Genomic DNA, 55255 nt, shown 5'->3' with positions numbered 1-55255 from the left:
TCCACGATGAGAACGGCTACCGCCGCCTGCGCCAGATGCTGTCGCAGCAGTACGACCTGGGCACGCGCGAGCCCAACATCCAGGTGTGGAACGTGAACCTGCGCGGCGACCGCAGCCTGACCCTGCGCCACACCCAGTTCCAGGGCCGCCCCCTGGCCGACGACACGCAGGAGGTGCTGCGGCATGTGGCGCGCCTGTGGGGTTTTGGGGTGCAGATCGAGAGTGTGGATGCCGATGGCAACCACCCCGTGCTGCTGCACTCGGTGGCCGCATCGGCCGCGTGAACAACAGGGGCTGAGCGGGGGCAGCGCGATGCGCGCCTGCAGACCTGCTGTACGCGCCATGGGCCAGCGCCCATTTTTTGCAGGATGATTGCTATTAAATATATAGCTGGATACGCTCGTTGGATAAGCGCTAAGGCCTGTTTTTGCTTGATATTTTGGAGGCTGGCGACGATGAGGGGCCATTACGCCATTCAGGCGGCGGCAGCGGCCCCACGCAGTGGGCAGTCCGTGGCCACCCGCTCTGCCAGAGTCTGGCGCAGGGCCTGCAGCGCGGCAATGCGTGCGTCGATCTCCTGCAGCTTCACGGCCAGCACCTGGGCCAGCGCTGGGCCGGGGTCGGCGGCGTCCCAGATGGCGGGCAGCCGGTCGCCAATCTCTGCCAGCGTAAAGCCCAGTTGCTGCGCGGTGCGGATGTACTGCACCAGCATCGCCGTTTCGGCCGGGTAGTCGCGGTAGCCATTGGCCAGGCGTCGCGATCGGATGAGGCCTTGTTGTTCGTAAAAGCGCAGTGCCTCGCGGCTCAGGCCGGAAGCATTGGCGAGTTCACCGATCAGCATGGGGGTTTCCTTGTGGCGTGAAAACAAATGCCACCTCTGGAAGCGGCTTGACCCTGAAGCGTACTTCAGGGCTGAACCTCGGGGCTTCTTTCATCCCCAGGTTGATCCTCATGCCCTTATCTTCAATTTCCTCTCCGCGCTACCTGCGTATCGTGCGCGCCAGCGGCTGGTACGACCTGCTGGTGACCTGGCCTTTTGTGCTGCCGTGGACCTTTGCGTGGCTGTATGCCCAGTTGGGCATGTTGGCCGCCGTGCTGGGCCTGCCCGGCACCCTGCACCCGTTGGACACCACCCACATGTTGCTGGCCAACCTGCTCGGCTCGGTAGTGGTGGTGTGGTCTATCGCGCGCATGGTTGCGCCCAGCTTGCTGCTGGGGCGCTTGGATGGCGTGGCGCGGTTTCTGTTTGCGGCCTGGCAGATCTATGCCGTGGCCCACGGCGCCAATGTGATCGTGCTGGGCTTCACGCTGTTTGAGCTGCTGTTTGGTGTGCTGCAGTGGTGGCGCGTGGCGGGCACGTCCCCAGCACGGGTCAGTGTGCTGGCACCGGCAGGCACCTGAACGCCAGGGCGCCTGCCGCCAGCATGGCGGCAATGGTCAGCATCACGGCCACGTACGGGTCCGCACCCTGCGCCGCGGCGATGGACGCAGCCACGCCGGTTACCCACTGCATCAGTGCCACGCCCAGAAACAGCGCCATGGTGAACACCGCCATGGCGCGCCCGGTGACGGCGGGTGCGTAGGCCGAACGCACGTCTGAATACTGCAGCACCATGTAGCCCGACAACAGGCCCACCGCGATGGAGCCCGCCACGTCCAGCCACTCGGCGTGCAGCAGGCCGATGGCACCGAAGAGGGTTGCCAGCAGCACCGTGAAGCCCGTGATCCAGCGGCGGCGTTGGCCAGGCCCCGGGTCGAGCCGCCCGAACAATGCCGGTGTGAACAGCGACACCAGCGACGACAACATGGCCACGTTGCCGCTGGCGACCAGCGAATAGCCATGCCGCTCAATGAGCAGCGGCCCCAGCCACAGCCCGCGCAGCGTGAGGAAGGAGGCATACGTTGTCAGCGCCAGCAGCATGATTCCGGCGGTGTGCGGCAGCAAGAACAGCGCGCCAAACCCGCGCACCGCCTGCAGCACCGATTCGCGCGGGGGCGCATTGTGCGTGGGTTGCGCGGGCTCGTGCACCTTCCAGAAGATCAGCAGCCAGGCCAGCGCCGCAAAACCCGCCAGCACCGCAAAACCCATGCGCCAGGACGACAGCTGCACCAGCCACGCCAGCGGCGTGCCCGTGAACAACATGCCCAGCCCACCCACACCCATGGCCACGCCCGACACCATCGCAAACCGGCTGGCCGGAAAGTAGCGCGCAATGAACACCGTGCACACCAAAAACGCGGGCGCGCAGCCCACGCCGATCAGCACCTGCCCCAGCAGCACCGCGCCATAGCCGGGCGCCAGCGCCGACAGCACCGAGCCCGCAATCGCCAGCGGAAACGCCACCAGCAGCGTGCGCCGCACGCCATAGAGGTCGATGCCGATGCCCATGAAAAGCTGCATGGTGCCGAAGGCGAATGCAAACGCGCCGGCAAACACGCCCAGCGCCTGCGCCGACAGGCCGAACTCTGCCCGCAGGCCCGTAGCCATGATGGCCGTGATGGTGCGAAACGCCTGGCTCAGCGCAAAACCCGTCACCAGTGCCAGCAGCATGGCCCAGGCGGCGCGGAGGGGGAGCAGTGGGGTAGTGGGTGTGGGGGGCGGGGGCACCTGCACGGTGGTGGGTCTCCAAAAAGGGGTGGCAACAGGCTGCCCCGTTCCGAGCGTACATGGACAGGGCGGTGACCGCTGTCTCGCGTGAATCGCACGGGTTGCCGGGTCCGCCAATCTGCACCAGATGGGAGCGGCCGACGGGCGCGTGGGGCAGGCAGTACGGGCGTTGGGCGAGGGATAAGGGTCATGACTTGCGCAAACCAGGGCTCGGGCCAGCGGTGCACCTTTGGGCAAGGGCGGCTGTTGCATCCCGATTTGCGAAGGTTCATTTGCGCAGGTTCTAAGGGTATGTCCCGAGCCGTCGCCGCAGGCGCTCCAGTCGCCAAGGTGACGTGGCGTTTTGGGGCCAAGCTGCGCGCAATCGGGTGTCAGGTCCGTGCATTGCAACCATGCGTGCCTGTAATGCCGTGTTGGACGGGGCAGTCTTGCCCGTCATCGGGGCGCCACGGAGCGAAGTCAGACTTTAGAGAAGGCTCTCGATGTGGGGATCACCCCAATCGACGGGGCGTGGACCGTGCGGCACTCTCATGGGCATGCCCTGCGCTGGGTGTGGATGGCGGCTGAAACCGTTCCTCGGTTTCGGCTTCTCGCCTGCAGCGGAGTGGTGGCAAGGTTTGTGCTTGGAAGCCCCCAGTGACCCCGGTGGTCGGTGGCCACAAGCAGTTTGCAGGTTGGAGTGTGTGCCGCAATGCACATCGCTACTCAGGAGTGACTGATGAAGAAGATGGTTTCGCTGTGTTCAGGTGCGCTGGCAACGCTGTTGATGTCGGGATGTGCGAGCCAGCCACCCGTGATGCAGGCCTTTAGCGAGCCAACGGACCGCGGCAGCATGCAGTTCGCCTGCGGCAATGGCGAAAAGGTGGAGATGCAGTTCTACCCCGAGCAAGGCCGCAGCGTGTTGCGGCGCAGCGGTTGGACGGTGGAACTGCCCAAACAGGCCACGGAAACCGGCTACGCCTTCAGCAACGGCCCCACCACCGTGCTCGGCAAGGGCAATGAGCTGACCATCCAGATTGGCCATCTGGCACCGATCTGGTGCCGTAGCAACCGCCCCATGATGGTGGCGGGCGTGCAATAGGCGGGCTGCAGAGCAGGCCACCCCCGCGCCCGGTGGTTTCGGGTTGCGGCATTCTTCAAAAACAACAGCTGCCAGCGCCTATGAACAAGGCGCTGGTGGCTTTTTTTGTGGGTAATTTCTAGGTCGCTTTTCCAGGTGGTGGGGTGGTGCGGGTCGGCACTCTCACGCTGCCGCTGTGAACGAATTCATGCACCACTGCGCAGCCGCTGCAACTCGGCCTCCGCAACGTCGATGCGCACCGTGCCCTGCGCCACCAGCACCTGCGCAACGCGGTCGATCTCGTCGCCCGCGGCGCCCGCCATCATCGCGATGTTCTGCGCGTGCAGGGCCATGTGTCCCTTCTGGATGCCGGTAGTGGCCAGGGCCTTCATGGCCGAAAAGTTTTGCGCCAGGCCCACGGCCGCAATGATCTGGGCCAGCTCGCGGGCCGACGTGACGCCCAGAATCTTGAGCGCTGTCTTGGCCGTGGGGTGCAGCTTGGTGGCGCCGCCCACCAGGCCCACGGCCATGGGCATTTCGATGGAGCCTGCCAGGTCGCCGTCGTTGGTCACCTCCCACGTTGTCAGGCTGGTGTAGCGGCCGCCGCGTGCGGCGTAGGCGTGGGCACCGGCTTCTACCGCGCGCGTGTCGTTGCCGGTGGCCAGCACCACGGCGCTCACGCCGTTCATGATGCCCTTGTTGTGCGTTGCGGCGCGGTAGGGGTCGGCTGCCGCAAAGTGGTAGGCCGCAAGCATGCCGTCGCGTACGGCCTCGCCGCCGATGTCTCCCGTGCGCCACACGCAGCGCGCGCGCGCCAGGCGCCGGTCGGCCAGGTTCGACAGGATGCGCAGGTTGGTCTGCCCGCCCGTCCATGCCGCAATCTGCGGCGCAATCTTTTCGGCCATGGTGTTGACGGCATTGGCGCCCATGGCGTCGCGCGTGTCCACGATGAGGTGGGTGATCACCATGGTGCCGCCGCGGGTGTCGATGACCCGCACCTCCAGGTCGCGGAAGCCGCCGCCCAGCTTGACGAGGATGGGGTCGCAGGCATCGCACAGCGTGCGGATGTCTTCCTTGTGCTCCAGGATGCGGATGCGTGCGTGCTGCGGGTCAGACACCTGCGTGAGCTGGATCTGCGCAATCATCTCGGTGCCCGACATGGACGTGATGAAGCCACCGTGGTCATAACACTGGCGTGCCGCGTTGCACACCGCGGCCACCACCGACGATTCTTCGGTGGCCATGGGGATCAGCCGGTCTCGGCCGTCGATCTTCATGTTGGTGGCAATGCCCACGGGGATGTTCATCGTGCCGATGACGTTCTCGATGAGGTGGTCGGCCAGTTCGGCAGGCAGGTTGCCGGTGTTCAGCAGGTGGGCCTTGTCGTCGTCGCCAAGGCCCGCAAACTGGGCCACGGCGTCGATGCGTGCGGGAATGGCGAGCTTGTGAAAACCGCCGATGCGGCTGCTGGGGTGTGCGGTGGAAGTCATGGACGTGTTTGGGATAAATGGGTGAACAAGCGGCTCAGCGCGACGCCATCAGCCGGGGCAGGTAGGTGACCAGATCGGGGAAGGCCGCGCAGATGAGCAGGCCGACGAACTGCAGCCCGAAGAACGGCAAGATGCCCCAGTACACGGCGTTCATTCCAATGTGGCTGGGCAGCGTCCCTTTGATGTAGAACAGCGTGTAACCGAACGGCGGGCTGATGTAGCCCATCTGGATGGTGATGGCGTACAGCACGCCAAACCACAGCTCGTCAAAGCCCAGCAGCCGCACGATGGGCAGGAACACCGGCACCGTGAGCAGGATGATTCCCAGCTCGTCCAGCACCGTGCCCAGGAACACCAGCAACAGCATCATGGCCGCCAGGATGAGCCAGCGGTTCACGTCCAGCCCCTGGATGAACTGCAGCAAAGTGTCCGCCCCGCCCAGGCCGGTGAAGATGGCCACATAGGCCTTGGCACCCAGCGTGATCCACAGGATCATCGCCGTGGCTTTCAGTGCATCGGTCGCTGCGCCGCGCAGCATGCCGCGCTCCCACCGGCGCTTGATAAGGCTGGGCAGCAGCGCTCCGGCCACGCCTACCGCAGCAGACTCGGTCGGTGTCGCGATGCCGAAGAAGATCGAGCCCAGGATCATCACGATCAGCATGGCGGGTATCACCAGGGCCTTCAGTGCCACCAGCTTTTCGCGCATTGGCGCCTTGCGGGTGGTGGGGTCCAGGGGCACCCACTCGGGCTTCACCCAGCCCACCACGATGATGTAGGCGATGTACAGCGCGGCCAGGATGAGGCCCGGCACAATGCCTGCAATCAGCATCTGGCCGATGGAGATCTGGGCCGTGACGGCGTACACGATGGTCAGCACCGATGGCGGGATCAGGATACCCAGCGTGCCCGACGCGCAGATCGTGCCCAGCGCCAGCTCGGGCTTGTAGCCGCGCCGCAGCATCTCTGGCAGGGCCAGGATGCCCATGGCCGTCACGGCGGCACCCACCACGCCGGTCATGGCCGCCATCACCACGCAGATGATGACGGTGCCGATGGCGAGGCCGCCTTTGAGGCGCCCAAACCACAGCTCCATCGCGCGGTACAGGTCTTCGATGACACCCGAGCGCTGCAGGATGCAGGCCATCAGGATGAACAGCGGGATCGCGAGCAGTGCCTCGGACTTCATCGTGTCGAAGATCTGCAGCACCAGCACGATGACCGCGTTGGGTTCCCACAGCGTCACGGTGAACAGCAGCGATAGGCCGCCCAGCACGAAGGCAATGGGCAGGCCGGTGAGCATGAACAGCGTGAGGCTGCCGAACATCAGCACCAGAATCATGTTGGAGGTCATGGGTGGGCCTCCGCGGGGGACGCGTCAACGGTTGCTTCGCCAAACAGCGTGCGAAAGAACTCCACCACGGCCTGCAGCAGCATCAGCGCCAGGGCCAGCGGCACGGCGGCCTTCACCGGCCAGATAGGTGGGTTCCAGGCTGAAAAGCTGGTCTCGCGGTAGGTGAAGGCGCTGTAGGCTGCGGGTGCGCTGAAGTACAGCAGGATGGCGCAGAACAGCACGATGATGGGAAAGTTCACCAGGTCCAGCCGCCGCTGCCATGCGGGGCTCAGGCGCTGGCGCGCCACGTCGAGCGCCACATGGCCCTTGAGGTGCAGTAGGTACGGCCCGCCCAGCAGAAAGTAGGGGCCGAACAGCAGCACGGCCAGTTCCATGCCCCACACGGTGGGCGCATTGAACACATAGCGTGCAATGACTTCATAAAGCATGACGGGGACCACGATGGCCATCAACCACACCGTGGCCTGGAAGATCCAGCGGTTGAGTGTGGTGATGGCCGACGTGGAGACAGAGAGCCATGACGGCATGGGTGACTCCTTGGGACAATGGCAGGTGCGCCGGGCACCCATGGCGGGCACCCGGGGCTAGGGCTTTCGAACGCTGCTTAGGCCAGCAGGCCCAGTTCTTTCATGAAGGCCACCTGGCTGTCCAGGATCTTGGTGGCGAGGGCGTCGCCCTTGGTGGCGGTGCGCCACGCGGCCATGGCCTTGGGCCGTGCAGCGGCGATGTCGGCTGCGCTGAATCGGATGATCTCGCAGCCCTTGGCCTGGTACTTGGCCAGCACCGCAGCGTCGCTCACCAGGATGTGCTGGCGCAGCGCCGCCGAAATCTCGCGCGCGGCCACCGCCAAGGCCGCCTTGAACTCGGCGGGCAGCTTGTCGTGTGCTGCACGGTTGGCCACGTAGCTGGTGGCGGTGGTGGGCTGGTGAAAGCCCGGCACCACTACAAACTTGGCCACCTCGGCCAGGCCGGCTTCAAAGTTCGCCGTCAGGTCGCCCCGGTCGGCCATGTCGATCACGCCCTTGTCCAGCGCCGAATACACCTCGCCCGTGGGCAGCGGCGTCACCGACACGCCCATGGCGCCCATCACGGCCGAGGCCAGGCCCACAAAGCGACCCTTCTTGCCCGTCAGGTCGGCGATCTTGCGGATTGGCACCTTGGAGTGCAGCGGCTCCTGGCCGTACACGGTGGGGGCGATGTAGTGCAGGCCTGCGGGCGCATACGCCTGGCGCACCAGGTCCAACCCGCCGCGCTCGTAGAACCAGGCTTCGTATTCGTCGCTCTCGGCAAAGCCGAACGGAATGGTGCTGGTGAAGGCAAACGCGGGGATCTTGCCGGCTTCGTAGCCGTCGAAGGTTTTCATCAGCTCAAACGCGCCGCCGCGCACGGCATCAAACGCTTGCGCGGCGGGCACGATCTGGCCGGCCGCAAACAGGTTGATCTTGAAGCGGCCACCGGTCAACTCTGCCACGCGGGCCACAAAACGCTCTTCAAACTTTTGTGGCGTGGTGCCGCCGTCCCACAGTGCCTGCATGCGCCAGGTGACGGTGGCCTGCGCGTGGCTGGCCAGGGGCGCCGCTGCGCCCACGGCAGCGGCTGCAGCCAGGGTGGATTTGAAGATGTTGCGTCGTTGGACGGCTTTGTCTGCCATGTCTTGTCTCCGGTTGGTTTGGAATGTGTGCACCCATCGCCGTGGGTTTGCTGCCTCGGCCCAATGCGCAGTGTGGGCTGCGGGCGAGTTCGAAAAGTATATGGACAATGCAGCCGGTGGTTGGATACAGTTTGGGCACAGATCACAAAACTGTACCCATCAATAAACGGGTACAGATCAGGAGACAGACCCATGCCCCACCCCGAAGAAGACGCATCGCCCGACAGCAAGGTCGAAGCGCTGGCGCGCCGCATTGCGCAGTCCATCGAACAAGGCACCGTGCTACCCGGCACCCGCCTGCGGTCCATCCGCGATGCAGCCGCCAAGGACGGTGTGGGACGCAACACGGTGGTGGAGGCCTACAACCGCCTGGCCGCGCGCGGCTATGTGGAAGCGCGGCCCGGCTCGGGCTATTACGTGCGCAAGCCCAGCAGCAGCGTACATGCCCAGGCCCCCGCGCCACACGTGACCGAAGCGGTGGACGTGGTGTCGCTGCTGCGTGAGCAACTGGAGCAGCACTACGAGGTGCGCGTGGGCGATGGCCGCCCGCCCGCGTCGTGGATGGAGGGGTCCGAGCTGGGCAGCTCGCTGCGCCGCGCGCGCTCGCAAGGGCTGTCGGACATCGAGCATGGCTACGGCACACCCTGGGGCTACCTGCCACTGCGCGAGACCATCGCGCGCATGCTGGGCGAGCGCACCATCCCGGTCAATCCGCGCCAGGTGCTGCTGACCCAGGGCGCCAACCACGCGCTGGACCTCATCGTGCGGCACCTGCTGGATGCGGGCGATGAGGTGCTGGTGGATTCACCCGGCTACTACCCGCTGTTTGGCAAGCTCAAGCTCGCCAAGGTGGAGATGCTGGGCGTGCCCCGGTTGGCCGATGGCCCCGACCTGGATGCGCTGCAGGTGCTGCTGGAAAAGCACCGGCCCAAGGTGTTCTTCACCCAGTCGCTGGCGCATAACCCGACGGGCGGCTCCATCAGCCTGCCCAAGGCGCACCGGCTGCTGCAGATGGCCGCTGCCCACGGGTTTCTGGTGGTGGAAGACGATCCGTTTGCCGACCTGCAGCCGCCCAACGCCCCGCGCCTGGCAGCGCTGGACCAGCTGGAGCGCGTGATCTACGTGAGCAGCTTTTCCAAAACGCTGTCGGCCGGTCTGCGCGTGGGCTACATCGCTGGGGCGGCGCACCGCATCAATGCGCTGTGTGACCTGAAGATGGTGACGGTGGTGTCCACGTCGGATTTTGTGGAGCGCGTGGTGCACCAGCTGATCTCTGCGGGCCAGTACCGGCGCCATCTGAGCCGTCTCAAGGCCCGGCTGGACGGTGCGTTAGGCCCTGCGCAAAAAGCATTGGCACGCCTGGGCCTTACCGTGCACCCCAGCCCACCGGGCGGCTATTACCTGTGGGTGGAGTTGCCGCATGGCATCACCGAGCTGGGCCTGGCCCGCAGTGCGGCAGAGCGGGGCATTTTTCTGGCGCCGGGCAGCGTGTTCTTTCCGCAGCGGCAGGGCCAGCAGCAGCCTTTGCAGGCCATGCGGGTGAACGTGGCCTATGCCAACGATCCGCGGTTTTTGCGCTTTCTGCAGGGCGCGCTCAAGGCGGCGTCTTGAAGGCGCGCCGAACCCGGTTCACAAATCCGTGCGCAGCTTCCAGATTTCAGGGAACAGCACCACGTCCAGCATCTTTCGCAGGTAGCTCACGCCGCCCGTGCCACCCGTGCCGCGCTTGAAGCCGATCACGCGCTCCACCGTGGTCACATGGCGGAAGCGCCAGAGGCGGAAGGCGTCTTCCAGGTCGGTCAGCTCCTCGCCCAGCTGGTACAGGTCCCAGTGCTTGTCGGGGTTGCGGTACACGGTGAGCCAGGCCTGCTCCACCGCGTCGTTTTCCACATAGGGCAGCGTCCAGTCGCGCTCGGTGTGGCTGGCGGGCACGGGCAGGCCGCGCCGCGCCATCAGGCGCAGGGCCTCGTCGTACAGCGACGGCGCCTCGTACGCCGCCTGCACTAGGGCCAGCAGGTCGGCGCGGTGCTCGTGGGGCTTGAGCATCGCGCGGTTCTTGTTGCCCATCGAAAACTCGATGCAGCGGTATTGGTAGCTCTGGAAGCCGCTGGACTGGCCCAGGTACGGGCGCATGGCGCTGTACTCGGGCGGCGTCATGGTGGCCAGCACGTCCCAGGCGTGCACCAGCTGCTCCATGATCTTGCTGACGCGCGCCAGCATCTTGAACGCGGGCGGCAGCTCGTCGCGCGCAATATGGCCGATGGCGGCGCGCAGCTCGTGCAGCATCAGCTTCATCCACAGCTCGCTGGTCTGGTGCTGCACGATGAACAGCATCTCGTCGTGCGCGGGCGACAGCGGCTTTTGCGCGGTGAGGATGGCGTCGAGCTGCAGGTAGTCGCCGTAGCTCATGCTTTGGCTGAAGTCGAGCTGGGCGCGCTCCTCGTGCACGATGGATTCGGGCAGGGCGGCAGATGCCGCGTTGTTGTTGTCACCCGCAGGGGTTTGCGAGAAAGGGCACATGATGGTGGTTTGCCTTTCCGATCAGGTGACGGCGTGCGTCTGGTTGAACTCGGCCTTTTGCCACTCGCCGCTCTCCAGCACCTGGCGCAGGTGCTCCACGGCATTCCACACGTCTTCAAATCCCAGGTACAGCGGTGTGAAGCCAAAGCGCAGGATGTCCTTGTGGCGGCCCGTGCCGCCATCGCCCTTGCGGAAGTCGCCGATCACACCGCGTGCAATCAGCGCCTGCACGATGGCATAGGCGCCGCTGCCCTGGCCGTTCACGCCCGCGCCTTCGTCGCGCGTCAGGCACACCTGCGAGCCACGCTGTGCATGGTCACGCGGCGTGGCCAGGCCCAGGCCGTGGCCAGCGCAGCGCTCTTCCACCAGCTGGATGAACAGGTCGGTCAGCGCCAGCGACTTGGCGCGCAGCGCGGCCATGCCACCCAGGCTTTGCGCAGCGGTGAACACATCCAGCCCGCATTGCAGGGCTGACAAACTGATGATGGGCTGCGTGCCGCACAGGTAGCGCGTGATGCCCGGCGCGGGTTGGTAGTCGGGGGTGAAGGCAAAGGGGGCAGCGTGGCCCCACCAGCCAGACAGCGGCTGCCAGAAGCGGCTGGCATGGCGCGGGTGCACCCACACAAAGGCCGGCGCGCCGGGGCCGCCGTTCAAATATTTGTAGCCGCAGCCAATCGAGAAATCGGCGCCTGCGCCGTTCAGGTCCACCGGCACCGCGCCCGCGCTGTGCGCCAGGTCCCACACGCACAGAATGCCCTGGGCGTGCGCGGCGGCGGTGACGGCGGCCATGTCGTGCATGGCGCCGGTGCGGTAGTTCACGTGCGTCAGCATCAGCACAGCCACGTCGTTGGTGAGTGCTGCGGTGATCTCTTCGGGCTCTACCAGCACCAGCTCCAGGCCACGCTCCTTGCACAGGCCTTCGGCAATGTAGAGGTCGGTGGGGAAGTTGCTGCGCTCGCTCACGATGCGCTTGCGCGCGGGGCTGTCTTCCCGCGCGATGTTGAGCGCCGCGCTGAGCACCTTGTAGAGGTTGATGGAGGTGCTGTCGGTGCACACCACTTCATCTTTGCCCGCGCCGATCAGCGGGGCGAGCTGGTTGCCCAGGCGCTGGGGCAGGTCAAACCAGCTGGCGGTGTTCCACGATTGGATGAGGTCTGTGCCCCATTCGCGGGTGACCACATCGGCCACGCGCGCGGCGGCGGCCTTGGGCGCCACGCCGAGCGAATTGCCGTCGAGGTAGATCACACCCGGGGGCAGCGCGAAGTGGTCGCGCAGAGGGCGCAGGGGGTCTTGGGCGTCGCGCGCCTGGCAGTCTTGCAAGGTGGTGTTCATGGTGTGTTTTGCTTCGGTTTTGATAGCTTCTAGCGCTTTCTGGACAAGCGCTAGCGGCCAAAAAGATTGATATCCGTGCTTTACAGCGCCCGGAGCACGGCCCGCACGGGCGATGCGTCGGCGGTGGTCAGCTTCAGCGGCAGGGCGATGAGTTCGTAGTCGCCCTCGGGCACGGCGTCGAGCACCAGGTTTTCCAGCACGCGCAGGCCCCGGCGGCGGATGACCTGGTGGCTGGGAAGCTGCTTGCTGTCGGCCGGATCGATGCTGGCGGTGTCGATGCCGACCAGCAGCACGCCCCGGTCGGCCAGACGTTCGATGGTTTCCGGTGCGTAGGCGGCCAGTTGGGCGTCCCAGCGGTCCACGGGCATGTGTTCATAGGTGCGCACCAGCACGCGCTGGGGCAGGGCGTCGTTCACAGCGTGGGCAATGTGGTCCCAGGTGATGAGCGGCCCGCGGCCGATGGCGTGGATCACGCGGCAGGGGCCCAGGAAGGCATCGAGCGACACATCGCCAATGGTGGCGCCTTGCTCGTCGTAGTGCAGGGGGGCGTCGGCATGCGCGCCCACGTGAGGCGACATCGTGATCGCGCTCACGTTCACCGGGCAGCCGGGGCCGATGGTGGCGCACCACTGCTGGCTGTAGGCCGTGTCGCCGGGGAACACGGGGCTGCCCGCGTGCACGGGCGGCGAGATGTCCCAGAGCCGGCGGGCGGTGGGGAAGGAGGGCGTTGACATGGGACAAAGTTTGCATGTCCCGAAAAACCCGTGGTGTCGGTTATTTCCAACACCCCGTCGATTTTTTGTTGAGGCCTAAACTATTTTGATGCTGCAGTAGCCCGGCTGCTGGAGCGTGTCACCTCACAAGATGGCGCCTTCCGCCAGCGGCGCCAGCCCGTGCCGCGCACGCGCCTTGTGGCAGGCGTAGTCGCCCGCCGAGAACTCGCGGCAGGGCGCCGGGCGCAGTTCGTAGATGCTGCAGGCCACCTGCTGGCCCACCTGGCCGGTCAGCGCGGCGCAGCGGATGGGCACCTGCTCCGTGCCCCGCATGCGGCAGGTGCTGCCGTTCACATCCAGCGCCAGACTGTCGGGCACGGTGCCGCCCATCGCCTGCATCTCGTACACGGCAAAGTCCACACGAAAGCTGGCGCAGCAGGCGCCGCAGCTCAGGCACGGGTGGGTGGAATCGGCGGTGGTCATCGTGGTCGCGTCGTCGGACATGCGGGGCGGGCGGTGGGCCTGCGGCGGAGCCATCAGGCGCTGTGGGGGAGCGGAATGCTAACGAAAAAACCCACGCCCCGGCCGTTCAGGCCCGCACCGATCTGCACCTGCCCGCCCATGCGCAGCACTGCCTGCCGCACGATGGCCAGGCCCAGGCCCGAGCCGTTGGCGGCGTGGCCCAGGCCCCGGTAGAAGCGCTCGAACACATGCGATTGCTCGGTGGCCGCGATGCCCGGCCCGTCGTCCTGCACCGACAGGTGCAGCGCCGTGCCCTCGCGCCACAGTGCCACCGCCACGTTGCCGCCGTCAGGCGTGTAGCGCACCGCGTTGTCGATGAGGTTGTGGGCGATGGATTCGAGCGCAGGCTGGTCTAGCCGGGCGGGCAAGGTGTCGGGCGCGTCCAGCGACAGCTCGATCTGCCGCTCCATCGCCTGCGGCACGGCCTGCGCCAGCGCGCCGCGCAGCCACTGCGCCACGTCCAGGTCGCGCGGGGCGGGGCGCTGGGCGTCGTCCAGCGCGGCCAGATCCAGAAGCTGCTGCGCCAGGTGCGAGGTGCGGGCGATGGCCTGCTCCAGGTGCGCCTGGGCCTGCAAGCGTTCCTCTTCGATGGGCGAGCGGGCCATCACGTGGGCCTGGGCAGTGATAACGGCCAGCGGCGTGCGGATCTCGTGCGCAGCGTCCTGCACAAAGGCGCGCTCGCGCTCCACCTTCTGGCGCAACTGGGCCAGAAAGTGGTCGAGCGACTGTTCCAGTGGCTTGAGCTCGCGGTGGCGGGCGCGGAAGCCAACGGGCTGCAGATCGTCCTTGTCCCTGCGGGCGATGAGGTTTGCCAACTGCTGCAGCGGGCGCAGGCCGTTGCGCACTGACAGCCACACGGGCAGCAGCACGAAGGGGGCGGCCAACAGGAGATAGGGCACCAGGTAGCGGCCGTTGTAGGCCAAGTAATCCACATCCGTCCGCTTGTTATCGACAATGCGCAGTGTCCAGCGGGCGTTGTGGCCGACGTAGATCCGATAGGGCTTGCCCTGCACGACGGATTCGGAAAGGGCAGAGCCTTCTTGCAGAGCAGGCAGTGGGATGTCCAGCTCTTGAAGACCTGCGGGGGAATAGACCACCTGCCCTGTGGCGCTGTTGCGCAGCTCATGCATCGATGCGCCCGGCAGCAGGCCAATCTGGCGACGGCGGATGTTGGTCCAGTGATTGGTGGCCGCTACGGCCGCAGCGGCCTGCGCCGGGTCCGTGATCGGGGTGAGCGACTCGAGCAGCGCGTCGCCGTACTTCAGCAGCCCCGGGTCGTTGGTGATGGCCTGCTTGTAGTTGAAGTAGTTGTAGCCCAGCAGCACAGCCCACACCAGCACAAACGCCACGGTGACGGACAACACGCTGCGTCGCACCAGCGTGGGCTCGGCCAGCCGACGCCATGTCGCGCGCAACTGGCGGGGCGTACGGCTGCCGGTGCTCGGGGGGAAGGCGGGGGTGCTCATGCTCATGCCTGCAACAGATAGCCCACGCCGCGCACCGTGCGGATCAGCTCCGCCCCGATCTTGCGCCGCAGGTTGGACACATGCACTTCGATGGCGCCAAAGTCCACGGGCTCGCCCAGCGGGTCCAGCCGCTGCGACAGCACGCTTTTGGACACCACCACCCCCGGCTCGCGCGCCAGCTCCAGCAGCAGCTGGAACTCGCGCGGTGACACATCCAGCACTGTGCCGTTGCGCTGCACTGCGTGGCGGCGGGGCTCGATCACCAGCTCGCCCAGCACCCAGCGCTCGCTGGCCTGGCGGGCGCTACGGCGCAGCACGGCGCGGATGCGCGAGAGCAGTTCGGCCGTAGCAAAAGGCTTGACCACGAAATCATCGGCCCCGCCATCCAGCCCGGCCAGCCGGTCTTCCACGGCCGAGCGCGCGGTGATCACGATGATGGGCACCTGCTCGCCCTGCGCCCGCCAGCGTGCCAGCAGGTCGAAGCCGCTGCCGTCGGGCAGCGTCAGGTCTAGCAGCACGCAGTCGATGGTGGTGACATCGACAGTGGCCGGGGCATCCACCGTGCGGCGCAGCCATTCGCTGGTCAGGCCCTCCACCTTCAGCGCGGACTGCAGCGCGCGGCCCAGGTCCAGATCGTCTTCGATGAGCAGAATGTGCATGGGGTGCGATTGTGGCGGGTGCAAAGCCTGCGGGGCGTTGTCTGAAGCGGTGTCTTTGGCTGGCGTTAAGGCTGTGGTTTGCACAATGTCAGCGGGCGCAGCCCAACGTGACTCGCGCACCGACGTTTGAGGGAGAAGAAGAATGAATGGAAGAAGCTGGGGAGGATGCTCTTGTGGGTGATGACAAATCGATGACGAATGTATCGGCTCCTTCAGGGCTGGTGCTGCGGCCGTTTTGTGGCCCATCGGACTTCCCGGCCATGGCCGAGGTGGCCAATGCCAGCTTTGATGCAGACGGGGTGCTCGCACGCCGCGCGCCCGAAGACCTGGCACGCGACTACGCCGCCTTCACCAACTGTGATCCGTATCACGACGCAATCATGGCCGAGCTGGATGGCGAGCTGGTGGGCTATGGCCGGTGCTGGCGGTTTACCCAGGCCGACGGGTTGACGCTGCACGCGCAAATCGGTTTTGTGCCCGGGCGTTGGCGCGGGCGCGGCATTGGCCGTGTGCTGCAAGGTTGGATTGAGCAGCGGCACCACACCGTGGCAGCGCAGCAGCCGGACGGCCCGCACGTGCACCATGCCTATGTGCAGCAAGGCGAGGAAGCGCGCGCGAAACTGCTGCAGACCAGTGGCTATGCGCCAATGCGGTACTTCTTCGAAATGCTGAACACAGAACTGCATGCCGCGCCGGACTTTCCCGTGCCGCAAGGGTTGGAGTTGCGGCCCGTCGAGCCCGAGCACTACCGCGCCATTTGGGAAGCGCACCACACCGCGTTTGAAGACCACTGGGGCATGGCACCGCCGTTGCCTCGTGATTACGACACCTGGCTGGAGAGCCGGATTTTTCAGCCCGCGCGCTGGCAGGTGGCGTGGGACGGCAATGAGGTCGCAGGCCAGGTCCGCACGTATATCAACGAGGATGAGAACCGCCATCTGTCACGGCGCCGGGGCTACACCGAGTTCATCAGCGTGGGGCGCAAGTGGCGCAGACGCGGTCTTGCAAGGGCATTGATCGCCCGCAGCCTCCGCCTGTTGGCCGACGAAGGGATGGCCGAGTCGGCGCTGGCGGTGGACGGTGAGAACCTGACGGGCGCTAATCGTGTGTATGCGGACTGCGGCTTTCAGGTGGTCAAGCGCAACACGATTTACCGCAAGCCGCTGGAGGTGCCCAAGCTGTAGTCGCGGCGTGCGTTGGCTCCGGAATCACCTGTCGCGTGGATGCTGCAGTTCAGCGACACCCAGGGGCACAGGCATAGGTCTTAGGCTGCGCTTAAGCCTTGCCCTCGGACAATCTGGCGCAAAGAGGGCATCTATGAAGCAAACAATAAACAACAGCCATCGCATTGCCATCTGGGCGACGTGCTTGGCCTCTGCGGCAGGGAGTTCGTCATGGGCGCAGGGTACGCCGGAGGGAACGGGCGGCGCTACGCCATCGCTTGATGGCGTCACGGTCACGGCACGCAGGTCGTTGGAGCAGCGTTTTTTTGCAGCCGGGTCGCTGGTTGTGGTGGACCGCAGCGACATCGAGCAAATGGGCGCGTTCTCGGTGGCCGATGTTCTGCGCCAGCTGCCAGGCGTGCAGGTGACGCCAAATGCTGACGGCAGCGTGGAGATCCGCATGCGCGGCATGGAGCGCGGTGCCACGCAGTTGCTCATCGATGGCCAGCGCGTGGGCGGCAAGCGCACGCAGCTGCCCATTGACCAGCTGCCGCCCGAGCTGATCGAACGCATCGAGGTGGTGCGCGCGCCAAGCGCAGAGTTCTCGGGCGCCACGGGCGGCACGCTCAACATAGTGTTGCGCCAGGCCACCGTGAAGCGTGAAACCACGCTGCGCCTGACCGACAACCACGTGTGGGGCCGCAATGCGGGGCAGGCGTTTTTCTCGCGCACCGGCCCCTTGGGGCCAACTTCCACGGGCGCCGACGAGCCTCGCGAAGCGGAGGCCAGCCAGCCCTGGTCGTACTTCGTCGCTGCGTCTGCGACAGGCCTGCTGCTGGGTTCAGACACGCACCGCAGCACGCAGCGTGACGGGGCTGACGTGGCGCAGTCCGACACCAGCGCCCGCTACAAGCGCACCGACTACGCGCTGGTGCCGCGCATCAGCGGGAAGCTGGGGGCGGCAGACCAGGTGACGCTGCGGGCAACCCTCAGCAAGGCTGACTTTGGCGGCACAGCCGACAGCGTGGGCAGTGGCGATGGCACATATGCCCTGAACTCGCAGGAGTCGCACCAGTACGACCGTCGCTATCTGCAAGCAGCCGCCGACTGGACACACCGCTTTGCTGCCAGCAAGCTCGAAACCACGCTGACCGCCAGCCGGGCCAGCGACACCGTGGACCGCAGAGGAGATCTGTTGCGCAACATTGGCGCGGGCGGTGCAGTGGTCACCGACAGCTACAGCTTTGTGGACGACCGGCGCGAGGATGTGTGGAGCCTCAGCAGCAAGCTCACCGGCACGGCCGATGCACTGCTGTGGAGTGCCGGGGCGCAATTTGAAGACCGCAAACTCTTCGTCAGGACCACCGCGAGCGGCGTCCTGCCGGTGAACTCGGGCCTGGACGCTGGCATCCGCCGGTGGGTGGTCTGGGGGCAGAACGAATGGGAGCTGCCGGCCAGCACCACGCTCACGCTGGGCCTGCGCGGCGAGCGTGTGGAGCTGAACGGGGGAAGCTCTGCAGTGGCGGGCAGCAAGCAGTGGAACATCCTCCAGCCATCGCTGCACACCCGCACGCCGCTGTCCGACGACCTGCAGTGGCGTGTGAACCTCGCCCGCGTCACCCAGCTGCCGCGCGTGTGGGACTTGGTGGACCGGGTCATCCCCAGTCAGGGCAGCAACAGCCTGGGCAACCCCGACACCATCGGCAACCCCAACCTGCGCCCGCAGGTGGCCTGGACGCTGGACACCGGCTTCGAGCGGCGCCTGACCAATGGCCACGCAGGTCTGAACCTGTTTGTGCGGCAGATGAGCGATGTGCTGGCGCCCACGCTGCAATTGAACGGATCGCGATGGGTAGAGCAACGTGCGAACGTGGGCGATGCGATGGTTTGGGGCCTGGAAGCGGATGCCCGCACGGGGCTGGCGTGGCTGGGCCTGGGGCCTGACTGGACGCTGTCGGCCAATGCCAGCCTGCTGCAGTCGCGCATGACCAGCGGGCCCAATGAAGGGCGGCGCATCCCCGGGCAGGCCCGCTACGTGGCCACGCTGACCGCTGCCAAACCCATGCCACGCACCGGCGGCTGGTATGGCGGCGCCACGTTGACCATGACCGGGCGTGCCGACCAGGACATCAACTCCACACTCACCGGCCAAAACCGCGCGAACGCCATGCTGGACTTCTACGTGGGGCAGCTGGTACGCGGACTGGGATATTGGCGGCTGGGCGTGTACAACGTGGGCGACGCGCACTTCCGCCGAGATCGCGTGGATGTTTCGGGCGCGGTGCCTGTGGTCAGCCGCAGCAGCATGCAGTGGACGCCGCGTGCGTACCTGACCGTAGGGACGCAGTTTTGAACTCGCTGCGCAACGGTGGTGCAGCGTCCGTCAGCGTTCTCAGTCAGCTGATTGAGCGAGAAAGGTCAGCATGAAAACAGGAACTAGGTTTGCAGCAGTTTCTCGCCAACTCTCTGTACTAGTGGTCACTGCGTCGCTGTGCTGCGCCATGGTGGCCGACGCAGTCGCCGCACCGTTTGGCCCGGCAAAGGAGGTTGACCAAGGCGCCGCCACGGCAGAACCGGTTTTCACGCGGGCCCGCTTGGTGTCCGTTCAGCTGGATCGGGACGGCCGACTGCTGGTGCGTTTGAAGCTGCTGCCGCGCTCCAAGATTCCGTTCACCACGCAGACTTTCACGGTGCGCGACAGGGAGCTTCTGGCTGACATTCCCGAGGGGGCGTGGGTCAAGTTCACGGCCCGAAATATCGATGGTGAAAATACGCTGACCAGCATTCACGCAGTGCCGGAATGCAAGCGCTTTCAGTCCTGCGACTGATATAGCGATGTCACGCCCGACCCTGGTGTCCGGTGCAGCGCGTTACTTTGTCTCCGGGCCGTAGAGCCGCCCTTCGGTCAGCGCCTCCAGCGCATGGCTCAGGTTCGTGCGCGCCTGGGCTTCGTGCCGTTGGTAAAGCAGTTCCGTGCCGTAAATGCGCGGCCGGTCAAGAAACCCCTGCAGCACCGCACTGCGCCCCGCCACATAACGCGGCCAGCGCACAAAAAAGTATTCGCGCCGCACATTGCGTTCGAACTGGCGGTACACCGCGTCGCTCTGGCCGAGGATGGACAGGTCGATATCGACCACCCACTGCGCATCGCCGGTGAGCGGGCCAGGAGTGTGGCGGGTGTCGAGGATGTGCTGGTGCACGGTTTGCGCCAGCGTTGCGGGTAGGCCCTGGCCCAGGATGAAGCGGCTTGCCCAGTCGGCGCTGCGCTCTTCATTGTGTTTGCTCCACGGCCAGTAAATGGCATCGTGATACCACAGGGCCAGCGCAACAGCGTGGGGGTTGTCGAGTGCGGCGGGTTGCTGATCCTGCACCGCGTGCCAATGCCGCAGGCAGGCCCAGAGGTGGGTGGTGTCGTGGTAGGCGCGCGGCCAGCGAGCCCAACTGAGCACAAGCCGTCGCCCCTCTTTACGCCACGCCGGTGTATCCCGGCCGAGTGCTTGGCCCAGCGATGCCCAGTGTGCCAGCAGTTCAGCGCTGTGGGCGGGCTGGCGACGCCAAGGCATGGAGAGCCAAAAAATCAGGCTATGCGGCCGAGCAGAAGGTACTCCATGAGTGCCTTCTGCACGTGCATCCTGTTTTCTGCCTCATCCCACACCACCGACTGCGGCCCGTCGATCACATCCGCCTCGACTTCCTCGCCCCGGTGCGCAGGCAGGCAGTGCATGAACAGCGCATCAGGCTTGGCGGCGGCCATCATCTCGGCGTCTACGCACCAGTCGGCAAACGCCTTTTTGCGCTCTTCGTTTTCTGCCTCGTAGCCCATGCTGGTCCACACATCGGTAGTGACCAAGTCGGCGCCTTGGCAGGCTTCAAGCGGGTTGCTAAAAAATTGATAGCTGCTTGCGCTTGTCCCACCTGCGCCAGCGGCCAATTTCTCATCAATTTCGTAGCCACGGGGTGTGCTCACATGCACCTTGAAGCCCAGCAGCGCAGCCGCCTGCAGCCAGGTATTGGCCATGTTGTTGCCGTCGCCCACCCAGGCCACCGTCTTGCCCTGGATGGAGCCGCGGTGCTCGATGTAGGTGAAGATGTCCGCCAGGATCTGGCAGGGGTGGTATTCGTTCGTCAGACCATTGATGACCGGCACGCGGGAGTTGGCGGCAAAACGCTCGATCTTGGCCTGCTCGTAGGTGCGGATCATCACCAGGTCCACCATGCGGCTGATGACCTTGGCGCTGTCTTCAATCGGCTCGGCGCGGCCCAGCTGGCTGTCGCCGGTGGTCAGGTGCACCACGCTGCCGCCGAGCTGGTACATGCCGGCCTCGAAGCTCACGCGCGTGCGCGTGCTGGCCTTCTCGAAGATCATGGCCAGCGTGCGGTCTACCAGAGGGTGGTGCTTCTCGTAGGCCTTGAACTTCTTCTTGATGAGCGCGGCACGCTCGAACAGGTAGGTGTATTCGTCGGCGGTGAGGTCGTTGAACTGCAGGTAGTGTTTCATGGGCTTGTGTCTCGGTTCCGGCCGATTACTCGGCCAGGATAGCTTTGACCAGCGGGGTCAGTTTGGCGACGATTTCGTCGGCCTCGGTGGTGGTCAGGATCAGCGGGGGAACCAAACGGATCACGCTGTCGGCCGTCACCGACAGGAGCAGGCCGGCTTCGGCAGCGCGGCCAATCAGTGCGCCGCAGGGCTTGTTCAGTTCGATGCCCAGCATCAGGCCCTGGCCGCGAATTTCCTTCACGCCGGGCAGGCTGCCCAGTTCGCGCTGCAGCGCTGCCCGCAGGTGGTCGCCCACCGTGGCCGCATTTTGCAGCAGGCCTTCTTCTTCCATGATGCGGATGGTCTCGACCCCTGCGCGCATGGCCAGGGGGTTGCCACCAAAAGTGGTGCCGTGGTTGCCGGGCTGCAGTACGTTGGCGGCCTTGGGGCCAGCCACCACCGCGCCAATCGGCACGCCCGAGCCCAGGCCCTTGGCCAGGGGCATCACGTCGGGCACGATGCCTGCCCATTGGTGCGCAAACCACTTGCCGGTGCGGCCCACGCCACACTGCACCTCGTCAATCATCATGAGCCAGCCGCGCTCGTCGCACAGCTTGCGCAGCTGCTGCAGATATTCCACGCGCATCGAATTGATGCCACCTTCGCCCTGGATGGTTTCAAAGAACACGGCCACCACATTGGGGTTGCCTTCGGTAGCCTTTTTGATGGCCTCGATGTCGTTCATGGGCACGCGGATGAAACCTTCGACCAGTGGGCCAAAGCCGCTGTGGATCTTGGGGTTGCCCGTGGCCGACATGGTGGCAATCGACCGACCGTGGAAGGCCTTCTCGTACACCACGATCTCGGGCTTGGCGATGCCTTTGTCCACGCCGAACTTGCGCGCGATCTTGAGCGCGGCTTCGTTGGCTTCCAAGCCCGAGTTGCAGAAGAACACGTTCTGCATGCCCGACAGCTCCACCAGCTTGGCGGCCAGTTGCTCTTGCAGCGGCACGTGGTAGTAGTTGGAGGTGTGGATCAGCTTGGTGATCTGGTCTTGCAGCGCGGGCACCAGCTTGGCGTGGTTGTGCCCCAGCGTGTTCACGGCGATGCCACCCAGGCCATCGAGGTATTCCTTGCCGTTCACGTCCCAGACTCGGCAGCCTTGCCCACGGGCCAGCGCGATAGGTACGCGGCCATAGGTGTTCATCACGTGGGGCGAAGCTGCCGGGGTGGTAGCGGTCATGCAGAAATCTCCAGACGGTGCGGTGATGGGTTGGCTTGTGGCCTGTATGAAACCCGAAAAAGCGAAGCACGATTCTAGGGGGAGCCCGGTGCATGGCTGTTGAAGATTGCGCATCACTGCAATGCGGGCACTACCTGAGTTTTGGCCCCTATGTGCAGCCCGACGCAGGGTTTAGGGAGTCAGCTCTTATATAAGAGTTAGAATGTCGCGCTGCGGTGCAGCATGCAGTGATCCTGTGTCTGGCGCGCTCACTACCACTCCAATCCCCGATGGTTTCCCCCTCCTCCAAAGAAGTCTTCATTCAGGGCATCACCCACGATGGGAAAACCTTTCGCCCCAGCGACTGGGCCGAGCGGCTGGCCGGGGTGATGAGCAGTTTCCGCCCCGGCGGAGCGCGCCCTGGCAGCCATCTGAGCTACTCGCCCTGGTGCATTCCCACCACGCTCAATGGCGTGAAATGTGTGGTGGTGCACCGCGACCTGCAGGGCCACGAGCCCATGGCCTGGGATTTCGTCATCAATTTCGCGCGCGACAACAATCTGCAGGTGGCTGAAGCCTGCCTGCTGCCCGATCCCCCGTCCTCCAAGCTCTGAGCCGGCTTGTGGCCTGACCGCTTGCGGGCCAGGGGTGTCTTTTTCGGCCTTTGCGCTGGCTCTCTCACGGATTTCAGCATGGGCTGCCCCAAAGCGGGGCCCTCACGCGTCCGGCTCTTTTGGCTCGGCCCTTTCTTCCCGTCCAGAAACGAAAAAACCGCCCGAAGGCGGTTTAATTCGTTTTTCTTTTGCTGGCAGCGCACCCGTTACAAACGGCGAACGGCATATGCCGTTCGGGCTGTTTGCCTGCCGGGGCAGGCGGAGGGGTTGGTTTAGGCGGCTGCCAGTGCCAGGGCTTTCACCTTGGCAGACAGACGGCTCTTGTCGCGAGCAGCCTTGTTCTTGTGGAAGATGCCCTTGTCAGCCACGGTGTCCACCACGGCTTGCATCTTGGCGAACAGTTCGGTCGCCTTGGTCTTGTCGCCAGCCAGAACAGCCTTTTCGACGTTCTTGACAGCGGTACGGTATTTGGAGCGCAGCGAGGTATTCGCAGCGTTGAGCTTGATGTCCTGACGGACGCGCTTGCGGCCCGACGCCAGGCGCGGGTTCTTTTTCTTGGGTTTAGCGGATGCCATGATTTAGTTCCTTGGGTCTGTGGATGATGCCAGCAAAGCCCGCGATTATAGCCCAAGGCTGTTTGTTCATCGCCATGGTGTTCAAAACCGGCGTAGCGCCATCGCTAGCGTACCCCTGGAACTGGCTCTGCCAGGCCACAGGGTGCGTCCCCCTCTGGGAGAAGGCGCGAAGCGGCTCAGGGGGAATACACTCCCGCCCGTGTCACTGTTCAAAGCCGCCTCCACCGTTTCCCTTTTGACCCTTGCCTCCCGCATCACCGGGCTGGTGCGAGAGCTTCTCATGGCTTCCGTCTTTGGGGTTAGTGCCATGACGGACGCCTTCAATGTGGCATTTCGTATCCCCAATCTGTTCCGGCGGGTGCTGGGCGAGGGCGCCTTCAGCCAGGCTTTTGTCCCGGTGCTGTCCGCCACCCGTGCCCAGGAGGGTGAAGAGAGTGCCCGCGCGCTGATCGACCATGTGGGCACCTTGCTGGCATGGACGCTGGTGTTGCTGTGTATTGCTGGCGTGCTGGGCGCCCCCTGGATGGTGTGGGGCATGGCCAGCGGGCTCAAGCAGTCGCCCCAGGGCTTTGACGCCGCCGTCACCATGACGCGCTGGATGTTCCCCTACATCGGCTTCATGTCGCTGGTGGCGCTGGCGGGGGGCATTCTCAATACCTGGAAGAAGTTTGCAGTGCCGGCGGCGTCGCCGGTGCTGCTCAACATCGCACTGATCCTGTCCATCACGGTGGGCGCACCCTGGTTTTCCCGCCATGGCATCGAGCCCATTTACGCCCAGGCGGCGGGGGTGATGCTGGGTGGCTTGCTGCAACTGGCCATCCAGGTGCCTGCGCTGGTGCGCCTGGGGTTGCTGCCGCGCATTGGGGTGCGCTGGGCGGCCATTCGTGCCGCCTGGTCGGACCCCACCACGCGCAAGGTGGCACGGCTGATGCTGCCCGCGCTGCTGGGGGTGAGCGTGGCGCAGATCTCGCTGCTCATCAATACGCAGATTGCCTCTCACCTGGCCACCGGCAGCGTGAGCTGGATCACCTACGCAGACCGCTTGATGGAGCTGCCGACCGCGCTGTTGGGCGTGGCATTGGGCGTGGTACTGATGCCGCAGCTGGCCAGCGCCCGCGCCAAGCAGGACGACGACCAGTACTCGGCCATGCTCGACTGGGGGCTGCGCTTGGTGGTGCTGTTGTCCGTGCCCTGCATGGTGGCCTTGCTGGTCTTTTCAGAGCCGCTGGTGGCGGTGCTGTACCACTATGGGGCCTTTGGCGACCAGGACGTGCGCCAAACCACCCTGGCACTCACGGGTTATGGCGTGGGCCTGGTGGGCATTGTGGCCATCAAGGTGCTGGCGCCGGGCTTCTATGCCAAACACGACATGCGTACCCCCATGCTGATTGCGGTGGCGGTGCTGGTGCTGACCCAGTTGATGAACTTGGTGCTGGTGCGCTATCTGCAGCATGCCGCCCTGACGTTGACCATTGGCATTGGCGCACTCATCAATGCCGGTTGGCTGTTGATTGGTCTGCTGCGGCGCGGCAGCTACCGGCCCCTGCCGGGGTGGGGCAAGTTCGCCCTGCAGGTGATCGCTGCGAGCGCCTTGTTGGCCGTGCTGCTGGTATGGGGTGCGCAGCACTTCGATTGGGTGGAGATGAAGGGACAAACCCTTCGGCGTATAGGGTTGCTGGCGGCGCTCATGGCCGCGGCGGCCGTGCTGTACTTTGGCGCGCTGTGGGCGGCCGGGCTCAAGCTGCGCCAGTTGCTGCGGCGCTGATTTCACCGAAGGCCACAAATGCCCTGTCAAGAAGGGCTTTCTGTCGCTTGACGCCGCCCGCCCCGGCACTTACAACACCACCATGTCACTGAGCTATTCCGTACCCACCTCGCTGGAGTACTTTGCATCGCTGGTGCAAAGCGATGACCACTTCCCGCTGCTGGAGGCTGCGGCCAGCCTGGCGCAGGACGAATACCCTGAGCTCGACATGCAGCAACTGCTGGGCGATATGGACCAGTTGCTTGCGCGCATCAAGCGCCGCCTGCCTGCCGACGCACCTGCGCTGCAGCGCCTGCGTACGCTCAACCAGTTTTTCTTTGTTGACCTGGGCTTTGGCGGCAACATCAATAACTACTACGACCCCGAAAACAGCTATCTCAACGCCGTGCTGCGAACGCGCCGGGGCATCCCCATCAGCCTGGCCGTGTTGTGGATGGAGCTGGCCCAGGGCCTGGGCCTGCATGCGCGGGGCATTGCATTCCCTGGGCACTTCATGGTCAAGGTGCTGCTGCCCAAAGGACAGGTGGTGCTGGACCCGATCTCGGGCCAGTCGCTCAGCCGCGAAGAGCTTGCCGAACGGCTGGAGCCTTACAAGCGCCGCAACGGCCTGGTGGACGACTACGACGTGCCGCTGGGCCTGTACCTTCAGGCGGCCACACCGCGCGACATCATTGCGCGCATGCTGCGCAATCTGAAAGAGGTGCACCGCACGCAGCACGACTGGCAGCGCTTGATCACCGTGCTCGACCGGCTCATCGTGCTGCTGCCTGACGCCTGGGGCGAGCGGCGCGATCGGGGGCTGGCCCATGCCGAGCGGGGCAACACCCTCGAAGCGATGGCCGATCTGGAAGCCTACCTGGCCCACGCCGAAGACGGGCTCGACATCGACCTGATCGCTGACCGGCTGAGCGCGCTGCGCAACGCCAACGGCTGACGCTCAGAGCGGCGCGCTGCCTTCTGGCAGTGCCGCCTGCAATTGCGCCACCTGCCGACGCAGTTCGGTGTTCTCTGCCGTCAGTTCTGCCACGCGGGCCCGCAGGGCCTGCAGTTCATCGGCGCCCGCTTCGGTGCCCGGGCTGGCGTCCTTGGCCGCAGGGCTTTCGTTCGATGGCGCTTCTTCGCGTGGCTTGCGCTTGTTGAGTTCGCGCACGCGCTTGGCGGCCTGCTTGAGTTCGTCCTTGCCTGCCACCACCGCCGCCACTTGCTCTTCGGCCGGAAGGGTGGCCACAGCCGCTGCCGCATTGATGGAGATGGTGCCGGACTTCACGGCCGCCACCAGTTCCGGTGCGGCATGCTTCTGGATTTTTTCGATCATCACCACCTGGCTGCTGCTCAGGCGCGCGGCCTTGGCAATGGCTTCGCGGCTGTCCAGGGGCGAGGGTGCGGGCAGGGCGGCCGCAGCTTCGGGGGTGTCAGGGGTGGTGGTGGCCGCTTCGGTGTCTGTGGACGTCGTTGCGCGGGCCTTGCGGTCGGCCATGATCTCGCGCTTGCGCAGCGCCAGTACACCGCGCTGGAAATCCGATACGCTGCGGCGTCCCAGGTGCTGGTCGATCATCCACAGGTGCACGTCTTCCATCGACTGAAAGCGCGGGTTCTGCACGGTCTGGAACGGCAGGCCATGCTTTTGGCAGATGCCATAGCGGTTGTGGCCGTCCACCAGCACATCTCCCCACAGCACCAGCGCGTCGCGGCAGCCTTCGGCCAGGATGCTGCGCTCCAGCGCCTCGTGCTCGTCGGGGGTCAGGGGTTCGATATAGGCTTTGAGTTCTTCGTTGACGACGATGTTCATGGCAGGGCAGGCAATCGGGAGCGGGGAAGGGGCGCGATTGTAGAGGCCCCGACAAGAGTCCTGGGCCAGGGCGCCGCCCTGGGCACTACGGGTCTCGCGTGCCCCGCAGCGCCAGCCAGCCCGCTACCGCTGTAAAGGCCGCCACCACGGCCACGATGATCCAGAAGCCATGCCCGTTGTCGGCCAGCGGCACGCCGCCCACGTTCATGCCGAACAGGCCGGCCAGGATGTTGATGGGCAGGGCCAGCACGGTCACCACCGTCAGCACAAAGAGGCTACGGCTGTTGGCTTCCTGCACGCTGGCTGCGATCTCTTCCTGCAGCAGCTTGATGCGCTCTTGCAGTCCCTGCATGTCGCGCAGCACCACCGAGAACTCTTCCGTGGAGTCGCGCAGCTCCTGCGCATCGTCCGAGCCCATCCACGCCGGGGGATGCTGCAGTAGGCGGAACAATGCAGCAGGTTCGGGCGCCAGCAGCCGCTGCAGCCGCACCAGCAGCCGCCGCAGCACACCCAGGCGTGCGCGTTTGTGGTCCAGGCGCCCGGCCAGCAACGCGTCTTCCACGTCGTCGATGCGCTGCGTCACGCCGCGCACGATGTCCACCAGACCCGAGGCCTGCGTGCGCATCAGCTCGGCCAGCAGGGCCACGCTGGAGCAGGGCGCATTGCCGCTGCGCACGGCGGTGCGCAGTGCGTCCACCGACCGCAACGGGCGTGTGCGCCCAGTCACCATCAGGTGCGGCGCCACGCTGGTCCACAGGGTGGCGATGTCCGAGGGCTCGAACGCAAAGTCAAAGTGCGCGTCGTTGAGCACCGCAATCAGGGTGTCGTCGTCGCGCTCGATGCGGGTGGACACAGAACGGTCCTTGAGCGCGTCAAAAAAAGCTTCGGGCAGGTCGGCATGCCGCTCCATCCAGCGCACGGCCTGCGCGTGGCTGAGGTTGAAATGCAGCCACAGGAACTGCCCTTGCGGTGCGGCTCCTGATGGAATGCTTGCCAGCCACTGCGCCGCCTGCACGGTATCGACCTCGCGCGGCGCGGTGTTTGCGGCGAGCAGGTAGCCGCAGATGAGCCCGGCGGCATCACCCCCATAGTTCAGGCTGTTGCCTGCAGGCGCAGCGTTGGGGCGGTGGGGGGCGGGGGGAGCGGAGGGCACGGGCCTGCATTCTGGTCGCTGCACATGACATAGCCGTGACAGATCACACCCGTGTCACGGTCCTGTCACTTGGCGGTACCACCATGGCGCCATCTTTTTTTGCACCGCCGGACGGCACCATGTTCCACAGCAACACCCTTGACACCCAGGAGCTGATGCAGCGCATCGCCAACGACCTCATCGACAGCTACGACGAAGAGCTGGAGCTGGAGATCGAGGACCGCAATGTGGACGACATCGGCGCGCCGCAGCCCACCGATCGCCTGGCGCGCCAGCAGTATTTCAAGGATCTGTTCCAGTTGCAGGGTGAACTCGTCAAGCTGCAGGACTGGGTGCAGCACAGCCGCCAGAAGGTGGTGATCCTGTTCGAGGGGCGCGATGCAGCCGGCAAGGGCGGCGTGATCAAGCGCATCACCCAGCGTCTGAACCCGCGCGTGGCCCGTGTGGCGGCACTGCCTGCGCCCAACGACCGCGAGCGCACCCAGTGGTACTTTCAGCGCTATGTGGCGCACCTGCCTGCGGCCGGCGAGATGGTGCTGTTTGACCGCAGCTGGTACAACCGTGCGGGCGTCGAGCGGGTGATGGGCTTTTGCACCGACGACGAATACGAAGAGTTCTTCCGCACAGTGCCTGAGTTTGAAAAGATGCTCGTGCGCTCGGGCATCACACTCGTCAAATACTGGTTCTCCATCACCGACGAAGAGCAGCATCTGCGCTTTCTGGGCCGCATCCACGACCCGCTCAAGCAGTGGAAGCTCAGCCCCATGGACCTGGAAAGCCGCGTGCGCTGGGAGGCCTACACCAAGGCCAAAGAGACGATGCTGGAGCGTACCCACATCCCTGAGGCGCCTTGGTGGGTCGTGCAGGCGGTGGACAAGAAAAAGGCCCGCCTCAATTGCATCGCCCACCTGCTGTCGCAACTGCCCTACCAGGACGTGCCCCACCCGACCGTGGTGCTGCCCGAGCGGGTGCGCAACCCTGAATACCTGCGCCAGCCGGTGCCCGCGAGCATGTACGTGCCCGAGGTGTATTGAAGAATTGCTATTAAATTTATAGCTATTTGCGCTTGTCTGTCAAGCGCTAGCGGCCAAAATCAGCGCGCCAACTCCTCTCGCACGGCCGCGACTTGCCGGCGGGAGACCGCCAGCAATTCGGTGGACCCCTGCAGCCGCACCGCCCAGCCTTCGCCCTCTTCGGGGTCGTAGTGTTTCTCCAGTGCGCGTACTGCGCGGCGGGCCACGAGCGCATTGCGGTGGATGCGCAGGAAGCGCGGGGCGAACTTGGTTTCTATCTCGCTGAGCGAGCCGTCCATGATGTAGCTGCGGGTGGTGGTGCGCACGGTCACGTACTTCTGCTCGGCCTTGAAGTACAGCACCTCGGCCAGGGGCAGGCGTTCGGTGCGGCCCCGGTCCTGGATCAGCAGGGTTTCGCCTTCGGGCAGGCTGGGCGCCTGGGCGGGTGCGGAAGGGCGTGCGCTGCGCTGCGCCTTGGCCAGTGCCTGCTGCAAGCGTTCGCGGCGCACGGGCTTGGTCAGGTAGTCGGTGGCGTCCAGCTCGAACGCGCTCACGGCGTGGTCGGCGTGGGCCGTCACAAACACCACCGCCGGGGGCTGGGGCAGGGTCTGCAGGGTGTGGGCCAGGGCCAGGCCGTCCTGGCCGGGCATGTGGATGTCGAGCAGTACCAGGTCAAAACCCCGTCCGCCCGTGGGCCCCAGCAGTGCCATGGTTTCGCTCGCGTTGGAGGCCTCGGCCACCGTCATGCGCTGAGCGGGCTGGGCCTGGGCGCAATCGGCCAGCAGGGTGCGCAGGCGGCTGCGGGCGAGGGCTTCGTCGTCAACGATCAGGATGTTCATGGTCTCTCAAGGGGCTGTTGTTGTCGTTGGGGCTGTCCACCATGCGGCGCTGGAACGGCGCCGCGCGGCTGCCATGGCGGTTGCCGGGGTTGCCAGAACTGCGGCGCGCGGGCGGTGCTGTGCTGCGCCCACCCCGGGCGCGGGGCTGGGGGTCGGGGGCGGGCAGGGTAATGCGCACCTGGTAGAGGCCGTCCTGCACGCCAGCGGTGAACTCGCCCTGCACGTCGTGCAGCAGCGCCAGCCGCGCACGCACATTGGCCAGCGCAATGCCGTGGCCGCGGGGCGCGGTGTCTTCTCCATTGCCATGGCTGTTCTTGCCTTCCTTGGGGGGAAGGGTGTTGGTGATGCGCACCACCACACGGCTGCCGCGCAGCTCGGTCAGCACGCGGAGCTTGCCACCCCGGTCGCTGGGCTCCACGCCGTGTTTGACGGCGTTCTCCACCAGGGGCTGCAGCAGCAGAGGAGGCAGGCGGGCGCCGTCGGTGCGGGGGTCCAGGTTCCACTGCACCTGCAGGCGTTTGCCAAAGCGCACCTCTTCGATGCCCAGGTAGCGGCGCGCGAGCGTGATTTCTTCGGCCAGCGTGGTCGATTCACCCTGCTCGATGAGGGCGACCCGAAACAGGTCGGACAGGTCTTCCAGCAGCGATTCGGCCTTGGCCGGTTCTTCGCGCACCAGCGCGATGGCGCTGTTGAGCGTGTTGAACAGAAAATGGGGGCGGATGCGTGACTGCAGCTCCGTCAGGCGCGCCGTGGTGGCTGCGGGCGTGCGGCCCCGCGCGCGCAGCACCAGCGCGGCCACCAGCATGGCTGCCAGCAGCGCGCCCGTGGCGGCGCTGGCCAGCCAGGGCGCCGAGGTGGGTTGCGCCACCAGCGCCAGCATGCCGCAGGCATAGGCCCCGGCCAGGGCACCCAGCAGCACGCCCGCCAGGTATTGCTGCACGGTGGTCAGGCGCTGCAGCACGGTCTTGAGGCTGCAGGCCGTGACCAGCCACAGCAGCGTGGCGGGCAGCGCACCGCCCGTCAGCAGTGCCAGGGTGGCCAGCCATTCCACAGGGTTGCCCGCCCCATACATCGCGCCCACGCCCACCACCAGCTCCACGAACAGCACGGCCCGCAGCACCACGCCCACCTGGCAGGCGTCAAACACCAGGGCCCGCCCGCGCGGCGGCTGCCCGCCCGGCCCGGCGCCAGCGGCCGCCCGCACGCTGCGCGCAGACCTTTCTGGCGGGTCAGAATCGGGCAGCGGGGGCTGGGTCGATAAAATTTGCGTGTTTTGCATTGCGGCGCCCGGGTTGTCCGGGTGTCTGAACCTCCGGATTATTGCCCTCCTTATGTCCAAAGCCCAAGCCACCAGCGCTGACTCTGCGCCGTCCCACAACCAGCTCGACACCAAGGCCCAGGCCTGGTCGGCGTTGTTTTCCGAGCCCATGAGCGACCTGGTCAAGCGCTACACCTCCAGCGTGTTCTTCGACAAGCGTCTGTGGCAGGCCGATATTGCAGGCAGCCTGGCACATGCCGAGATGCTCGCCGCGCAGGGCATCATCTCTGCCTCCGACCACGCCTCCATCCAGCGCGGCATGGCCCAGATCACGTCGGAAATCGAGTCCGGCGCGTTCGAATGGAAGCTGGACCTGGAAGACGTGCACCTGAACATCGAAGCCCGCCTGACCCAGCTGGTGGGTGATGCCGGCAAGCGCCTGCACACCGGCCGCAGCCGCAACGACCAGGTGGCCACGGACGTGCGCTTGTGGCTGCGCGGCGAGATTGATTTGATCGGCGACCTGCTCAAAGAGCTGCAGGTGTCGCTGGTGGATGTGGCCGAGCAGAACGTCGAGGTGATCCTGCCCGGCTTCACCCACCTGCAGGTGGCTCAGCCCGTGAGTTTTGGCCACCACATGCTCGCCTATGTGGAAATGTTCAAGCGCGATGCCGAGCGCATGGCCGACGTGCGCCGCCGCACCAACGTGCTGCCCCTGGGCAGCGCGGCCCTGGCCGGCACCACCTACCCGCTGGACCGCGAGCGCGTCGCAAAAACTCTGGGCATGGAGGGCGTGTGCCAGAACAGCCTGGACGCCGTGAGCGACCGCGACTTCGCCATCGAATTCACCGCCGCCGCCAGCCTGTGCATGGTGCATGTGAGCCGTCTGTCTGAAGAACTCATCATCTGGATGAGCCAGAACTTCGGCTTCATCAAGATCGCCGACCGCTTCACCACCGGCTCTTCGATCATGCCGCAGAAGAAGAACCCCGACGTGCCGGAACTGGCGCGCGGCAAGACCGGCCGCGTGGTGGGCCACCTGATGGGCCTGATCACCCTGATGAAGGGCCAGCCCCTGGCCTACAACAAGGACAACCAGGAAGACAAGGAGCCGCTGTTCGACACCGTAGACACGCTCAAAGACACGCTGCGCATCTTTGCCGAGATGGTGGGCGGCCAGATGAACCCCGCCACGGGCCAAAAGGAAGGCGGCATCACCGTGAACGCGCAAGCCATGGAGCAGGCCGCCCTCAAGGGCTACGCCACGGCCACCGACCTGGCCGACTATCTGGTGAAAAAGGGCCTGCCCTTCCGCGACGCGCACGAAACCGTGGCCCATGCCGTGAAGGCGGCCACCTCGCACGCGTGCGACCTGTCGGAGCTGCCTTTGACGGTGCTGCAGGGCTTTCACCCCGCCATCGAGAAGGATGTGTACGAGTGCCTGAGCCTGCGTGGCTCGCTCAACGCCCGCAATACGCTGGGAGGTACGGCCCCGGCCCAGGTGCGTGCACAGCTTGCGCGCCACCGGGCACGCCTGGCCTGATTTTTGCGGTGCCCATTGCACATCCTTTTGGAGCTTTTGCCATGACCCCATCCCGCCGCAGCCTGTTGTCCCGTCTTTTGCGCACCAGCGCCTTTCTGGGGGCTGCGCTGACCGTGGGGCTCGCGTCGGCGCAGTCGGCCAAGCCCATTCGCCTGCTGGTGGGGTTCCCGCCCGGCGGTGGTTCGGACGCCATTGCGCGCACCTTGTCCGAGAAGCTCAAGGACGAACTGGGCGTGCCAGTGGTGGTGGAAAACCGCCCTGGCGCCGGGGGCCAGATTGCGGCCCAGGCGCTCAAAGCCGCAGTGCCCGATGGGACCACGCTGTTCATCACGCACGACCACACCATCTCCATCCTGCCCCAGGTGGTCAAGAACGCTGGCTTCGACCCGGTGCGCGACTTCGTTCCCGTCGGTGGCTTTGCCACCTTTGTGAATGCATTCGCCGTCTCGGGCGGCACGCCCGCCAAGTCGTTCGGCGACTACGTCAACTGGGTGCGCACGGCGGGCCAGGGCAAGGGGGCCGTGGGTATCCCGGCGCCAGCTTCCACCCCCGAATTCCTGGTCAAGCTGATCGGGCAGAAATACCAGATCGACCTGGTGTCCGCCCCCTACCGGGGCAGCGCGCCCATGATGGCCGACATGCTGGGCAACCAGATCGGTGCAGGCGTCGCCTCGGTGCAGGATTTCATCGAGAACCACAAGGCGGGCAAGGTGCGCGTGGTGGGCGTGCTCGGCACCAAGCGCCAGGCCGCCATGCCCGATGTGCCCACGTTCGACGAAATGGGCCTCAAGGGCTTTGAAGACCTGCCGTACTACGGCATCTACGCCCCCACCGGCACACCGCAGAAGTTCATCACCGAGTTCTCCATCGCCCTGTCCAAGGTGGTGGCGATGCCGGATGTGCGCGAGCACCTGACGGCCATGGGCCTCACGGTGGGCTACATGACACCGCAGCAGCTGGCCACCCGCCAGGCGGCCTACACCGAGGCTTGGACGCGCATCATCAAGACCAGCGGGTTTGTGGCGCAGTAGGTCAGGGCGTGCCTGGTGTGGTCAGTCGAGCGGATGCCGCTGCATCCTCCAGTTCCTGAGAACGGTCGAATTGCGGAAATTCAAACTGCGGATTCACGTGCTTCAGATTTCTAAGGCTGGGCCGGGTCTTTGAATTGGTGCGCCGCAAAAGCCGTGACCCGGTCAAAGCGCTCCTCGGGCAGGGTGTCCAGAGTCTGCTGCGGGCGCGGGGCCTGCAGACGTTCATTCTCATCGGCGCGATGGCTCTTTCATGGCAGTGTCTGTGCCGTCGCGGCGGCTGCCTTTTGGGGCCGTGGCCGAGGCTGCGAAGCGGGCCGGTGCCCGCAGTTCAGTGCGCGCGCGCCCGGCCCGTACCCTGCGACGGCGTGCCTCCGCGCCCGAACTGGTGCCAGGCCCGGCGCAGCTGGGTGTCGGAGCTGAACCCCGCCATCAGTGCCGCCTGCGTCACGTTCTGGCCCGAGCGCAGCGCGGCCTCGGCCGTGGCCAGGCGGATGCGCCGCAGGTACTGCAGCGGGGCGATGCCTGCATGTTCCAGAAACAGCCGCGTGAGGTGGCGCGGCGAGGTGTGTGCCACCTCGGCCATCTGCGGCACGCTCCAGTCGGCCTGCGGTTGCTGGCCCACGGCGTCCTGTACGCGGTGCAGTGCGGGATGCATGTGGTTGCGGTGGTGCAGAAACGGCGAGAACTGCGGGTCATCCGGCCCCCGGCGCAGCCCGATCACCATGGCCTGCGCCACCTGCACCGCCACCGTGGGGCTGCAGATGTCGGAGATGCGGTGGAGCAGCAGGTCGATGCCGGTGGTCACGCCTGCGCTGGTGTAGATGGGGCCATCGGCCACGAACACGCGGTTGGCGGCCACGTCGCAGCGTGGGTCTACCAGGGCCAGCTCGTCCAGGTGCAGGTGGTGCGTGGTGGCGCGGCGGCCGGTCAGCAGCCCCGCATGGGCGGCCAGCACCGCGCCCGCGCACACGGTGACCAGCTCCAGCTGCCCGGCCACCGGGCGCAGTCCCCGCAGCCAGTGCAGCAGCGCCTGGGCTTCGGCGCCGCTCACGTCGATGTGGTGGCCTGCCAGGCCCACCAGCACCACCCACGCGGGGCTGGGCAGTGTGTCAGGCAGCGGCGCCAGCCCGGTGACAGCGACCCCCACGGACGACATCGACTCGGGCGTGGGGCTCACGAAGTGCTGCACAAAGCGCTCTGGTTGGCCCAGGGCGACCAGGGTCTGGTTGGCAATCCGCAGCGCCTCTGCGGGGCCCGCCCAGTCCAGCACCAGGCTGCCAGGCAGCAGGGCGAAGTACACGTGGATGGGGGAAGGTGTTGTGTCCTGCATGACAAGTTATTGAAAACGGGGCCGCTCCCAAGGGGGTTTATGGCTCCCTGTTCCACGGGGTGTCCATCTGGCGGGCGGTGCGCTCCGCAAGTGCTGCGCCCGCCAGCCGGGTGACCAGGTGCAGGCTCATGTCAATGCCGGCGCTGATGCCAGCCGACGTGACCAGCGCCCCCCGGTCTACCCAGCGCACATTTTCCCGCACATCCAGCGCGGGAAACTGCGCGCGCAGGTCGGCAATGTCCTCCCAGTGGGTGGTCGCGGGCCCTTCGGTGAGTACGCCAGCGGCCGCCAGGATGAACGCACCCGTGCACACCGAGGCGGTGATCTGCGCGCCATGCGCCGCCTGTGCCACCCAGGCACGGGTGTCTGCGCAGGCTGCGGCGGCGTCCACCACGCCGCCGGGCACGATGAGCACATCGGGCGCGGTGGCGCTGGTGAAGTCCGCGTCCGGCAGTACGCGCAGGCCAGCGCGGGCCTGTACGGGGGTCAGGCTGCGGGCCACGCACTGCACGGCAAAGGGCGTGGGTGCGCCAGGCTGCAGGCGCTGCGCCATGCGCATGGCGGTGGTGAACACTTCGTAGGGGCCGCCCAGGTCCAGGGCTTCCACCTCGTCAAAAACGAGGATGGCGACTTGCAGGGGCTTTGGGGGTTCGATGGCAGATGGCGTGGTCATGGTGTGGTGCGGGGAGGGTGGTGGGCAAACACATAACGCGGATAGGTGCCGTGCGCAGTCGTTGTGGCCTTCAGGTCGATATCGACGGTGCAAAAGGGTTGTTCTGCCGTGGTGCGGGCGAGCAGGGCGCCATCGGGGCTGATGACCCAGCCCGCGCCGCCATAGGTGCCTGCGGCGTGGTCCGCGCGGTTGGACGACAGGCTGTAGGCGCCAGTGCGCACGGCGGCCACGGTGCCCACGGCCAGCCATTTGTCCGTGGTGGCGGCCGCTGTGGCGCGCGGCGACAGGATGGCCTGCAGCCCGCCCAGCGCCGCATAGTGGGCATAGGTGTCCAGCGCCCAGAGTTCGGTGCAAATATTCAGGCCGAAGGCCAGCGGCCCGGCGTTGAAACGGGGAAATGCTGCATCACCGCGCTCAAACCACTGGGCCTCCCAGCCACCCGGTTCATCGGGCAGGTGGAACTTGCGCCGCAGGGGCGCGTAGCCGGTCTGCGCGGACCAGAGAAAGCCTTCGTTCAAGCGCTGCCCGCCGATCGTGACAGGCCTCGCTCCCACCACCCAGTCGGCGCCCAGCTCGGGCAGGCGGGCTGCCCAGGCGTCGCTGAGTGCGACGGCGGCGCCCCAGCGTGCAGGATCGGCGGGGAGCGATTCCCACACCGGCTCGACAAAGGCGAACTCGGGCAGCAGCACCAGCTCGGATTGCGCGCTGTGGGTGTGGGCGCACAGTGCTACCCAGGCAGCTTCGAGCAGATGGGGTTGGTAGGGCAATTCGCAGACAGTGGCGCGCATGGTGTTCTCCGGCGGTCAGGCTGCGGCCGCTTCCAGGGCGTCCAGGGCTTCCCGCACGGTGCGCAGGGTGGCAAAGCGGCCCTGCAGCACCGTGGCGGTGCGGGTCTTGATGTCGGCGGCTGCCAGCGTCTGGCCGTCGGGCTGCACCATGTCCCAGGTCAAGGTGGCGTCGGTCACATAGTCCACCTCCCAGCCCAGGTCCGAGGCGTGGCGCGTGGTGGTTTCGCAGCATTGTTCGGTGCGGATGCCGCTGATGATGAGGCGCTGGATGCCATGGCGCGTCAGCCACACGTCCAGTCCCGTGCCCACCAGCGCGCTGTGGCGCGACTTGGTGAAGGTGGCGGCCGCCTCGAAGGGCGCCAGGCCATCCAGTGCGCGCACCTGGCCTGACACCTGCGAAAACGCATTCTCTGGCACTTCGGGGCCTTCGCTGTGGAACACCCGCACCACCGGCACGCCGCGCGACACGCAGCCTTCGATCAGGGCGTTCTGGGCCTGCAGATAGGCGGGCAGGTCGTGCGTGGTGAAGTAAGGGCGGTGGCGAAAGGACTCCTGGACGTCAATCACAATCAGACATGTTTTCATGGTGTGCTTCTTTTGATGGATGGTTTGAAGCCTCTATTTTTATTAAGCTAAGGCGTGGAGTCCGCGCCAGACGGGACAGGTTTCGATCAATTTACGCCATCGGTGGATGTCTTGGCGAGGTTTCATAGGGAATGGTGGGCAAGCGGGCCATGGGGTTGTCTGGAAAAAGGCGATTAACGCTGTATGGGTAATGTTTTGTAGCTATCAAATTGATAGTTTTGCGCGGTGAGCCGCATAAGCTGTTATGGTGATTAGGGTTTTCCCTAAATTTTGACCTCTACAGCCCACCCACTACACAACTCCTTGCCATGGCCAGACGCTCCCGCTTGTTTTCCCTGTCAGCGCTGACGCGGGCCTACCAGCGCAACCTGAAGGCCTTTGCCCGGGCGGCGCGCCCTGTGCGCGCCAAGGCCCCGGCTGCGCCGCGCCGGGTGGTGCCTGCGCCAGCGGTGCCAGCCCGGCGCGCGGCCAGCAAGCCCGTGCCCGCTCGCGGAGAGTGGGTCGGTGGCGTTGCACCCGGGCCTGCGGGCGCGCGGCGCTACCACCTCTACATCCCGCCAGGGCTGGCGCTGAAAGCAGACGAGAAACTGCCCTTGCTGATCATGCTGCATGGCTGCGGCCAGACGGGGGGCGATCTGGCTGCCGCCACGCGCATGAACCGGCTGGCCGCGCGCGAGCGTTTTCTGGTGCTGTACCCCGAGCAGGAGCGCATGGCCAACGCCCATGGATGCTGGAACTGGTTTGAGCGCCGCAACGGCAAGGCCCAGGCCGAGGCAGCCACGCTGCTGGCTGCGGTGGACAAGGTGGCGCGCCGCTACCCGGTGGACCTGGCCCGTGTGGCCGTGGCGGGCTTGTCGGCCGGTGCCAGCATGGCCGTGCTGATGGCCGCGCTCTATCCCCAGCGGTTCTGTGCCGTGGCCATGCATTCCGGGGTGGCACCGGGCACGGCCGAATCGGCCGCCACGGCGCTGGCCGCCATGCACGGGCGGCGCGCTGCGCACCTGCCAGAGCCCCTGGGTGTCTCTCTCAACCAGGGCGCAACCCCTTCCGTGCTGCCGCTGCCGCCCCTGCTGGTGCTGCATGGCGATGCCGATGGTGTGGTCTCTGTGCGTAACGCGGCGGCCACGGCCCTGCTGTGGGCGGATGCGCTGGGCGCGCGGGCCGGAGCCTTGCGCACCTTGCAGCGTGGGCAGCGCCATGCCATGCGGGTGACCGAATTCAAGACCCGGGGCCGCACCGTGGTGGCGCTGCGCGAAGTGGCGGGGCTGGCCCACGCCTGGAGCGGCGGCGTGGCGCAATTGCCGTTCAGCGACCCGGCCGGGCCGGATGCCTCCGCCCTGGTGTGGGCCTTTGTGGCGCGGCAGTTTGCAGAAAAATGAATAAAAATAGGCTCTATCGCTTATCTGTCAAGCGTGAGCAGCTATTAAATTTGTAGTGAATGTGGTGTTTGATGCTGCCGGTGGCAGCATCCATGGCCGGCTACACCAGCCGCGCTGCCACCAGTTCCTTCTTGAGGTAGGCATAAAACAGCGGGGCCGCCACCAGCCCGGCGGGGCCAAACACGGCCTCGGCCACGAACATCACGCTCAGCAGTTCCCACACGCCCATCTGCGTGCGGCGGCCCACCACCTTGGCGTTGATCACGTATTCGGCCTTGTGAATCAGGATCAGAAAGCCCAGGCAGGCGGCCGCCGCCAGCGGCGACACCGACAGCCCCACGATGGTGATGACCACGTTGCACACCAGGTTGCCCACGATGGGCACGAGCCCGGCAATGAACGTGAACGTGATCAGCACGGGCGTGTAGGGCAGCTCCAGATTCCACAGCGGCAGCACAAACAGCAGGAACAGCGCGGTGAGCAGGGTGTTGAACGCCGCAATCCAGAACTGCGCGGCCACGATCTGCCGGAACGCCTCGCCAAACAGTGTGATGCGCAGCTTGAGCTGCTGGGCCAGCGGGCCGCGCGCGAGGGCTGGTGGGCGCACGGCCGCCAGCGCGCCGATGAGCAGGCCCACATAGGCAAACAGCAGCCCGGCCAGCCAGGCGCGCCCGGCCATGGCCAGCGCGCCAGCCTTGGCGCCCAGGTAGTTGGCGATGATGCGCTGGATTTCAGCCGCGCCCTCGGGCAGGTGGGCCGCCATGTCGGCAGGCAGCTTCAGGCGCAGCTCCAGCACCGTGCGCGCCATGTAGTTGAGCAGCTCACGGTATTGCTGCGGGGCATCGACCAGATAACCCCGCGAGTGCGTCAGTCCGGCGGCCAGCAGCGCCAGCGGCAGCAGCATGACCAGACCTGCCGCCACCACCTGCGCCACCCGCAGGCTGCGGGCGGAAGGTGTGGACTGGCGCTGCACCCGTCCCAGGCCCTGGGCAAACCAGCGTGTGAGGGCTCGCGTGAGCAGAAAGCCCAGGCACACGCACAACAGGCCCGGCAGCAGGCCGCGCCACATCACCAGCAGCAGCACGGCCGCCACCAGCAGGTAGCTGGCCACCACAACGCCCCGGGTCAGGGCGCGCGGTGGCAGCGTGGTGGGCTCGGGCGGTGCGGGGGCGACGGGGGCAGAAGGGGGGCGCTGCGCCATGCGCTGAAACTGGTCGTGTGCGGTGGGGTTGAATGAACGCGGGCGGGGGCGATCAGGCCACCACCACGGCGGCGCCTTCGCCGCGCGCAGCGATCGTGCCAATCGTGTACACCTGCTCGCCCGCAGCACGCAGCGTGGCGGCTGTGGCCTCAGCGTTGGCGGCATCCACCACCACCACCATGCCAATGCCGTTGTTGAAGGTGCGGTTCATCTCGATGTCGTCGATGCCGGCGGTCTTTTGCAGCCAGGCAAACAGCTCGGTCTGGGGCCAGCTGCCCTTGGTCAGGTGGGCGGCCGTGCCTTCGGGCAGCACGCGGGGGATGTTCTCCAGCAGGCCGCCGCCGGTGATGTGGGCCAGGGCCTTGATCGGATGGACCGCCAGCGCAGCCAGCACGTTCTTCACGTACAGGCGGGTGGGTTCCATGATGGCCTGTTTGAAGGGCTTGCCGTCCAGCGTGGCGGGCAGGGTGCCAGCGGCTTCGGCGCGGTCGATGCACTTGCGCACCAGGCTGAAACCGTTGGAATGCACACCATGGCTGGCCAGACCCAGCACCACGTCGCCGGGCTTGACGTCCTTGCCGGTCAGGATCTTGGACTTTTCGACCGCGCCCACGGCAAAGCCGGCCAGATCGTATTCACCGGCAGGGTACATGCCGGGCATTTCGGCCGTTTCGCCGCCGATCAGCGCGCAGCCGCTCAGTTCGCAACCCTTGGCGATGCCGCCCACCACGGCCGCAGCCGTGTCCACATCGAGCTTGCCGCAGGCGAAGTAGTCCAGGAAGAACAGGGGCTCGGCGCCTTGCACCAGCACGTCGTTCACGCTCATGGCCACCAGGTCGATGCCCACGGTGTCGTGCATGTTCCATTCAAACGCCAGCTTGAGCTTGGTGCCCACGCCGTCGGTGCCGGAGACCAGCACCGGCTCCTTGTAGCGCTTGGGCACTTCGAACAGCGCGCCAAAGCCGCCAATACCCGCCAGCACACCTTCGCGCATGGTCTTCTTGGCCAGAGGTTTGATGCGTTCGACCAGGGCATCGCCCGCGTCGATGTCAACGCCAGCGTCTTTGTAGGACAGGGGGGTGGGGGAGGTGGCAGAGGTGCTCATAGGGGTGCTCAAGGCAGGGACGGCACGGAACAGCGTGCGCAGCAGACTAAAATTTGCCCAGATTTTACGGGTTGCGCACCCAGTGCCACCCGCTCACCCCTTCACACCGCCCTGTTTTGTCCTTCAAGCCCATGCTGTTTCATGCCCCAACCCTCTGCCTGTGTGCCTGTGGACGGCAGCCATGATGAAGCAACTGGCACTGGACATCGGCCTGGCCACAGGGCCCACGCTGGCCCGGTTTTATGCAGGCCCCAATGAAGCCGCCCTGCAACATCTGCGCCTGGCCGCCGGCGAGGGCAGCAGCGAGGCCACCCGCTCCCCCGTGCCCACCTACCTGTGGGGCGAGCCCGGCAGTGGCAAGACCCATTTGCTCCAGGCCGTGCGCCAGGCCCTGCGCGAGCAGGGCTCCAGCGTAGGCTGGCTCGACCCGGCCGTCGCGGAACCCCCTGATTTCGACGAAAACTGGGCAGCCGTGCTCATGGACGACGTGCACCTGTACAGCACCGCCCAGCAGGCCACGGCCTTCAATTGGTTCGTCAACGCCATCAGCCCCGCCAGCGGCAGCCAGCGCTGGGTGCTGGCTGCTGGCAACCTGCCCCCGGCAGACCTGCCCTTGCGCGACGACCTGCGCAGCCGCCTGGGCTGGGGCCATGTGTTCCAGTTGCAGCTGCTGGGCGAGGCCGAGCGCCGCGCCGTGCTGCGCCAGGAGGCCGACGCACGCGGCGTGTTCCTGGGCGATGAAGTCATGGACTACATGCTCAACCGCTTCTCGCGCGACCTGGGCAGCCTCATGCAGCTCTTGGACCAGCTGGATGCCTTTGCCTTGCGCACCCAGCGCGCCATCACGATTCCCTTGCTCAAGACAATGTTGGAATCGGAATAACGCCGTGCCCCCACGTCTTTTTTTACGTGTGAACCTGAATGACTTCTGAACCCCGCCGCTTGCGGCTTGCGCTGTTTGACCTGGACCACACGCTGCTGCCGCTCGACTCTGACTACGAGTGGGGTGAATTCACCATCCGCATCGGCTGGAACGACCCCGTGGAGTTCGCGCGCCGCAACGACGAGTTCTACGCCCACTACCAGGCTGGCACGCTCGATGTGCACGACTACGTGCGTTTTGCGACCGAGGCGGTGCGCCTGCGCGGGCCCGAGGCGGCGGCGGCCGCGCACCAGCAGTTCATGCGCGAGGTCATCACCCCGGCCATCAAACCCCGGGCGCTCCACCTCATCCGCCAGCACCAGGCTGCAGGCGATGAGGTGCTGATCGTCACTGCCACGAACGAATTTGTGACCACGCCCATCGCGCAGGCGCTGGGCGTGTCGCAACTGCTGGCCGTGCAACTGGTGCGCGACGCCAGCGGCTGGTACACCGGCGAGATTGACGGCATTCCCACCATGCGCGAAGGCAAGGTGCGCCGCATGGAACAATGGCTGGCCGAGCGGCAACTGGCCTGGGGAGACGTCGAAAGCACGTTCTACAGCGACTCGATGAACGACGTGCCCCTGCTGGAGAAGGTGAACCACCCGGTGGCCACCAACCCCGACCCGCGCCTGCGCACCCTGGCCCAGGAGCGCGGCTGGCGCATACTGGACCTGTTTGCGGCCGATGCCGAAACGCCTGCACAACCAGCTGAATGATGAGCGCCTTGCAGCCCCCACCAGCCGCCGTTTCGTGCCCGACCCCCTGAAACCTTTCACTCCATGATCAAGAAGTTCCTAGACAAACTGATGGGCAAATCGACGCCCGGCACCTCGGGCGGCAAGCCCCACTTCGGCAAGCGCGAAGAGGTGCCTGCCTCGGTGCACGGCATCAACCCCGAACTGGTGGACCGCCGTGCTGCCGAGGTGGTTGCCACGCTCAAGCAAGCAGGTTTTGAGGCCTACATCGTCGGCGGCGCCGTGCGCGACCTGCTGCTGGGCCTGCGCCCCAAGGACTTTGACGTGGCCACCAACGCCACGCCCGAGCAGGTCAAGGGGCTGTTCCGCCGCGCCTTCATCATCGGCAAGCGCTTTCGCATCGTGCACGTGGTGCACGGCCGGGGGCGTGAGCATGAAGTGATCGAGGTCTCCACCTTCCGCGCTTACCTGGACAACGCCGCTGCAGGCCAGGTGGCAGGCAACGAAAAGACCAGCAAGGCCCAGCTGTCGGGCATGCAGCACGCTGTGGATGCCAGCGGACGCGTGCTGCGCGACAACGTCTGGGGCCCGCAGGACGAAGACGCCACGCGCCGCGACTTCACCGTGAACGCCATGTACTACGACCCGGTGAGCCAGATCGTGGTCGACTACCACAAGGGCCTGCAGGACGCCAAGAAGAAGACACTGCGCATGATTGGCGACCCCGCCACGCGTTACCGCGAAGACCCGGTGCGCATCATCCGTGCCGTGCGCTTTGCAGCCAAGCTCAGCGGCCTGGGTTTCAGCATCGAGGCCAAGTCGGCAGCCCCGCTGGTGCAGTCGCAGGCGCTGCTGGCCGAGGTGCCGCAGAGCCGCATGTTCGACGAAATGCTCAAGCTGCTGCAAACCGGCCACGCCATTGCCACCATTGAACAGTTGCGCAAGCTGGGCATGGCCAAGGGCATCTACCCGCTGCTGGACGTGGCCGTGGAGCGTGCCGATACGCCGTTTGTCAAAGCCGCCCTGGTGGACACCGACCGCCGCGTCAACGAAGGCAAGCCCGTCGCCCCGAGCTTCCTCCTGGCCTGCGTGCTGTGGGAAGACGTGCGCAATGGCTGGCAGACGCGCCTGAACCAGCGCCAGCACCCGCTGCCCGCGCTGCAGGAGGCCATCGACGAGGTGTTCGACAAGCGCATTGGTGATGTGTCCGGCCGGGGCAAACTGGCCGCCGACATGCGCGAGATCTGGGTCATGCAACCGCGTTTTGAAAAGCGCGTGGGCAACACACCGTTTGGCATGGTGATGCAGCCGCGCTTTCGCGCCGGTTTCGACTTCATGCGCTTGCGCGCCGATGTGGGCGAGGTGGAAGAAGCGCTGGCCGAGTGGTGGCAGGACTTCCAGACCGCCGACGACGAGCGCCGTGATGACCTGATGGACCAGGCCAAAGAAGAACAGAAAGCCCGCCAGAAAGCGCAGCCCGTGGTCAAGCGCGTGCCCCGCGCTGCACCCGCCGCCGATCCGCGCGGCTTGCCCCAAGGATCAGACGCCGGACCGGTCGACAGCGACGCTGAGTTCCCCTCCGAAGGTGGTGCCCCCAAGAAGCGCCGCCGCCGCCGTCGCAAGCCCGGTGGTGCGGGAGGCGGCGAAGGCGCAGCCCCTGCGGCGGCGGGAGAGTGAATCTGCCGGACCTCGGCGACGAGCGCGAACGGCCCGCCCTGGTCTACGTGGGCCTGGGCGCCAATCTCGGCGAGCGTGAGGCGGCCTTGCGCAATGCTTTGGCGGCCATTGGCCAGTTGCCAGGCACCCGGGTCACACGCGTGTCGCCGCTCTACGGCAGCGCGCCGGTCGATGCCGGTGGGCCCGACTACCTCAATGCCGTGGCCGAGCTGACCACGGCCCTGGCCCCGCAGCCCCTGCTGCAGGCCCTGCAATCCATCGAACAAGCCGCTGGCCGCCAGCGCCCCTACCGCAACGCCCCGCGCACGCTGGACCTGGACATCCTGTGGTTTGGCGGCCAGGCCATTGACACCCCCGAGCTCACCGTGCCCCACCCTCGGATGGCCGAGCGCGCGTTTGTGCTGCGCCCCCTGGCCGATCTTGCGCCCGAGCGGGTGGACGCCGCAGCGCTGCAGGCCGTGGCATTGCAGGACATCCACCGGCTCGAAGGCCCGGGTTGGGCGGACGCTGTGGTGGGTGGATAAATTGCTCCTGAATCAGGAGCTGCTAGCGCTTATTGGATCAGCGCTAGAGGCCAAAAAAACTTAAAAATCCTTCCCCGTGCGACTGATTCACCCGCACCGGATGAAACTGGCGCGGCCCAACGCCAGTGCCACCGTGGAACCGGCTCTGCCGGGCCACCGGTGGCGTCCCCTTTGGGGGATGACGCGCAGCGTCTCAGGGGGTCAATCGACTCTTGCCCCGGACGCCTTCACCACCTGCTGGTACTTCGCGCGTTCGCTGGCCATGAAACTGTCGAACTGCTGCGGTGTGGTGGGTACGGGTTCGGCCAGCAAGGCGCCAAAGCGGGTCTTGGTTTCTGGCGCATTGAGGGCGGCTACAAAGGCCTTGTTCAGCTTGTCGATGATGGGCTTGGGCGTGGCTGCGGGTGCCACCAGGCCCCACCAGGTGTCGATGGAAAAGCCCTTGAAAGTAGCAGACAGGGGTGGCACGCCCGGCAGCGAGGGCGAGGCGTCCAGCGAGGTCACCGCCAGGGCCTTGAGCTTGCCGGCACGGATGTTGGGTGCGGCGGCCGCCAGGTTGTCGATGTTGAAGTCCACTTCGCCCGCCAGCAGTGCCAGCTGCGCGGGGTTGGCGCCGCGGTAGGGGATGTGCAGCGCAAAGATGCCCGCGCGCTGCTTGAACATCTCGCCCGCCAGGTGGCCCGCGCTGCCGTTGCCGCCGCTGCCGTAGTTGAGCTTGGCGGGGTTGGCCTTGGCGTAGGCGATCAGGTCGGCCAGGGTGTTGATCTTGAGCTGCTCGGCTTTGGCGGCGTTGATGACCAGCACGTTGGGAACACGCACCATCTGCGTGATGCCCGCGAAGTCCTTGCCCGCGTCGTAGGGCATCTTGGCGTACAGCCAGGGGTTCACTGCGTGCGTGGCCGTGGCGGCGATGCCGATGGTCAGGCCATCGGGTGCGGCTTTGGCAATGGCGTCGGCACCGATGTTGCCGCCGGCACCGCCCTTGTTTTCAATGATGACGGTGCCCAGCGAGTCGCGCACGCGCTCGGCCAGTGCACGCGCCGTCACGTCGATGGGCCCACCGGGTGCGTAGGGCACGACCAGACGGATGGGCTGGCCGGAGTCCTGCGCAAGCGCGACCGAGGCCGCGAAGGGGGATGAAAAAGCCGCTGCAACAGCGGCACTGGCGATGAGGTGGTTTCTGCGGTTCATGGTGCCATTGTGCAAAAAATAATAAGACTGCTTACGAAAACTGGTGGACGGCAGCTGTGGAGGGTGCCTGTGGAGGGCTGTCACAGCGTGCGCAACGTGTTTTCTGCCAGCCCCAGATCTTCCACCAGCATGCCCAGCTCGTGCGACGAGCGGATGTCCAGTTTCAGGAAGATGGCAGAGCGGTGCGTGTCCACCGTGCGCGGGTCGATAGGCCGCTCCGGGTCGCGCTGGGCCAGCGCGCGGGCCACCTCCTTGCTGCTGATGCCGGTGGCCAGCAGGCGCGCCACCTCTTGCTGGCGCGGGCTTAGCGTGTTCCAGCGCTCCCGCAGGGTGTTGCGCCGCTGTGCGCGCTGTGCGTCTTCCAGCGACAGGTTCGCGGCCCGGAGCACGGCGGCCAGCAGGGTTTGCTCGTCGCAGGGTTTTTCGAGCCAGTCCACGGCCCCTTGCTTGACGGCGGTGACGGCGGAGGTCAGTTCGCCATGGGCGGACAGGAACACGGTTTTGAGCACGGCATTGCGCTCGCGCAGGGCATCGAACACCTGCAGGCCGCTCATGCCGTCCATGCGCAGGTCAAGCAGCACGCAGCCCGGGTGGGCGAGGTCGGCGCGGGCCAGGAACTCAGGGCCGCTGGCAAACGTGCGGGGCGCATGGCCACCGGCCAGCAGCAGGGCTGCCAGGGAGTTGCGCACGCCCTCGTCGTCGTCCACGACGTAGACATTCGCGGAAACTGTGGTGTTGACGGCGACGGGAGTGGTCGGATGGCTGTCGGTCATGGTGGGGGCAAGAAAATGCGGGGCAACCGGATTTCAAACACGGCGCCGCCGCCGTCGCGGTTGCGCGCCAGCAGCTCGCCGCCCATGCTTTCGACAATGGAGCGGCAGATGTTCAGGCCCAGCCCCAGGCCGTCGGAACGGGTGGTGAAGAAGGGCTCGAACAGGCGTTCGGCGATCTCGGGTGGCAGGCCAGGTCCCCGGTCCAGCACTTCGAGGCAGGCAAACCGGGTATCGGCCGTGGTGCGCAGCAATAGTTCGTGCGCCTCGGGCAGCGTGGCATCTGCGCGCATCGCCTGCATGGCCTGCAAGGCGTTGAGACCCAGGTTCAGCACCACCTGTTCGAGCAGCACGCGGTCGGCATTCACGCGCAGCGGGCCGTGGGCCAGGTCCAGCCGCACCGCCACCCCGTGCCGCCGCGCCTCGGCGCGCAGGAGCAGGCCCAGGGACTGGTCCACGGCGGCATTGAGGTCGCAGGGCTCGCGGGCCTCGGGGTGTTGGCGCACCCAGCGGCGGATGCGGCCGACGATGTCGGCGGCGCGCAGGGCCTGGCTGGAGAGTGCGGTGAGGCTGTCGTTCAGCAGCTCGGTTTTGCCCTGCGCCGCCAGTGAGCGCGCTGCGGCGGCGTAGTTGACCAGGGCGGCCAGTGGCTGGTTCAGCTCGTGCGCCAGCGTGGAGGCCATTTCGCCCACGGTGATCACACGCTGCACGCGCTGCAGCTGGGCCTCGCGCTGCTGCTGCTGTTCTTCGGCGCGTTTTTGGGCGGTGATGTCCACCACCGAACTCATCCAGCCGATGTGCTGGCCGTTGCCGTCGATGAGGCGTGCGGTGTAGAACATGGTGTACACGTCGGAGCCATTGCGGTGCCGCAGCCGGTTTTCGTTGCCCTGGGGCGCGGCTTTGCCGGCCAGGGCGGTGTCGCTGTCGTTCCAGTGCCGGTCCAGGTCGTCCGGGTGCCAGTAGGGGTAGGGCGGCAGGCAGCCGATCAGCTCGTCTGCGCTGTAGCCCACCATGTCGCACATGGCGGCGTTCACGTAGACGATGCGGCCTTCGAGGTCGCGCGCGCGCATGCCCACCAGCAGCGAGTCTTCCATCGACTGACGAAATGCCTGCGCCTGCTGCAGTGCATGGGTGCGTTCCTGGACGCGCTGCTCCAGTTCGATGCGGGCCTGCCGGTTCTCTTGCAGGCGCCGTTCGCGCAACTGCCAGTACAGGGCACCGAGCACCAGCAGGCCCGACGCCAGGCTCGCCAGTGCCCAGGCCTGTTGGCGCGCCAGGGCGATGGCCTTGCTGTCGGCCGTGAGGGTCAGCGTCCAGCCCAGATCGGGCAGGCGCTCTTCAAGGGCCAGATAGCGCTTGCCGGTGCCGGGCACGAGGATCTCGGTGCCTGGCTGGCCGTCGCGCTGGAGCGTTTTCCAGGGCACGGGCTGGGGTGTCCAGCGTGCGCCATACTGCTCGTCGAATTGCACCTGCAGCACGTCCTGTTCGGGCAGTGGGCGCGTGGTCTGGTACAGCCAGGGGAGGACAGAGCCGAGGAAGATAATGCCGCGCTCATCGGTCACGAAGACCGGGTCGCGCAGTTGCGCCCAAGTGTCCACGATGGGCTGCATCCACACCTTCACGGCCACGACGCCGATCACCCGGCCGTTTTCCACCACGGGTGCCGATGCAAAAAGCCCAGGTTCGCCGGTGGTCTTGCCCACGCCGTAGAACCGCCCCGGCTGCCCTTGCAGTGCATCGCGGAAATACGGGCGATTGCCGTAGTTCTGGTTCACGAAGCTGGTGGGGGTGTCCCAGTTGCTGGAGGCTACCGTGAGCCCGTCGGTGTTCATCACATACAGCGTGTCCGAGCCCGCATTGGCATTGATGGTCTGCAGGTAGGCGTTGGCAGCGCTGCGCAGCGGTTGTGCGCCGGGGTTGCGCAGCAGCTGGGCAATCAGCGGCTGCTGCGCGGCGGTGAATGGCAGGTAGCTGTAGCGGGTGGCCACGCCGCGCAGGGCCAGGGCCTGCACCTCGCCCGAGCGGCGCAGGTTGTCCCACTGGTTATCGAGTTCGCTCTGGGTTGCCCATTCTCCCGCGCCCAGCACCAGGAGCACCGCCAGCCCCACCACGGCCGCCATGGGGCCCGTGCCGCGCACTGCGGCGCGCCATCGCGAAATCCGCCCTGGCGGGAGCGCAGTGCCGGGAGGCGGCAGCGCCAGCGGCGCACGGGGTGCAGCGGGCTCAGCCGGGGTGGTTGGCATGTGCGCCCCGGTCAGCCGCCGTGCTTGTCCGCCTCGGAGGTGAAGGAGTCTGCATAGAACTCTTCTGCGGGCAAGCCGCGCTGTGCACTGTAGGCATCGCGGGCCGAGTCCACCACGATGGGCGCCCCGCAGGCATACACCTGGTGGCCCGAGAGGTCGGCAAAGTCGTCCATCACCGCCTGGTGCACAAAGCCGGTGCGGCCCGCCCAAGCGTCTTCGGGCGTGGCATCGGACACCACGGGTACGTAGGTGAGGTGGGGCATTTCGGCCGCACGCGCCAGCACCCAGTCATGCAGGTACAGGTCGCCCGGCCGGCGGCCGCCCCAATACAGCGCGGTCGGGCGTGTGATGCCCTTAAACTGCATGTGCTCGATCAGCGCCTTGATGGGCGCAAACCCCGTGCCCGAGGCCAGCAGCACGATGGGCTTGTCGGAGTCCTCGCGCAGGAAAAAACTGCCAAACGGGCCTTCCACCCGCAGGATTTCCTTTTCCTTCATCGCGCCGAACACATGGTCGGTGAACTTGCCGCCCGGCATGTGGCGGATGTGCAGCTCCACGCCCGGCGCTTCAGCCTGCGTGTGGGGCGCGTTGGCCATCGAGTAGGCCCGGCGGGCGCCATCCCGCAGGATGAATTCGATGTACTGGCCCGCGTGGTAGCGGAAGGTATCGGCGGCGGGCAGCTGCAGGCGCACCTGCATCACGTCGTGGGATTTTTTTTCCAGGGTAGATACGCGCACCGGCATCTTCTTGATCGGATACGCGCTTTCGTCAGTGACCTGGCGTGATTCGAGCACCACGTCGGTCAGCGGTTGCGCGCAGCAGGTCAGCACCAGGCCTGCAGCCTCTTCATCGGCCGTGAGTGCCTTGGACTGGTGTTCGCCGTGGTGCACGGCGCCGCTGATCTTCTTGCACTTGCACGAACCACAGGCGCCGTCCTTGCAGCCGTAGGGCAGGCCCACGCCGCTGCGGATGGCGGCGGACAGGATGGCCTCGCCCGCATTGGCACTGAAAGCGCGGCCGCTGGGCTGCACGGTGATCTGGAACGCTGCGGGGGTTGCAGCCTCTGCGCTGGTCATGTGTGGGTATCCTTGGAATCGTCTTCGATCAAACTATCGGCCCAGCAAAAGCCAAGCAAACGGACCCAATTTTGCCTTCAATACAAAGCCCCCTTGGCGCCCTCCCTGCGCGCTTTCGCCGTGAACGCCTCCTGATCGTGGGTTGCGGTGATGTAGGTCAACGCATCCTGCGCGATCTGCAATCAGGCCCCGGCGCCGCACGCATGCGGGTGATGGCGCTCACGTCCAGTCCCTCGCGGGTCGCGGGGCTGCGCGCCCTGGGAGCCAGGCCTATCGTGGGCAATTTGGACGATGCGCCTTCGCTGCGCAGGCTTGCCGGGCTGGCCACCCGGGTGTTGCACCTGGCGCCCCCTCCGGGCGAAGGGGCCGGAGGAAATGCCTGGTGGCTGGAGCCCCGCACCGTGGCCTTGGCCCGCGCGCTGCGGCTGCGAAGCCTGCCGGTGTCCTTGGTGTATGCATCGACTAGTGGGGTGTACGGCGATTGCCAGGGGGCCCTGGTGCCTGAGACGCGGGCCGTGGCTCCCGGCACCCCGCGGGCGCAGCGCCGCGTGAACGCAGAAACTGCGGTACGCCACCTGGGCCGTGCCGGTGTGCGGGCCAGCGTGCTGCGCATTCCGGGTATCTACGCACCTGACCGTGAAGGCGGCACGCCCGAGGCCCGTCTGCGCCGAGGCACGCCGGTGCTGGTGGCCGAAGACGATGTGTTTACCAACCACATCCATGCCGATGACCTGGCGCGGGCCTGTATGGCCGCCGTGTGGAAAGGGCTGTCACAGCGCACTTACAACGTGAGCGACGCCACCCACCTGAAGATGGGCGATTACTTTGACCTGGCCGCCGACCTGTACGGCCTGCCGCGCCCCCCGCGTGTGCCCCGCACTGCAGCGCAGGAGCAGTTGTCGCTGATGCTGCTGAGCTTCATGAGCGAGTCACGCCGGCTCGACAACCAGCGCATGGTGCGGGAACTGGGGTTACGGCTGCGCTACCCCAGCGTGGCCGAGGGGCTGAGCGGGCAGCCACAACGTTAGGGCCTGTTGCTACGCGCCCGTGGCATCAGCAGGGCGCCTGGCCGCCGTTTGAGCGGCAGACCCCACCGGGCCCGGGAAACCGTCCCGGACCTGTGCGGGGGTAGGTGTTGCCCAGGTTGTCGGTGCAGCGAAAGTCGCCACATTGGGTGAGGCGTGGTGGGGGTTGTGGGGTACCTGCCTGGGGAAACGGATCGGGGTAGAGAGGGCGGTGCCTGGAGGGAGGAACCACCACCACACGCGGCTGGTTGGCACGTGCCTTTTCGACCTCGGCATAGCCCTGGGGGCCCAGGCAGTCCAGGTCCACCTGCCTCTGGGCCGCTTCGAGCCGCAGTTCCTGCTCATAGGTCGAGCGCGACAGGCCTGCAGCCACCATGTCGAAATTGCGCCGCGAACGTGCGCATTCCGGGGAGCGGGCGTAGTCCTGCGGTTGTGGGGCTGCGGCAGCGGCCTGCGCAGCGCGTGCCCGGTCGCGCTCGGCGTTGCGGCGGGCCTCGGTCTCTGCGGCGGTGGCCTCGGCCTGCAGCCGCTGTTGCTTGCGCTCCAGCGCCTCAGCGGCCTGTTCGCGTTCCAGTTGGAGTTCTTCCGGCGTTTTGCGCGCTTCCACTTCGCGCGCCGCCGCTCCGCCCGTACAGGCCCCATCGGTATAGGTCACCTTGCCGGTGCGGGTGTCGGTGCAGCGCACCACTTGTGCGTGGGCCACGGTGCCCAGCCAGGCTGCGCACACACAGAGGAAGAGGGCGAGATGGCGGTTGCGGAGGCTCATGGTCTGCGGCCAAGGTGGGCAAAAGCGTGGCGGTGGGAGCCCTGGTCAGCCCCTTTCAGGGCTTGTCGGGGCTGTTGGACTGTTGGCGGGAGCGCCAGTCGTGGGGGTCAAACGAGTAGCTGCCTGGCGCAACACGGCCTGGAGGGGGTTGGCGGTTGCGGCGATCGTCTGCGGCGCGGCGGTCGCGCTCAGCCTGCTCGCGCAGGGCCTGGTCACGGTCGCGCTGGCGGCGGTCGAGCTCGCGGGCCTGCTGTTCGCGGCGATCACGCTCGCGTTCCCGGGCCTGCCGGTCGCGCTCGGCACGTTCCCGTTCGCGTTCACGTTCTCGCCAGTCGTTACGGTTGCGGTCTCGCTCCCAGCGGTCGTCCCGGTCACGTCCACCGTAGTAGATAACGGCTGGGGGCGCCGAATACGCGGGGTACACCGGCGGGGCGTTGTTGTAGATGTAACCCGGCTGCTCATAAACACGGTACGGAGTGGGTTCGTAGTACGGGTCACCCTGCACCGTGGCGCAGCCGGTCACCGCGGCGCCCAGGACCGTGGCAGAAATAAGGCGGGCAAATGTGTTTGTCATGGTGGTCAGACCCTGGCAGGGAGTGGCCGTTCCACCCTGCTCGTAAAGCCCCCGAAAAGCACCCCGGCGGAGTGTTACAAATTTCGGAGGCTGGCGCGTTGAAGCCGCTTTCAATGTAGCGCGTGGCCCCCCGTTTTGGTTGACCTGCCTGCCGATGTGCCGGGTAGGACGGCGCCTATTGTCCCATCCGTCGGGGCCGGGCGCTGCCGTGGAGAAACTTCAAAAACAATAGCTATAAACCATTGCCCGATTAGCGGAAGCGGCCAATTTTTTACCCAATATCTGACCGTGGGGGCGGGGCGCCTGCTCCGCGGCAGGCCGCCCTGCCTTTAAGGCTTGGGCAGCACCCGGCGGATGGTTTCGGCCAAGTCTTCCGCCACAAACTTGGCGACGTACCCATCGGCTCCGACGCTGCGCACGTGGTCTTCATTGGCCGAGCCCGACAGCGAGGAGTGAATGACCACGGGCAACCCATGAAACCGCGCGTCCTGCTTGATGTTGCGTGTCAGGGTAAACCCGTCCATTTCTGGCATTTCCAGGTCGGTCAGTACCATGGCGACGCGGTCCAAGACCGTTTTTCCCTCGGCTTCGGCGCTTTTCGCGATGGCGTTGAGACGGTCCCAGGCTTCCTTGCCGGACTTCACCATTTCATATGGGGCGTTGAGCACTTTGAGCTCTTGCTCGATGAGCGAACGGGCCACGAACGAGTCGTCGGCCGCCAGGATGATGCAGCCGGGCTTGAGCTTGAGCTTGGCCCCAACCTTTTCTTCGGTGACCTCGTGGCCGTCCGAGGGCGAGATCATCTGAAGGATGGCCTCCACGTCCAGCACCTGGGCCAGGCGGGATTCATCCGTGTTGCCGTCCAGGCGGGCAATGCTGGTGACCAGCTTGCCAGCGGCGCCGCTGGTTTCGGCCGAGAGCACCTGTTTCCAGTCCAGTCGCACGATGTCTTCCACCGACTCGACGGCAAACGCCTGCGTGGTGCGCGCGTATTCGGTCACCAGCATGATGTTCAGGCCCGTCTGGGGCTTGCAGCCCACGATGGACGGCAGGTCCAGCACCGGAATCACCTGCCCGCGCAGGTTGACCACGCCCAGCGAATGGGCCGTGGTGCCCGCGATCGGCGTGATGCTGGGCATGGCCACGATCTCGCGGATCTTGAACACGTTGATGCCAAACAGCTCTGACTTGCCCAGAGCACTGTCGGTGCCCAGGCGAAACAGCAGCAGTTCGAACTTGTTGGTGCTGGTGAGGTTGGTCCGCTCGTCGATGTCCTGCTGCACTGCTTTCATGATGGGTCCTTCGCGCAGAAAAGAAGAAGATACGCGCGTTTACAAATTCTAGGATCAGAACGGGGTGCGCAGTGCGCTAAATGTTCAGGCAATACCCGAATAGTGCACTGCCGCATCCTTGCGTGGCAGCGCTGTCACACGTTGGAGTCGGGTTGCGGGCTCAAGCCGGGGCTGGCAGGGCCACCGGCCCAAAGTGCAATACCGTGGGGAAAGGGTCGTAGAAGTGGTGAAGGAGCTGTTTCCAGTTCTGGTACCGGGCCGACTGGCGAAAGCCGATCTCATGGTCTTCCAGGGTGACCCAGCGCACCAGCAGCACGTAGTCCTGCGGGCGCTCCAGACAATGGCCCAGTTCGTGTGACAGGTAACCGGGCATCGAGGCAATGATCTGCTGCGCCTGGGCAAAGGCGTGCTCGAAGGTCGCGTTCTGGCCGGGGCGGATGGTGAGGTGGGCGATTTCGAGAACCATGGTGGGCTTGGGCGTGCTGTGCGCTTGGGAAGTGCCTGTTTCTACCGCAAGACTGCCGGGTTACCGTATGCAGCCTGTTGTTCTGTGCCCACCCACACCGGGAGGCGGGAGGCTCAGGCAACGCTGCTCTGGGGAATCACAGAGGCCTTCAAACTGTCGGCCAGGCGGCCTAGCAGTGCGAGCATGGGTGCATCCGAGGCATCGCAGGCCAGACCCAGGTGGCGCGAGAACGCCAGGGGGCCATCGAGGGGGCGCGTGACCGAGCGGCGAGCATGCGCCGCGTGGGACTGTGGCACCACCGCCACGCCCAGGCCGCTGTCCACCATGTGCAGCAACAGCTCTTCGCGTGCGGCGCTGGCCTGAACCTCCAGGGCGATGCCGCGCTCGGCCAGCAGGCGGATGAACGACTGGTGCAGCGGGCAGTAGGGCCATTCAAGAAGCGGCACCCCTTGCAGGTCCGCCAGACCGAATTTCTTCTTGAAGCGCAGGGGATGCTGCTCGGGCAACAGCATCACATAGGGCTCGCGCCACAACGACACAAACGTGTCGCCGGGCGGTTTGCAGTGCTCCGCCACCAGGCGCAGCCGGGCCTCCTGCGCTGTGGCCGTGAGTCGGACCAGCGTGTTGGGCAGGAGGTCGGCAATCTGCGCAAACAGCGGCGCGGCTGGGCCCACCATCAGGTCGTCCTGCAGGAACACGCCCAGCGTTTCGCGGGGCGCATCGCGAAAGTCGCGCACCATGGCGCTGGATTGCGCCAGCAGGCTGCAGGCGCGCGGGTACAGGCGGTGGGCGGCGGGGGTGGGCGCCAGACCCTGGCGGCTTCGCTCGAACAGCACGGTGTCCAGCGCGTCCTCCAGCCCCTTGATGGCCATGCTGATGGACGGCTGCGCCACAAAGCAGCGGCGCGCCGCCGTGGTCACGGATCGTTCTTCGTAGGCCGCTACGAAGTAGCCGAGGGCGCGCAGGTCAAACAGCATGGGGTTTCAGGGGCCGGGGCCACAGTCAGGTAGGGGTGATCGTGGTGACGGTTTCGCGAAAGTAGTCGAGCTGGCCGTTTTGCGAGTGGCTCAGGATCCAGGTCAGCGACTCCACTTCGCGCTGTTGTACTCCATAAAAGAAGCGTTGGCTTAGCTGGGTCATCACCCAGTCGTCGCCC

55 protein-coding genes (2 of these 55 running past the window's edge) are annotated in these 55255 nt (G+C 66.1%); 19 read left to right on the top strand and 36 right to left on the bottom strand.

Features of this window, described 5'->3' with window-relative positions; translation table 11 throughout:
- Positions 1-284: the 3' portion of a SpoVR family protein gene (locus tag C8C93_RS13605; protein ID WP_121507252.1), read on the top strand. The gene continues 1348 nt to the left of window position 1, outside the view; 284 of the gene's 1632 nt are visible here — the last part of the coding sequence; its start codon lies off the left edge, out of view; its stop codon occupies positions 282-284.
- A gap of 191 nt (positions 285-475) precedes the next feature.
- Here C8C93_RS13605 and C8C93_RS13600 read toward each other — a convergent pair whose 3' ends face one another.
- The gene (locus C8C93_RS13600) at positions 476-841 is read right to left on the bottom strand and encodes a MerR family DNA-binding protein (protein ID WP_121507251.1); all 366 of its coding nucleotides are present in this window, start codon (positions 839-841) and stop codon (positions 476-478) included.
- Positions 842-951: 110 nt separating this feature from the next.
- On the opposite strand from C8C93_RS13600, the gene C8C93_RS13595 reads away from it, so the two are divergent.
- Positions 952-1401: a hypothetical protein gene (locus C8C93_RS13595; RefSeq protein ID WP_121507250.1), complete on the top strand. Its 450-nt coding sequence runs from the start codon at positions 952-954 to the stop codon at positions 1399-1401.
- Here C8C93_RS13595 and C8C93_RS13590 read toward each other — a convergent pair.
- Entirely contained in the window at positions 1373-2551 is a 1179-nt protein-coding gene (locus tag C8C93_RS13590) for a nitrate/nitrite transporter (RefSeq protein WP_121508795.1), read from the bottom strand. The two genes, C8C93_RS13595 and C8C93_RS13590, sit on opposite strands and share 29 nt — an antisense overlap.
- A 775-nt stretch (positions 2552-3326) precedes the next feature.
- On the opposite strand from C8C93_RS13590, the gene C8C93_RS13585 reads away from it, so the two are divergent.
- A complete protein-coding gene (locus C8C93_RS13585) occupies positions 3327-3689 on the top strand; it encodes an MliC family protein (RefSeq protein ID WP_055394413.1) in 363 nt (120 codons plus the stop codon).
- 185 nt (positions 3690-3874) lie between these two features.
- On the opposite strand, the gene C8C93_RS13580 is transcribed toward C8C93_RS13585, so the two are convergent.
- The 4 genes from C8C93_RS13580 to dctP form a co-directional block, all read right to left on the bottom strand.
- Positions 3875-5158, bottom strand: a complete 1284-nt coding sequence (locus tag C8C93_RS13580) for a hydroxymethylglutaryl-CoA reductase, degradative (RefSeq protein ID WP_121507249.1) — start codon at positions 5156-5158, stop codon at positions 3875-3877.
- Positions 5159-5192: 34 nt separating this feature from the next.
- Positions 5193-6509 (bottom strand): TRAP transporter large permease subunit, encoded by a 1317-nt coding sequence (locus C8C93_RS13575; protein WP_121507248.1) that lies wholly within the window; start codon positions 6507-6509, stop codon positions 5193-5195.
- Positions 6506-7036: a TRAP transporter small permease subunit gene (locus C8C93_RS13570; RefSeq protein ID WP_121507247.1), complete on the bottom strand. Its 531-nt coding sequence runs from the start codon at positions 7034-7036 to the stop codon at positions 6506-6508. Before C8C93_RS13570 ends, C8C93_RS13575 begins: the two co-directional genes overlap by 4 nt.
- 77 nt (positions 7037-7113) lie before the next feature.
- Entirely contained in the window at positions 7114-8160 is a 1047-nt protein-coding gene (gene dctP / locus C8C93_RS13565; protein ID WP_121507246.1) for a TRAP transporter substrate-binding protein DctP, read from the bottom strand.
- A 192-nt stretch (positions 8161-8352) separates the two neighbouring features.
- Here dctP and C8C93_RS13560 point away from each other — a divergent pair, with 192 nt between their 5' ends.
- Entirely contained in the window at positions 8353-9771 is a 1419-nt protein-coding gene (locus tag C8C93_RS13560; protein WP_121507245.1) for a PLP-dependent aminotransferase family protein, read from the top strand.
- Between the two features lie 18 nt (positions 9772-9789).
- On the opposite strand, the gene kynA is transcribed toward C8C93_RS13560, so the two are convergent.
- The 6 genes from kynA to C8C93_RS13530 all read right to left on the bottom strand — a co-directional run bounded on the left by kynA (position 9790) and on the right by C8C93_RS13530 (position 15372).
- Complete coding sequence (kynA, locus tag C8C93_RS13555; RefSeq protein WP_121507244.1) at positions 9790-10680, bottom strand: tryptophan 2,3-dioxygenase; 891 nt, start codon at positions 10678-10680, stop codon at positions 9790-9792.
- 21 nt (positions 10681-10701) lie between these two features.
- On the bottom strand, positions 10702-12012 hold the full coding sequence (kynU, locus tag C8C93_RS13550) for a kynureninase (RefSeq protein WP_121507243.1): 1311 nt from the start codon (positions 12010-12012) through the stop codon (positions 10702-10704).
- Between the two features lie 80 nt (positions 12013-12092).
- A complete protein-coding gene (gene kynB, locus C8C93_RS13545) occupies positions 12093-12746 on the bottom strand; it encodes an arylformamidase (RefSeq protein ID WP_121507242.1) in 654 nt (217 codons plus the stop codon).
- 123 nt (positions 12747-12869) lie between these two features.
- Positions 12870-13229, bottom strand: a complete 360-nt coding sequence (locus C8C93_RS13540) for a YkgJ family cysteine cluster protein (RefSeq protein WP_233559388.1) — start codon at positions 13227-13229, stop codon at positions 12870-12872.
- Positions 13230-13261: 32 nt separating this feature from the next.
- Positions 13262-14713, bottom strand: coding sequence for a HAMP domain-containing sensor histidine kinase (locus tag C8C93_RS13535; RefSeq protein ID WP_121507241.1), 1452 nt, complete (start codon positions 14711-14713; stop codon positions 13262-13264).
- 2 nt (positions 14714-14715) lie between these two features.
- The gene (locus tag C8C93_RS13530) at positions 14716-15372 is read right to left on the bottom strand and encodes a response regulator transcription factor (RefSeq protein WP_121507240.1); all 657 of its coding nucleotides are present in this window, start codon (positions 15370-15372) and stop codon (positions 14716-14718) included.
- Positions 15373-15563: 191 nt separating this feature from the next.
- Here C8C93_RS13530 and C8C93_RS13525 point away from each other — a divergent pair, with 191 nt between their 5' ends.
- The 3 genes from C8C93_RS13525 to C8C93_RS13515 all read left to right on the top strand — a co-directional run bounded on the left by C8C93_RS13525 (position 15564) and on the right by C8C93_RS13515 (position 19363).
- Positions 15564-16556, top strand: a complete 993-nt coding sequence (locus C8C93_RS13525; RefSeq protein ID WP_233559386.1) for a GNAT family N-acetyltransferase — start codon at positions 15564-15566, stop codon at positions 16554-16556.
- A 133-nt stretch (positions 16557-16689) separates the two neighbouring features.
- Entirely contained in the window at positions 16690-18888 is a 2199-nt protein-coding gene (locus tag C8C93_RS13520) for a TonB-dependent siderophore receptor (protein ID WP_158603270.1), read from the top strand.
- A gap of 148 nt (positions 18889-19036) precedes the next feature.
- Entirely contained in the window at positions 19037-19363 is a 327-nt protein-coding gene (locus tag C8C93_RS13515; protein WP_121508793.1) for a copper-binding protein, read from the top strand.
- Positions 19364-19405: 42 nt separating this feature from the next.
- Here C8C93_RS13515 and C8C93_RS13510 read toward each other — a convergent pair whose 3' ends face one another.
- The 3 genes from C8C93_RS13510 to C8C93_RS13500 are packed head-to-tail and all read right to left on the bottom strand — an operon-like array spanning position 19406 to position 22255.
- Entirely contained in the window at positions 19406-20098 is a 693-nt protein-coding gene (locus tag C8C93_RS13510) for a hypothetical protein (RefSeq protein WP_121507237.1), read from the bottom strand.
- A gap of 14 nt (positions 20099-20112) precedes the next feature.
- Complete coding sequence (argF, locus tag C8C93_RS13505) at positions 20113-21033, bottom strand: ornithine carbamoyltransferase (RefSeq protein ID WP_121507236.1); 921 nt, start codon at positions 21031-21033, stop codon at positions 20113-20115.
- A gap of 25 nt (positions 21034-21058) precedes the next feature.
- Positions 21059-22255, bottom strand: a complete 1197-nt coding sequence (locus tag C8C93_RS13500; protein ID WP_121507235.1) for an aspartate aminotransferase family protein — start codon at positions 22253-22255, stop codon at positions 21059-21061.
- 269 nt (positions 22256-22524) lie between these two features.
- On the opposite strand from C8C93_RS13500, the gene C8C93_RS13495 reads away from it, so the two are divergent.
- Positions 22525-22848 carry a DUF3579 domain-containing protein gene (locus C8C93_RS13495; RefSeq protein ID WP_121507234.1) on the top strand — a complete coding sequence of 108 codons (324 nt, stop codon included), beginning with the start codon at positions 22525-22527 and terminating at the stop codon, positions 22846-22848.
- 272 nt (positions 22849-23120) lie between these two features.
- Here C8C93_RS13495 and rpsT read toward each other — a convergent pair whose 3' ends face one another.
- Positions 23121-23423, bottom strand: a complete 303-nt coding sequence (rpsT, locus tag C8C93_RS13490) for a 30S ribosomal protein S20 (protein WP_008905691.1) — start codon at positions 23421-23423, stop codon at positions 23121-23123.
- A gap of 199 nt (positions 23424-23622) precedes the next feature.
- Here rpsT and murJ point away from each other — a divergent pair, with 199 nt between their 5' ends.
- Both murJ and C8C93_RS13480 read left to right on the top strand, forming a co-directional pair.
- Complete coding sequence (gene murJ, locus C8C93_RS13485) at positions 23623-25188, top strand: murein biosynthesis integral membrane protein MurJ (RefSeq protein WP_121507233.1); 1566 nt, start codon at positions 23623-23625, stop codon at positions 25186-25188.
- Positions 25189-25270: 82 nt separating this feature from the next.
- Positions 25271-26122 carry a SirB1 family protein gene (locus C8C93_RS13480; RefSeq protein WP_121422607.1) on the top strand — a complete coding sequence of 284 codons (852 nt, stop codon included), beginning with the start codon at positions 25271-25273 and terminating at the stop codon, positions 26120-26122.
- 3 nt (positions 26123-26125) lie between these two features.
- Here C8C93_RS13480 and C8C93_RS13475 read toward each other — a convergent pair whose 3' ends face one another.
- Positions 26126-26977: a plasmid replication/partition related protein gene (locus C8C93_RS13475; RefSeq protein WP_121507232.1), complete on the bottom strand. Its 852-nt coding sequence runs from the start codon at positions 26975-26977 to the stop codon at positions 26126-26128.
- Positions 26978-27062: 85 nt separating this feature from the next.
- Positions 27063-28130 (bottom strand): transporter, encoded by a 1068-nt coding sequence (locus C8C93_RS13470; protein ID WP_233559384.1) that lies wholly within the window; start codon positions 28128-28130, stop codon positions 27063-27065.
- 119 nt (positions 28131-28249) lie between these two features.
- Between C8C93_RS13470 and ppk2 the strand changes: the two genes are divergently transcribed.
- On the top strand, positions 28250-29164 hold the full coding sequence (gene ppk2, locus C8C93_RS13465) for a polyphosphate kinase 2 (protein WP_121508792.1): 915 nt from the start codon (positions 28250-28252) through the stop codon (positions 29162-29164).
- A gap of 59 nt (positions 29165-29223) precedes the next feature.
- Here ppk2 and C8C93_RS13460 read toward each other — a convergent pair whose 3' ends face one another.
- The gene (locus C8C93_RS13460; protein WP_055394454.1) at positions 29224-29982 is read right to left on the bottom strand and encodes a LytTR family DNA-binding domain-containing protein; all 759 of its coding nucleotides are present in this window, start codon (positions 29980-29982) and stop codon (positions 29224-29226) included.
- Positions 29963-31261, bottom strand: a complete 1299-nt coding sequence (locus C8C93_RS13455; RefSeq protein ID WP_121507231.1) for a sensor histidine kinase — start codon at positions 31259-31261, stop codon at positions 29963-29965. The genes C8C93_RS13460 and C8C93_RS13455 overlap by 20 nt, the downstream gene beginning before the upstream one ends.
- A gap of 52 nt (positions 31262-31313) precedes the next feature.
- Here C8C93_RS13455 and argH point away from each other — a divergent pair, with 52 nt between their 5' ends.
- Both argH and C8C93_RS13445 read left to right on the top strand, forming a co-directional pair.
- Positions 31314-32783 (top strand): argininosuccinate lyase, encoded by a 1470-nt coding sequence (gene argH, locus C8C93_RS13450; RefSeq protein WP_121419269.1) that lies wholly within the window; start codon positions 31314-31316, stop codon positions 32781-32783.
- Positions 32784-32824: 41 nt separating this feature from the next.
- The gene (locus C8C93_RS13445; RefSeq protein ID WP_121419270.1) at positions 32825-33814 is read left to right on the top strand and encodes a Bug family tripartite tricarboxylate transporter substrate binding protein; all 990 of its coding nucleotides are present in this window, start codon (positions 32825-32827) and stop codon (positions 33812-33814) included.
- A gap of 328 nt (positions 33815-34142) precedes the next feature.
- Here C8C93_RS13445 and C8C93_RS13440 read toward each other — a convergent pair whose 3' ends face one another.
- Genes C8C93_RS13440 through C8C93_RS13425 form a run of 4 tightly spaced genes read right to left on the bottom strand, consistent with a single transcriptional unit; the run spans position 34143 to position 37190 of the window.
- On the bottom strand, positions 34143-35144 hold the full coding sequence (locus C8C93_RS13440; RefSeq protein ID WP_055395067.1) for a GlxA family transcriptional regulator: 1002 nt from the start codon (positions 35142-35144) through the stop codon (positions 34143-34145).
- A gap of 37 nt (positions 35145-35181) precedes the next feature.
- A complete protein-coding gene (locus C8C93_RS13435) occupies positions 35182-35817 on the bottom strand; it encodes a DJ-1/PfpI family protein (protein WP_121507230.1) in 636 nt (211 codons plus the stop codon).
- Entirely contained in the window at positions 35814-36605 is a 792-nt protein-coding gene (locus C8C93_RS13430) for a carbon-nitrogen hydrolase family protein (protein ID WP_121507229.1), read from the bottom strand. Before C8C93_RS13430 ends, C8C93_RS13435 begins: the two co-directional genes overlap by 4 nt.
- A gap of 15 nt (positions 36606-36620) precedes the next feature.
- Positions 36621-37190, bottom strand: coding sequence for a cysteine hydrolase family protein (locus C8C93_RS13425; protein WP_121507228.1), 570 nt, complete (start codon positions 37188-37190; stop codon positions 36621-36623).
- A 308-nt stretch (positions 37191-37498) separates the two neighbouring features.
- Here C8C93_RS13425 and C8C93_RS13420 point away from each other — a divergent pair, with 308 nt between their 5' ends.
- Positions 37499-38569, top strand: coding sequence for a PHB depolymerase family esterase (locus tag C8C93_RS13420; protein ID WP_121507227.1), 1071 nt, complete (start codon positions 37499-37501; stop codon positions 38567-38569).
- Positions 38570-38669: 100 nt separating this feature from the next.
- On the opposite strand, the gene C8C93_RS13415 is transcribed toward C8C93_RS13420, so the two are convergent.
- Both C8C93_RS13415 and purM read right to left on the bottom strand, forming a co-directional pair.
- A complete protein-coding gene (locus tag C8C93_RS13415; RefSeq protein ID WP_121419276.1) occupies positions 38670-39770 on the bottom strand; it encodes an AI-2E family transporter in 1101 nt (366 codons plus the stop codon).
- Between the two features lie 52 nt (positions 39771-39822).
- Complete coding sequence (purM, locus tag C8C93_RS13410) at positions 39823-40875, bottom strand: phosphoribosylformylglycinamidine cyclo-ligase (protein WP_121507226.1); 1053 nt, start codon at positions 40873-40875, stop codon at positions 39823-39825.
- Between the two features lie 184 nt (positions 40876-41059).
- On the opposite strand from purM, the gene hda reads away from it, so the two are divergent.
- From hda to folK, 4 genes are all read left to right on the top strand, one after another.
- The gene (gene hda, locus C8C93_RS13405; RefSeq protein WP_055395116.1) at positions 41060-41758 is read left to right on the top strand and encodes a DnaA regulatory inactivator Hda; all 699 of its coding nucleotides are present in this window, start codon (positions 41060-41062) and stop codon (positions 41756-41758) included.
- Between the two features lie 38 nt (positions 41759-41796).
- Entirely contained in the window at positions 41797-42516 is a 720-nt protein-coding gene (locus C8C93_RS13400) for an HAD family phosphatase (RefSeq protein WP_121507225.1), read from the top strand.
- 63 nt (positions 42517-42579) lie between these two features.
- On the top strand, positions 42580-44172 hold the full coding sequence (gene pcnB, locus C8C93_RS13395; RefSeq protein WP_121507224.1) for a polynucleotide adenylyltransferase PcnB: 1593 nt from the start codon (positions 42580-42582) through the stop codon (positions 44170-44172).
- Positions 44169-44696 carry a 2-amino-4-hydroxy-6-hydroxymethyldihydropteridine diphosphokinase gene (gene folK, locus C8C93_RS13390; protein WP_121507223.1) on the top strand — a complete coding sequence of 176 codons (528 nt, stop codon included), beginning with the start codon at positions 44169-44171 and terminating at the stop codon, positions 44694-44696. Before pcnB ends, folK begins: the two co-directional genes overlap by 4 nt.
- Before the next feature lie 201 nt (positions 44697-44897).
- On the opposite strand, the gene C8C93_RS13385 is transcribed toward folK, so the two are convergent.
- The 4 genes from C8C93_RS13385 to C8C93_RS13370 form a co-directional block, all read right to left on the bottom strand.
- On the bottom strand, positions 44898-45887 hold the full coding sequence (locus C8C93_RS13385) for a tripartite tricarboxylate transporter substrate binding protein (RefSeq protein WP_121507222.1): 990 nt from the start codon (positions 45885-45887) through the stop codon (positions 44898-44900).
- Between the two features lie 80 nt (positions 45888-45967).
- Entirely contained in the window at positions 45968-46660 is a 693-nt protein-coding gene (locus C8C93_RS13380) for a response regulator transcription factor (protein ID WP_121507221.1), read from the bottom strand.
- The gene (locus C8C93_RS13375; RefSeq protein ID WP_233559382.1) at positions 46657-48900 is read right to left on the bottom strand and encodes a PAS domain S-box protein; all 2244 of its coding nucleotides are present in this window, start codon (positions 48898-48900) and stop codon (positions 46657-46659) included. Before C8C93_RS13375 ends, C8C93_RS13380 begins: the two co-directional genes overlap by 4 nt.
- Positions 48901-48911: 11 nt before the next feature.
- Positions 48912-49976 carry a CDP-6-deoxy-delta-3,4-glucoseen reductase gene (locus tag C8C93_RS13370; RefSeq protein WP_121507220.1) on the bottom strand — a complete coding sequence of 355 codons (1065 nt, stop codon included), beginning with the start codon at positions 49974-49976 and terminating at the stop codon, positions 48912-48914.
- Between the two features lie 71 nt (positions 49977-50047).
- On the opposite strand from C8C93_RS13370, the gene C8C93_RS13365 reads away from it, so the two are divergent.
- The gene (locus C8C93_RS13365; protein ID WP_121507219.1) at positions 50048-51004 is read left to right on the top strand and encodes an NAD-dependent epimerase/dehydratase family protein; all 957 of its coding nucleotides are present in this window, start codon (positions 50048-50050) and stop codon (positions 51002-51004) included.
- Positions 51005-51029: 25 nt separating this feature from the next.
- Here the strand turns inward: C8C93_RS13365 and C8C93_RS13360 are convergent, their stop codons facing one another.
- The 6 genes from C8C93_RS13360 to C8C93_RS13335 form a co-directional block, all read right to left on the bottom strand.
- Positions 51030-51767, bottom strand: coding sequence for a DUF4124 domain-containing protein (locus tag C8C93_RS13360; protein WP_121507218.1), 738 nt, complete (start codon positions 51765-51767; stop codon positions 51030-51032).
- Between the two features lie 55 nt (positions 51768-51822).
- The gene (locus C8C93_RS13355; RefSeq protein ID WP_233559380.1) at positions 51823-52341 is read right to left on the bottom strand and encodes a hypothetical protein; all 519 of its coding nucleotides are present in this window, start codon (positions 52339-52341) and stop codon (positions 51823-51825) included.
- Positions 52342-52670: 329 nt separating this feature from the next.
- Positions 52671-53633 carry a chemotaxis protein gene (locus C8C93_RS13350; RefSeq protein WP_121419286.1) on the bottom strand — a complete coding sequence of 321 codons (963 nt, stop codon included), beginning with the start codon at positions 53631-53633 and terminating at the stop codon, positions 52671-52673.
- Between the two features lie 160 nt (positions 53634-53793).
- A complete protein-coding gene (locus tag C8C93_RS13345) occupies positions 53794-54099 on the bottom strand; it encodes an antibiotic biosynthesis monooxygenase (protein ID WP_121507217.1) in 306 nt (101 codons plus the stop codon).
- 113 nt (positions 54100-54212) lie between these two features.
- Complete coding sequence (locus C8C93_RS13340; RefSeq protein ID WP_121507216.1) at positions 54213-55076, bottom strand: LysR family transcriptional regulator; 864 nt, start codon at positions 55074-55076, stop codon at positions 54213-54215.
- A gap of 25 nt (positions 55077-55101) precedes the next feature.
- Positions 55102-55255 carry the 3' portion of a hypothetical protein gene (locus C8C93_RS13335; protein WP_055395103.1) on the bottom strand. The gene runs 251 nt beyond the window's last position, so the window shows 154 of its 405 coding nt (coding positions 252-405); its start codon lies off the right edge, out of view; its stop codon occupies positions 55102-55104.

The organism is Acidovorax sp. 93, assembly GCF_003633835.1.
In the GTDB taxonomy this organism is placed as follows: Bacteria; Pseudomonadota; Gammaproteobacteria; order Burkholderiales; family Burkholderiaceae_C; genus Acidovorax; species Acidovorax facilis.
The sequence above is the reverse complement of the archived record's forward strand: the minus strand, read 5'-3'. Positions and strand labels throughout refer to the sequence as shown.

Coding starts and splice junctions, on each gene's coding strand:
- C8C93_RS13585 (WP_055394413.1), top strand. CDS start 3,327: ATGAAGAAGATGGTTTCGCTGTGTTCAGGTGCGCTGGCAACGCTGTTG.
- C8C93_RS13475 (WP_121507232.1), bottom strand. CDS start 26,977: ATGAACATCGTCGTCAACGAAGAACTCAAAGCCTATATCGAACCCCTG.
- C8C93_RS13510 (WP_121507237.1), bottom strand. CDS start 20,098: ATGCCTTGGCGTCGCCAGCCCGCCCACAGCGCTGAACTGCTGGCACAC.
- C8C93_RS13560 (WP_121507245.1), top strand. CDS start 8,353: ATGCCCCACCCCGAAGAAGACGCATCGCCCGACAGCAAGGTCGAAGCG.
- C8C93_RS13375 (WP_233559382.1), bottom strand. CDS start 48,900: ATGCCAACCACCCCGGCTGAGCCCGCTGCACCCCGTGCGCCGCTGGCG.
- C8C93_RS13345 (WP_121507217.1), bottom strand. CDS start 54,099: ATGGTTCTCGAAATCGCCCACCTCACCATCCGCCCCGGCCAGAACGCG.
- C8C93_RS13415 (WP_121419276.1), bottom strand. CDS start 39,770: ATGGCGCAGCGCCCCCCTTCTGCCCCCGTCGCCCCCGCACCGCCCGAG.
- C8C93_RS13355 (WP_233559380.1), bottom strand. CDS start 52,341: ATGACAAACACATTTGCCCGCCTTATTTCTGCCACGGTCCTGGGCGCC.
- C8C93_RS13370 (WP_121507220.1), bottom strand. CDS start 49,976: ATGACCAGCGCAGAGGCTGCAACCCCCGCAGCGTTCCAGATCACCGTG.
- ppk2 (WP_121508792.1), top strand. CDS start 28,250: ATGTTCCACAGCAACACCCTTGACACCCAGGAGCTGATGCAGCGCATC.
- kynA (WP_121507244.1), bottom strand. CDS start 10,680: ATGTGCCCTTTCTCGCAAACCCCTGCGGGTGACAACAACAACGCGGCA.
- argF (WP_121507236.1), bottom strand. CDS start 21,033: ATGAAACACTACCTGCAGTTCAACGACCTCACCGCCGACGAATACACC.
- C8C93_RS13540 (WP_233559388.1), bottom strand. CDS start 13,229: ATGTCCGACGACGCGACCACGATGACCACCGCCGATTCCACCCACCCG.
- C8C93_RS13460 (WP_055394454.1), bottom strand. CDS start 29,982: ATGAACATCCTGATCGTTGACGACGAAGCCCTCGCCCGCAGCCGCCTG.
- C8C93_RS13515 (WP_121508793.1), top strand. CDS start 19,037: ATGGTGGCCGACGCAGTCGCCGCACCGTTTGGCCCGGCAAAGGAGGTT.
- C8C93_RS13530 (WP_121507240.1), bottom strand. CDS start 15,372: ATGCACATTCTGCTCATCGAAGACGATCTGGACCTGGGCCGCGCGCTG.
- pcnB (WP_121507224.1), top strand. CDS start 42,580: ATGATCAAGAAGTTCCTAGACAAACTGATGGGCAAATCGACGCCCGGC.
- C8C93_RS13525 (WP_233559386.1), top strand. CDS start 15,564: ATGACGAATGTATCGGCTCCTTCAGGGCTGGTGCTGCGGCCGTTTTGT.
- C8C93_RS13500 (WP_121507235.1), bottom strand. CDS start 22,255: ATGACCGCTACCACCCCGGCAGCTTCGCCCCACGTGATGAACACCTAT.
- C8C93_RS13440 (WP_055395067.1), bottom strand. CDS start 35,144: ATGCAGGACACAACACCTTCCCCCATCCACGTGTACTTCGCCCTGCTG.
- C8C93_RS13535 (WP_121507241.1), bottom strand. CDS start 14,713: ATGAGCACCCCCGCCTTCCCCCCGAGCACCGGCAGCCGTACGCCCCGC.
- C8C93_RS13360 (WP_121507218.1), bottom strand. CDS start 51,767: ATGAGCCTCCGCAACCGCCATCTCGCCCTCTTCCTCTGTGTGTGCGCA.
- C8C93_RS13595 (WP_121507250.1), top strand. CDS start 952: ATGCCCTTATCTTCAATTTCCTCTCCGCGCTACCTGCGTATCGTGCGC.
- rpsT (WP_008905691.1), bottom strand. CDS start 23,423: ATGGCATCCGCTAAACCCAAGAAAAAGAACCCGCGCCTGGCGTCGGGC.
- C8C93_RS13430 (WP_121507229.1), bottom strand. CDS start 36,605: ATGCGCGCCACTGTCTGCGAATTGCCCTACCAACCCCATCTGCTCGAA.
- C8C93_RS13340 (WP_121507216.1), bottom strand. CDS start 55,076: ATGCTGTTTGACCTGCGCGCCCTCGGCTACTTCGTAGCGGCCTACGAA.
- C8C93_RS13600 (WP_121507251.1), bottom strand. CDS start 841: ATGCTGATCGGTGAACTCGCCAATGCTTCCGGCCTGAGCCGCGAGGCA.
- C8C93_RS13480 (WP_121422607.1), top strand. CDS start 25,271: ATGTCACTGAGCTATTCCGTACCCACCTCGCTGGAGTACTTTGCATCG.
- kynU (WP_121507243.1), bottom strand. CDS start 12,012: ATGAACACCACCTTGCAAGACTGCCAGGCGCGCGACGCCCAAGACCCC.
- C8C93_RS13575 (WP_121507248.1), bottom strand. CDS start 6,509: ATGACCTCCAACATGATTCTGGTGCTGATGTTCGGCAGCCTCACGCTG.
- C8C93_RS13495 (WP_121507234.1), top strand. CDS start 22,525: ATGGTTTCCCCCTCCTCCAAAGAAGTCTTCATTCAGGGCATCACCCAC.
- argH (WP_121419269.1), top strand. CDS start 31,314: ATGTCCAAAGCCCAAGCCACCAGCGCTGACTCTGCGCCGTCCCACAAC.
- C8C93_RS13420 (WP_121507227.1), top strand. CDS start 37,499: ATGGCCAGACGCTCCCGCTTGTTTTCCCTGTCAGCGCTGACGCGGGCC.
- C8C93_RS13425 (WP_121507228.1), bottom strand. CDS start 37,190: ATGAAAACATGTCTGATTGTGATTGACGTCCAGGAGTCCTTTCGCCAC.
- C8C93_RS13400 (WP_121507225.1), top strand. CDS start 41,797: ATGACTTCTGAACCCCGCCGCTTGCGGCTTGCGCTGTTTGACCTGGAC.
- C8C93_RS13580 (WP_121507249.1), bottom strand. CDS start 5,158: ATGACTTCCACCGCACACCCCAGCAGCCGCATCGGCGGTTTTCACAAG.
- purM (WP_121507226.1), bottom strand. CDS start 40,875: ATGAGCACCTCTGCCACCTCCCCCACCCCCCTGTCCTACAAAGACGCT.
- C8C93_RS13380 (WP_121507221.1), bottom strand. CDS start 46,660: ATGACCGACAGCCATCCGACCACTCCCGTCGCCGTCAACACCACAGTT.
- kynB (WP_121507242.1), bottom strand. CDS start 12,746: ATGTCAACGCCCTCCTTCCCCACCGCCCGCCGGCTCTGGGACATCTCG.
- C8C93_RS13435 (WP_121507230.1), bottom strand. CDS start 35,817: ATGACCACGCCATCTGCCATCGAACCCCCAAAGCCCCTGCAAGTCGCC.
- C8C93_RS13570 (WP_121507247.1), bottom strand. CDS start 7,036: ATGCCGTCATGGCTCTCTGTCTCCACGTCGGCCATCACCACACTCAAC.
- C8C93_RS13445 (WP_121419270.1), top strand. CDS start 32,825: ATGACCCCATCCCGCCGCAGCCTGTTGTCCCGTCTTTTGCGCACCAGC.
- C8C93_RS13520 (WP_158603270.1), top strand. CDS start 16,690: ATGAAGCAAACAATAAACAACAGCCATCGCATTGCCATCTGGGCGACG.
- C8C93_RS13590 (WP_121508795.1), bottom strand. CDS start 2,551: ATGCTGCTGGCACTGGTGACGGGTTTTGCGCTGAGCCAGGCGTTTCGC.
- C8C93_RS13385 (WP_121507222.1), bottom strand. CDS start 45,887: ATGAACCGCAGAAACCACCTCATCGCCAGTGCCGCTGTTGCAGCGGCT.
- hda (WP_055395116.1), top strand. CDS start 41,060: ATGAAGCAACTGGCACTGGACATCGGCCTGGCCACAGGGCCCACGCTG.
- C8C93_RS13455 (WP_121507231.1), bottom strand. CDS start 31,261: ATGCAAAACACGCAAATTTTATCGACCCAGCCCCCGCTGCCCGATTCT.
- dctP (WP_121507246.1), bottom strand. CDS start 8,160: ATGGCAGACAAAGCCGTCCAACGACGCAACATCTTCAAATCCACCCTG.
- C8C93_RS13350 (WP_121419286.1), bottom strand. CDS start 53,633: ATGAAAGCAGTGCAGCAGGACATCGACGAGCGGACCAACCTCACCAGC.